We start from the raw sequence: 56581 nt of genomic DNA, 5'->3' as shown, positions 1-56581 counted from the left end.
GCCGCCGGTGTAGAAGCCCTCGCCCGCGCTGCCCGAATACTTGCGTTCCATGGCGGCGTCCAGCATGGCCGCCAGCGTGCGGTCCTGCGGCGCGCGCGCCTTGGACAGGTAGTCGATCGCCCAGCGGCTGAGCGCGTCCGGCTTCGCCACTTTCACGCCGGCCAGCTCTTCCTTGCTCATGCCAGCATAGCGCGCATGCAGCTCGCTCAGTATCTCCAGGTAGGTCACCAGCGTGCGCAGCTTGGCCGTGGAACCCAGGTTGAGCCGGGCGCCGCTGTTGATGTCGAACGGCTGGTCGATATTGTCGGCCTGCACGCGCACCACGCTGGCATTGCCCACGCGTTCGAACAGCGTGAAGCTCGCCATCAGCCTGGACGGATCGTCCTGGTCGCGTAGCAGGTTGTGGCCGTACAGCCCCATGGCGCGCGCGACGTTCTTGTCGCTCATGCGCAACAGCGTATCGGTGACGATGCGCTGGGCCTCGCGGTTGATGGTGCTGTCCGCGGTCAGGTCCAGGCGGTCCATGTCGTAGCGGCTGTTCACGCCGGTCAGCCGTCCGATGTCGGCGCGCACGCGGTTGACTGCCTTGCGCGTGACAAAGGGCTCGCGCTCCGGCCTGGCCGGTGGCGCGGACTTGTCCAGCGGCTGCCGCAGCGCCGCATCGCGCAGTTCTGGTGTGATGACGCCGTTGGCCGCCAGCAGCCGCAGGTAGCTGCCGGTGAGCGCGTCGAGGTTGGTATCGTCGCGCCGCAGGTGATAGGACGGCCGGCGCTGCGAGATGATCAGCGACAGCGCGCGCTTGTACGCCTGCGCCTGGCGGTCGGTCGGCGCGCGCGAATCCATCTGCTTCATCAGGCGGTTGGCTTCGCCGAAGTCCTCGCCGTACCAGACCCACAGCGCATCGCCGATGCCGTTGACTTCACCGAAGCCGACCCGCGCCGACAGCGGCACGGTATTGAGGTAGTCCATCACGATGCGTTCGCGCGCACGCTGCGTGTCGGGGCCGTCCATATAGGCGCGCAGCGACGCGGAGGCCATCTGCCGGAATTTTTCCGGAATGGACTGGGTCCGGCCTTCGGGCGAGTGCCGGTATTTTTCGATCTGCGTGGCGAGCGTACTGCCGCCCGGCGATTCATGCGAATGGTCGGCCAGCCGGATCGCGCGGTCGATCACCGCGCGCGACAGCCGCTTCCAGTCCAGCGCCGGATTCATGCTCGGGTACTCGGGATTGAGCAGGCCCTGGTTCTCGACGTACAGCAGCGAGTTCACCAGCACCGGCGGCACCGCCGAGAAATCGTCGTACTGGCGCTGCGGATAGCGCTCGAACGCCAGCGTCATGCCGTTGCAGTCGCGCAGCACCAGGCCGGCCTGGTTCTTTTCACGGTAAGGGGGAAAGATGCCCTGGTCCATCAGCCGGACCATTTCGGGCGACATGCGCGCCTGTTCGGCGGGCACGTAGCCGCGCGCTTCCAGGCGCTTGGCAAACAGCGGCAGCCGGCCATAGCCCATGCGGTCGTCGTACGGTCCGGAATGCGGGAAGCGGATGCTGTCGCTGGCCCCGGGCTGGACGTCGAAGGTCAGTTCGCTGGCAAAGCGGCCAAGGTAGCGCGCCTGCCATTGCGAATTGCGCACTTCATTCGAAACAAGGCTGAACACGACATACCCGCCCCCACAGAGGGCGACTGCCAAGCCAGCGAAGATCCAGCCACGTCGTGCCACGTTTTGGCCATCCCGTTCTTCTACCGGCACTCTCGGCGCGGTCTTCACGCCGGTCCCGAGTGCAAGGGTTGCGGGCTTCCCCTCGGGGAACCCGCTTTAACTGAATATTAGTAGGAACAGGCGCGCCGCGCTGTAGGAGCAAGACGCTTTGCGCGACTGTTGCCACAGAACATCGCCCCCCCGGGCCGCGCATCGTCCACTTGATCGCCGGTGTCAGGCGGATGGCGCTTCAGCGACGCTTACCGGCCGGCCCGCGAACGGGTAGTTCGGATCGTTGTAGCCATGCGTCGAGGCATGTCCGCGCGGAACGAGACCATCGACCAGGCTCTCTTCTTCCGGCGAAATGGTCACGTTCAGCGCGCCGAAATAATCTTCGAACTGGGCCAGCGTGCGCGGCCCCGCGATCACGGACGAGATAATGGGGTTGGCCAGCACCCACGCCGTGGCGAACTGTCCCGCCGTGAGGCCGCGCGCTTCGGCATGCTCCTTGAGCAGCTGCGCGATCAGCAGCGATTCCTCGCGGAACTCGGTCTCCATCATGCGGCGGTCGGCGCGGCCCGCGCGCGTGCCGGTGGCGGGCGCCTGGCCCGGCAGGTACTTGCCGGTCAGCACGCCGCGCGCGATCGGGCTGTACGGCACCACACCGAGTCCGTAGTGTTCGCACGCCGGCAGGATTTCCACTTCCGGCATGCGGTTGAGCAGGTTGTAGTACGGCTGGCAGGCCACCGGGCGCGGCACGCCGAGCTGGTCGCACAGCCGCGCGATCTCCGCAATGCGCCAGCCGCGGAAGTTCGACACCGCCCAGTAGCGGATCTTGCCCGCACGCACGAGGTCACCCATGGCGCGCACGGCTTCCTCCAGGTTTTCCTCCGCGTAGTCGCGATGCAGGTACAGGATGTCGAGATAGTCAGTGGCCAGGCGGCGCAGGCTCTCCTCGACTTCGCGCAGGATCCACACGCGCGAATAGTGCGAATGGTTGGGACCCGGCTGCATGGGGTTGCCGAGCTTGGAGGCTAGCACCCAGTCGTGCCGGGTGTCTGTCAGCAAGCGTCCTACCATCTGCTCGGATGCGCCCATGCTGTAGACGTCCGCGGTGTCGATGAAATTCACGCCGTGCTCGCGCGCGCTGCCGACGATGCGCGCGGCTTCGGCTTCATCGGTCTGGTCGGCGAACATCATGGTGCCCAGGCACAGTGCGGAGACCTTGAGGTTGCTGGCGCCAAGGCGGCGGTAGGGCATGTCGGGCGTGGCAATGGCAGGCATGAAGAATTCCCAGTGACGTGGATCGGTGTCCGGATTGGTGAGATTCGCGGCAAGGTGCCGGCCTTGCATTTTGCCGCGATTACGTGGATCGCGCAGGCGGGCGATATGAAATGTCCATCGCCTCCGCGCAGCCGATGTTCACCATGAATCGAGCCGGCGATTGGCGCCGAGATAAGTGGTGTGACATGCAGCCCTTACACATTCTTACAGCAGTGATGCGGCAACTTGCATAGCCTTGAAACGCTCCGGGCAGCAACGTCGCGCTGCAACATTCCCGGGGATCAATGGCGTTCGCGCCTCGCTCTTCCTGCTCGCACGATTCACTGCGGTGCTCATTGTGGTGCGCATGCGGTGCGCATGTGGTGCGCATGTGGTGCGCATTGTGGTGATAACGCGGGCAACTCCAGGACCGGCTTGCCCGGTTCGATACGCACTTCGTTCCGTGCCGGTAGCGGCTCCGGAACGCGGTGCATAAAAAATGTGTTGGGGGATGACGACTGCGCTTGCGCGCCAGCCTGCGGGCCCGGCGCGGGAGAGCGCTTGCCCATGCTGCCCGGCGCTCCGCCGGGGCGGCGCAGATCCAGCTTTGTTTGCCAGAGGAAACCATGGACAAGAAGCCCGAGAAGCCCGAGAAGCCGGACCCAAGAAACACCAGGAACCTGTTGCCGACGAAGACGCTGCAGTCGCGCCTGTCGCGCCAGCAGGAAGCCCTGGCGCGGCCGCGAGGCCGCGAGATCGGCCTGCGGCCGCTTTGGCAGATCGCCCCGCGCCTGGCCAGCTACGGCATGGTCGCGTTCATCATCTGGATCATCCTGTCGGTGATGTTTCCACCGGTGTTCAACCGGTCTTCGGAACGCGCCGTCGTCAACAGCCCCGTGAATCTTGTGACCACGCCCGTCGAAGGCGTCATCACGCGCCAGACGGTCGCGGTGGGCGGCACGTTTGCAGCCGGACAGCCGCTGATGACGCTGCAGAACTCCAACCTCGACCGCGCGTTGCTGACGGAGCTGACCGGCAAGCAACTCGACAACCAGACGCGCCTGGAAGCGGCCAGGGCCAAACTCGCTTCGGACCAGGCCCGTCTCGCATCGACGGGCCAGGACATCCAGCGCTACCAGTCGGCGGCGCAGCGCGAACACTCGGCGCGCGTCAAGGGCATCGAAGCGAAGCTGGCCGTCGCGCGCCAGCAGATCGACCAGCAGGAAGACGTGGTCAACCGCAACCAGGCCATGCAATGGGCGGGCGCGGTCAGCGAGGCCTACACCAATGCGTCGCGCAACCAGCTGACCGTGCTGTCGGGCCAGCGTGATGCCATCCAGGCGGAGCTGGAGAGCGCGCGCGGCAGCAGCGAAGCCGCGCGCAGCAAGGTCTACATGAGCAGCGCGGACGGTGCCGTCGGTGCGCTGGTGCAGCGCCAGGATGAACTGCGCGCCAGCATCGCGCAGCTGCAGTCCGAGATCACGCAGCTGCAGGAGTACGGCGCGTCCGTCGACAAGATGGTCAGCACCGAACAGGAACGGCTGGAGCGCGTGTCCAACCTGGAGATCAAGGCCTATGCCGGCGGCGTGGTCGAAGACGTGCTGGCGCCCCCCGGCACGCGTGTCGCCGCAGGCGCCACGCTGATGCGCACGACCACTTGCAGCCAGCCGCGCGTGGTTGCGGTGTTCCCGCGCAGCCTGAGCAAGGACCTGCTGCCGGGCGCCCGCCTCACGGTGAAGGTGGATGGCGTCGCCAGGCCCGTACCGGGCTCGGTGGCCGAAGTCCTGCCGCGCGCCCCCGACGGCGACCAGGCACGCTACTTCGTGCCGTTCCCGCCGATCGAGAAGAACGAGGTCTACCTGATCGCCCGCCTCGACAAGCCGCTGCCGGACCTGCCCGCGACCGGCACGCACCAGACCGACCGCTGCGCACTGGGGCACTGGGCCAAGGTCAGCCTGGACCGCTCCTGGCTGCGCAGCCTGATCTGATCCGATCAACCCAGGGTGGAACGAGCGCCCGCAGGATGGAGATCACCGTGCAGCGTTATCCGATTCCACGCTTGCCTGCCCGCAGTCCGCCGCATCGTGGCCCGCGCCGCGTGCGGCGGCTGGCAGCGGCGCTGGTGGCTTGCTCCGCATTGAGTACGGCCATGGCAGCGCCTCCGAATGCTTCCGATCCGTCATCGCGCGAGCAGCTGCTGCGCGACGGCTGCAAGGCGCTGGGCGCGCGCGTGGCCGCCATACCGGGCAAGGGGCCGGTGATGGTCGGCAGCTATGAACCCGCACCGGGCGGCGAGCCGCTGCCACCGCCGCTGCAGCAATCCGCCTTCGTCTACGACAACGCGCTCGCAGGCGTCGCGCTGATTGCATGCGGCCAGCCTGATGCCGCGCGCCGCATCGCCGACGGCGTGGTGGCGGGCGTCACGCGCGACCGGCATTACCACGACGGCCGCGTGCGCAATGCCTATCGCGCCGGCGCCGTGCCGGATGGGCCCGTGCCGATGCCCGGCTGGTGGGACGCGCCCAGCAAGCGCTGGTTCGAGGATGCCTACCAGGTCGGCACCGCCACCGGCAACGTCGCGTGGGCGGCGCTGCTGCTGCTGGCCACCTACGAATCCACGCATGAGCGCCGCTACCTCGACACCGCGGCGACGCTGATGACCTGGATCGACAAGCAGACCTTCGGCAGCGAAAGCCCGGCCGGCTATATCGGCGGCTTCTTCGGCCACGAGCCGACGCCGCGGCGCCAGGGCTGGAAATCGACCGAACACAATGTCGACGCCTATGCCGCGTTCCGCTGGCTCTCGCTGCGCACCAGCGACCCGCGCTGGGACGCGGCCGCGCAGCGCGCGCGCCGCTTCGTCGATGCCATGTGGCAGCCCGGCGAAGGCCGCTTCGTGATCGGCACGCGCGACGACGGGCGCGCACTCAACAGCGAGCCGTCGGCACTCGATGCCTCGCTGTGGCCGCTGATCGCGGTGCCCGAGTCCGCAGCGTCATGGCGGCGCGCGCTGGACTGGGCCCGCGCGCACCACACGGTGGGCGGCGGCTATGGCTTCAAGGCGCGCCCCGACGGCGTGTGGACCGAGGGCACCGGCCAGGCCGCGCTGGTGCTGCGCGCCAGCGGCCGCGACGACGAGACCCGCCCGCTGTGGCCGCTGCTGCTGGCGCAGCGCGCGGCGTCCGGCATGCTGTTCGCCACGCCGCAATCACGCATCAGCACGGGCCTGTCGATCGGTCCGGATTCGACCACCGAAGACTTCTACTACTTCCACCTGCCACACCTGGGCGCGACGGCCTGGGCCGTGCTGGCGGCCGCGGGCTGGAATCCGTTCCAGCCTGGTGGCGCCTGCCCGGCCTGCAAGACCGACACGGCACAGGCGCAGGCTTCACCCGACGACATCCGCAGGGAGTGACGATGTTCGCCTACTTTCTTGAAAACCGCATGCTGGTGGAGATCAACGCCGGCGCCTTCCTGATCGCGGTGCTGTGCCTGCGCGGCGACCGCCACCGCGCCGCCGACCGGTGGCTGTTCGGCGCGGCGGCGGCGGTCCTGCTGATCGTCTACTACGTCTGGCGCTTCTCGCAGACGCTGCCCGAATGGCGCATGGATTTTCCGAGCTTGTGGGCCTATGTGTTCTTCGGCTTCGAGACCATGACCATCGCCTATACGCTGATCTCCATCGTCACGCTGACCCGCACCTCGGACCACAGCGCCGACGCCGATGCCGGCGAGGCCGCGCTGCGGCGCAACCGGCGCGCGCCCGCGGTGGACATCTTCATCGCCACCTACAACGAAGGCCTGGACGTCCTGGAAAAGACCATCGTCTCGGCGCAGGCGATCGACTACCCGAACTTCCGCGTCTGGGTGCTCGACGATACGCGGCGCGACTGGCTGAAGGACTACTGCGAGCGCGTCGGCGTCAACTACGTGACGCGGCCCGACAACGCCCACGCCAAGGCCGGCAACCTCAACAACGGCCTGCAGCACAGCTCGGCGCAGCCGGACGGTGGCGCGCCGTTCATCATGGTGCTGGACGCGGACTTCGCGCCCAACCGCAATATCCTGCTGCGCACCGTCGGCCTGTTCAGGGACCCGGAGGTCGGCGTCGTGCAGACGCCGCAGTTCTACTACAACGCCGACCCGATCCAGTACAACCTGCGCTCGACCGAATGCTGGGTCGACGAACAGCGCGCCTTCTTCGACATCATGCAGCCGGCCAAGGACGCGTGGGGCACGGCGTTCTGCATCGGCACCTCGTTCGTGGTGCGGCGTGAAGCGCTGGAGGCCATCGGCGGCTTCCCCACTGGCACCGTCACGGAAGACATCCACCTGACGTACCGGCTCATGCCGCACGGCTACGTCACGCGCTGGCTCAACGAGCGGCTGAGCGTGGGCCTGTCCGCCGAGGGCCTGCCCGAATACATCAGCCAGCGCAGCCGCTGGGGCCTGGGCACGATTCAGGTGGCGTTGACCGCCGACGGGCCGCTGCGCGGTCGCGGCTACACCGGCTTGCAGCGCCTGCATTACATCCACGGGCTGCTGCACTGGCTCAGCCGGCCATTCACGCTGATGCTGCTGGCCGGGCCGCTGCTGTACTGGTACCTGAATGTCCCCACGCTCTATGGCGATCCGTTGCAGTTCCTGGCCTACGGCGTGCCGGCCTTGTTGATGTACTGGGCCTACAGCATCTGGGTGACCGGTTCGCGCGCGATGCCGATCTTCACGGAGGTCACGCAGATCGTCGCCGCGGTCGCGGTCACCGCGACGCTGGCCAGTGCGGTGATCAAACCCTTCGGGCGGCCCTTCAAGGTCACCAACAAGGGGCTCGACCGCTCGAAGGTGGTCGTGCACGGCAAGTTCGCCGTGCTGTATGGCGCGCTGTTCGTGCTGGCCGGCATGGGACTGGCACGCGCCGTGGCCGCCGATGCCGACGCGCCGGGCGTGGCGTTCAACATCACGTGGACCATCGTGTCGATGGTGCTCTACCTGGCGTCGTTGCTGGTCTGCTTCGAGCTGCCGCGGCCGCGCAAGGAAGAGCGCTTCCCGTACCAGGCGCGTGCCCTGCTTCGGCTGCACGGCACCGATGGCACGGCACGCGAGTTCGTCGGCGTCACGCGGGATCTTTCCTGCAATGGCGCGGCGCTGCTGTGCCCGCACGCGGCCGCCGCGACGGACGGCGCCGAGGGCGCCTTCTGGCTGGCGCCATTGGGCTGGGTGCCCTGCCGCGTCGCCCGCACGCGCAAGGGGCTGATCGGCATAGCGCTGCGGCCCGACCTAGCCGCGCGGCACCGGCTGATCCGCCTGCTGTTCAGCGAGCCCGCCCACAACATCGCCTACCAGGGCAGCCCGCGCGTCGCCATCGCGCAGCTGCTGCGCCGCGCCTTTGCCGGTTGACCACGGAATGAACTCTATGAAATCACGACAGATGCGGACTTTCTTTCCCTTGCGGCGCATTGCGGCGGCCGCGGTTACCCTCGCCCTCGCGGCCTGCACGCTGGAGCCCACCTATCAGCGGCCTGACCAGCCGGTGCCCAATGCGTGGCCGACGGGTCCGGCCTACGTCCAGGGCACGAGCGCGCAAGGCGGGCAGGCGGCAGGCAAGACGCTCGCCGAAACGCAGACGCCCGCGGCCAGCCTCGGCTGGGAAGATTTCTTCACCGATCCGCGCCTGCGCCGGCTGATCGAACTGTCGCTGGCGAATAACCGCGACCTGCGCATGGCGACACTGGCCATCGACCAGGCGCGCGCGCAGTACCGCATCCAGCGCGCCGCGCAGTTCCCGTCGATCAACGCCAATGCCAACATGGTCGCCACGCGCGTGCCCGGCGCATTGGTGGGGGGCGGGCAGTCATCGGTGATCCATGCCTACACCGCGGGCGTTGGCTTCAATGCCTTCGAACTCGATGTATTCGGCCGCGTGCGCAGCCTCAAGCACGAGGCGCTGGAGCAGTACCTGGCGGTGCAGGAAGTGCGCCGCAGCGCGCAGATCAGCCTGGTGGCGGAAGTCGCCAGTGCCTACCTGACGCTGCAGGCCGACAAGGAACTGCTGAAGATCTCGCAGGAGACGCTGGACGTGCAGCAGTCCGCCGTGCAGATGGTCGAGCGCAGCAAGCGTGCCGGCGGCATGGCGCAGATCGACATGCACCGCGCGCAGACGCAGCTGGAAACGGCGCGCGTGGGCGTGGAGCAGTACACACGCCAGGTCGCGCAGGACGAGAACGCCCTGGCGGTGCTGGTCGGCACGCAATTGCCGGCAGACCTGCCGCCGCCGCAGCCCTTCGAGAACACCTCGTTCGTCGCCGAGCTGCCGGCCGGCTTGCCGTCGGCGCTGCTGGAGCAAAGGCCCGACATCATGGCTGCCGAGCACCGGCTGAAGGGGGCCAATGCCGATATCGGCGCGGCCCGTGCGGCCTTCTTCCCGAGCATTTCGCTGACAGCGGCGATCGGCGTGGCCAGCACCGCGCTGGCGGGGCTGTTCTCGAGCGGCATGGCATGGGCGTTCGCACCGGCCATCACCATGCCGATCTTCAATGGCGGGGCCAACCAGGCCAGACTCGATGCGTCCAAGGTGCAGAAGGACATCAACGTCGCCGCCTACGAGAAGACGATCCAGCAGGCCTTCCGCGAAGTGGCGGACGGACTGGCCGCGCGCGGGACCTATGATCGCGAAGCCGCCGCGCAGGAAACGCTCGCGCGCGAGATCGGCGAGACGCGGCGCCTGTCGGAAATGCGGTTCCGCAATGGCGTGGATGACTACTTCCCGGTGTTCGACGCGCAGCGCCAGCTTTATTCGGCGCAGCAGTCGCTGGTCACCATCCGGTTAGCGCGGCTGACCAGTCGTGTCGATCTGTACAAGGCGCTTGGCGGCGGGTGGTCGCAGCGTACGGCAACGGCGGAAGCTGCGCCCGCGCAATCAGCAAGGCCGGTGTCCGCGGCCGCCGGCACGGCGGCCAGTGCGGGCACCGCTTCGCGTTAGCCAGCACAGTCAGGCGCGAGACCATGCAAAACGGGCACCGGCGACAATTGCCGGTGCCCGTTTTGCAGACACTCTGTTCGCTATCTCGCGCGATCTCAATAGCGCGGCGCAGTCGACGAGGTGCCGCCTGAGGTGGCGCCACTGGATGTCGCCCCGCCCGATGTGGAACGCGGGGCGGTGCCATAGCCTGAGCGGCCGGTATTGTCCGAGACGGAGCCCGAACCCGTCACCGTGCCCGTACCGGCACCAGAACCTGAAGCCGTGCCGGTTGCGCTGCAGCCCGCGAGCGAGCCAAGGGTGGTCGCCACCATCATGCAGATCAGTATCTTCTTGCTCATGCTTGCCTCCATCTGAGCCGTTGGCGATCGGCACCGCAGGCCAGCGTTCAGCCGGGCCTGCTCTCCAAGCCGGTCCTGCCTGGCATAGGCAACAGCCATACCAACGCGGGAAGGCCGGCCTATGTGCGCTGTCTTGCCTTTTTTTGGTTGAGTTATGCTCGCGCACGAAACGTAATTACTGCGTTCGATGTAGAAAATGCATCATCTGGCGTCACCCCTCGCTGTAAAAGCGTAGAGAGCCGATCTTCCATAACCCGCGAGGCAACCATGAATTCCGCAGACGACGAACGCGCCATCCGTGAACTGGTGCAGAACTGGTTCTCCGCCAGCCAGCGCGGCGATACCGACACGGTGTTGAGCCTGATGACCGACGACGTCGTCTTCATGGTTCCCGGACAGGAACCCTCCGGCAAGGCCGCTTTTGCGCAGGCGGCGGCGGGGATGAAGTCGGTGCAGATGCAGGGCCGCTATGACATCCGGGAAGTGCAGGTGATGGGGGATTGGGCTTACCTGCGGAATTTCATCGAGCTCACGGTGACGCCGCCCGGTGGTCAGGCCGTGCACCGCTCGGGGTATACGCTCACGGTGTTGCGCCGGGAGGCCGATGGCAAATGGCGGCTTTGTCGGGATGCTAATTTGCTTGGGGGGTGAGATTAGGTGGGGCGCTGCTCATTGCTCTCGGCATGCGCCGCTGTTTCGCAGGCGTAGCCTGCGAGTCACTTTTTGTCCGAGCGACAAAAAGTAACCAAAAAACGCGTTTGCTTGTCCTAACGGACGAATATTGATCGTAGTGTGCTGCGAGTGTTGTACGGGTATTCGCTTCAGAGCGTGCCCGGCTGCCTGCCGCGTGGTGCGCGTCCGCCTGCAGGCTCTCCAGCAATGATTGAACCAGCCCCGAACCTGTCCGTGGCCCGACACTGCCAGCGTTATCGCATCATCGCCTTCGGCTGCTGCGCGGCTCACTAGTGGGCATGCGGGGCTTGCACTAACGGCGCTGGCCCGGTGTACGTGCAACCCCCACAACAAACTCCCCATCCAGCCCTTCCGCCGCATTGCGGACTCGCACCAGCGGCGGCGCGCTGCCCGCAATCGGATCCTGCGCGTTCACCCGCGTCGGCGCCCCGCGGGCGCGGTATGCCGGATGGCTGCCCAGCACTTCGCGATTGAGCGCATCACTGAAGTAAAGCTGGCTGGTCAGCACTTCGGCATTTCCCATCAGCACCTTGAAATGGATGTGCACGGCGCGTGGCCGGTACCAGCCGGGATAGATCGTGACGAAGTTAGCTGCGCCATCCGCGCCGGTCGGTTGCACCCCGCGCAAGAAACGCGTGGCATCGCGCGGTCCCTCTTCTCCGCTGTAACTGCCTTGAGCATCGCAATGCCAGATGCTGACCAGCGCGCCCGGGACCGCGGCACAGCCACGGTCCGCGTCGACAAGTACCAACCGCAGGCGCAGCGCCTGGCCGGGACGGCCATCGCGGATATCACTGCGCACCTGCGCATCGTCGAGATAAAACGGGCCCTCCGTCGCAGCAGGAGTCAGCAGGCACGCAGCCGGCGCGCCCTGCGCAGCACCGGCAGGTGTCACGCTTGCCATGGCAGCCAGGCCCCCAAGCTCGCGAAGGAAATGGCGGCGGGTGGTCATGACGGGACGGTCGGGAGGCGATGTGCTCATGTGAAGCTCCCCTCGGACATGCTCACCCCAGTCTATGCGCCCGAAGATTCAGACTGAAGCCCCTGTAAGGCGCGGATACAGGGTCCTACGCTTCGACGGGGCCTGGCCTTGAGGAGCACAAATCCTGCAGTGCCTGGAATTCGTTGCACCACGTAATTTATGTAGCTACAATAAATAGCATGCACACCCTCTACGATCCTGGCAAGGACGTGGCCAACAAGATCAAGCACGGTGTATCGCTGGCGTTGGCTGTTGCAATCGACTGGGCTGCCGTCTGGTGTGCGCCGGATGACCGCCGGGACTACGGGGAGTTGCGCGAAATCGGGTATGCAGCCATCAATGGCCGTCTGTACTGCGTGGTATTCACACAGCGCGGCAACATAGTCTGGGTAATCAGCCTGCGCAAGGCAAACAACCGTGAGATCGAACGCTATGAACAAGCTACTTCGAAACACCCCTCAGGAAGAGGCAGCGATTGCGCGTGGGATCGCAGCCGACACTGACACCGTCGTCCCCAGCGACGAGCAGTTCGGGCAGATGAAGCCACGGCGCGGCCGCCCCAGGCTGGAGGTGCGCAAGGAACTCGTCAGCGTGCGCTACGACGTGGAGGTGCTGGACGCTTTCCGCGCCATGGGCGACGGATGGCAGACCCGCATGAACGACGCCCTGCGCGACTGGCTGCGCACGCATCAGCCATAACCCGATGGCGGCGATGCGCAGCGGTCAGCGTCAAGGCGCGGAATGACGCCGTTGAAGATCTTCAAATGAAACCAGCTCGCCCGCGATCGCGCTCGCAGCCACGGTAGGCGGACTGGCCAGCCACACCTGCCCCGGGCCCGAGCGGCCCGGGAAATTCCGGTTGATCGAACTGACCGTGACCTGGTCCGCGCTGGTGGACGAGCCGGGGCCGCAATTGGCGCAGGCACCGCACGATGGCTGCAGGATGCGCGCGCCCACCGCATCGAACGCAGCCAGATACCCTTTGCGCTGGCAATAGTCCCTGACGTCGGTCGTGCCGAACTGCAGGTACAGCGTCACGTGTCCGGGAATCTTCAGGCCACGCCCGGCCGCCCACGCAAAGACGGCGTGATACTGGTCGAAGTCCTCGCGCTTGCCCGCGGTGCATGAGCCGCCGTACGCGATATCGACACGCACCCGACGATCGAGATCCGCGAGCGGAAGTCCGTTGCCCGGATCGCCGGGCCGAGCCACCATTGGCGCGAGCGCGCTGCAATCCACCTCCAGCGTCGCGGCATAGACGGCGCCGTCGTCGCTGCGCATCCATGGCTCCAGCACGAAATCGATGCCGCGCCGCTCGCGCAGGAAACGCACGGTCTCCGCATCCGGCGCGACGATTCCTGTAAAGCCGCCCAGTTCTGCGCACATATTGGTAAGCGTGGCGCGCTCGTCCACGCTCATGGCACTGACCACTGGGCCCGTGAACTCGAACACCTTGCCGACGCCCGCTCCTGCCCGGATAGCCGGCAGCGCAAGCAGGTGCAGCACCACGTCCTTCGCCGTGACGCCAGGCGGCAAGGCGCCATGCAATTCGACGCGGATCGATTCGGGCAGCGTCATGCGCACCGCGCCCGTGACGAATGCGTTGGCCATGTCCGTGGTGCCGACCCCGAAGGCCACGCAGCCGAGCGCGCCGCTGTGCGGCGTGTGGGAATCCGTGCCCACGACAACCTGCCCCGGCAGCGCGTACCGCTCCGTCATCATCGCGTGGGAAATCCCCGCCGCGTTGCTGCCGTCATCGCTGCCAAGCTCGTCTTCAGACAGCGTGCGGTGGAACCGCAGCCCATAGTCGCGGACGAAATCCCGCTGCGCATGCCGCATCTGCACCACGTTCTCGACCAGCCCGTTGCGCACATGCGCGGGACTCTCGCCGACGTACGAAGTGTGATCCTCGAACACGACGATATGGTCGGCCTGCTTGAGGGAGACGGGCTTGCCGAAGGTGTCATGCAGCATGTGCGCGCACATGCCGGTGTAGTACTCGTGGATAAAGCGCCAGTGGGCCTGCACGAAGATGCCATCGCCCGGTTCCGGCGAGACTGGCGTCACCGGCGTCGCCAGCAGGTTGCGGTGCACGATCTTCTCGAACAGCGTTTGTGGATGCGCGCTTTCAGCCTGCCCCGCCGGTGCGACGCTGCTCAGGTACTTCTGGCCGAAGCGCAGCAGGCCACCTTGCCGGAGGATCGACGCGGCGAGCGGGTCCCGTCCCGCGACGAGTTCCTCGGCCGTGACAGGCTGTCCCGCTTCGATCCGGTCGATCAGGCTGAAATCCGTCGAGGTGTAGAGCCCGATGTTGTCCGCGTTCTGCCGGTAGATGCGTTCGAAGCTTTTCGCGACAACCAGCCGGATGCCCGCAAGCTTTTCCGCCGCCGGGCTATGTTCGCGCGACGAGCCCTTGCCGTACCGGCTACCCGCGACCGCTACCGAGAATCGCCCGTTGCGCACCGTATCCGGCGCAAACGGCAGGCTGCCACCAGCCTTGTAGCCAGTGTAGGGATAGCGGCCCAGCGCGTCGTCATAGTGCGTCAGGATCGGCACCGGCGTGATCTCGTCGGTTGAGACATCGTCGCGCAGCGGACCGGCGGTCTCGAGCGTCATCGCGTGGCCTTCCAGCTGCTGCGCCATGACGGCCGGCGAATCGGCCAGGTACAGGACGCGGCACGGCGGCTCGATGACGTTCATGGGAGTCTCCTTTGGGCGATGCATGGACTTTAAGCGGCCCCGCGCCGGAATACGAAGCCCTGATGTAGCATGACCGCTATCGTCTGACGAGATATCCGGGTGCCCGCACACCCGCACCCCCGCCCCGCCCACGCCATGCAGCGCATCGACCCCGTCAACATTCAACTCTTCCTGGCTGCCGCGCGCGAAGGCTCGATCAAGCGTGCCGCCGAGACCGAACACATCGCACAGTCCGCGTTGAGCCGCCGTATCGCGGAGCTGGAACGCAGCCTTGGCGTGGTGCTGTTCGTGCGCTCACCCACTGGCGTGGTACTCACCGATGCCGGCTCGCGCGCACTGGAACTGGGGCGCAAGCTGAACGAGGATATCGAGGCCTTTGCGCGCGAGGTCCAGGATCTGGGCGACCGGGTTGCGGGCATCGTGCGGCTCTCGGCCAGTCCGTCCGCCATCGTCGGGTTCCTGCCGGAGCGCCTGCACGCCTTCAAGCAGGCGCATCCGCTGGTGGAGATCGCCCTGTACGAGCGATCGACGGCCGAAAGCCTGCGCGCCTGCATGGACGACCGCGTCGATATCGGCATCGGCGTGGCGGCCAAGGCGCCCGCGGGGCTGGAGTCCTGGAACTTTGCCAGCGATCCGCTCAATGTCGTGGTGCCCGCGCAGCACCCGCTGGCCAGGCGGCGGCACCTGCGCTACGCGGAGGTGCTGGACCATCCCCTGGTTGTCGTGCAGCAGGGCGGCGCGCTGGACCAGGAACTGCGCGAGCAGGCCGCAAACCTGCGCCTGCCGCTGCGGCAAAGCGTGGCGGTATCGAGCTTCGAGGCGGGATGCAGGATGATCGAGGCCGGACTGGGCATCGCGGTCCTGCCCACCAGCGCCAGTGCGGCCTATGCGGGCGCGCGCCGGTTCGCACGCATCCCGCTGAAAGAGCCGTGGAGCGATCGGCGGCTGCTCGTCTATGCGCCGGTCAAGCATCCGCGGCTGCGCGCAATCTCCGCGTTGATCGAGGCGCTGCGGCAATCCGGCGAATCCGGGGAACCCGGAGTTATGCCGGATTGAGATAGCCGATCCAGCGGATTAGCACTCTTTTTGCCGCCATGGGCGGCACTACACTCCGTCCGACACAGGGCCTCGCCGGCATTGGCGATGCCGCACAACAGACGGAGACATGGAATGCCAATCTCATTGCCCCGGCAGGCGCGGCGCGCGCTTGCCGCGCTGACCGCCTTCGCACTGGTCGCTGCCCCCGCCGTTTCCGCGCAGGCCCAGGCCCCTGACGGCAAGCCAGTGCGCCTGATCGTGCCGACCCAGGCGGGTTCCCAGGCCGATGCCGTCGCGCGGGCCATGAGCCAGTCCCTTTCCCGTAACTTCGGGCACTCGGTGGTCGTGGAGAACCTGCCAGGCGCTGGCGGCGTACCCGGCACGCAGCAGATTGTCCGCGCGCCCAGGGATGGCTCGACGCTGGGGCTGATCTCTTCGAACCACGTGATCAATCCGTTCATCTACAAGAGCATGCCGTACGATGCCCTGAAGGACATCACGCCGATTGCGGTGATCGGCACACTGCCGCTGGTGCTGGTCGTCAATCCGTCCGTTCATGCGAATACGACGAAGGAGCTGGTTGCCTTGCTCAAGGCAAAGCCTGGCGAATTCAACTACGGCTCCTCGGGCAACGGCACGGTCCTGCATCTGGCGGGGCAACTGTTCGCGAGCGAAGCCAAGGTCGATATCAGCCACGTGCCATACAAGGGCGCCGGCAATTACACCACCGACCTTGTCGGCGGCCAGGTGCAGATCGGCTTCCTGACCGTGCCGACCGTGCTGCCGCTGATCAAGGCAGGCAAGCTGAAGGCCATAGCCGTGTCGACCAAGCAGCGCGTGCCGGCCTTGCCGGATGTGCCGACGCTGGCCGAATCCGGGGTGCCGCAATACAACTTCGATGCCTGGCTCGCGATCGTCGGGCCGGCCGGCATGTCGCCGCAGAACGTTGCCAGTCTTCAGGCGAAGATCCGGGCAACGCTGCAGGAGCGCAGCATCCAGGAGTTGCTGGCCCAGCAGGGTGTGCTCGTTTCTACGTCCGGCCCCGACACGGCCGTTCCGTTCTTCAAGAGCGAACTCGACAAGCATGCCCGCATCGTCAGGCAGGCGGGCGCCACGCTGAACTGAGCAAACCGTGCGGTGCCACGAAGGGCTGCCGCAAGGCTCTCCGCTGGCAGCGCTGGCCGGCGCCACTTCTATACTGAGCTTACGAGCGTGCGAGACGCCCCGCGTGAGCCGGCATCACCACACGCCCGGCGAGGATGTACGCGTCGATTCACATTTTTCACCGGGATTCCGGCAAGGAGAATGTCATGGACAACCATCAAGGACAACTCGTCTCTACGCTGAACCACCTCATCGAAGTCGGCAAGGACGGCGAACTCAGTTGCATGACCGGTGCCAAGGAAGTGGACAACGCCGAGATGCGCGGCATCCTGGCGGGCACCGCCGAAACCTGCCGCCACTCGGTGAGCGAATTGCAGTCACTGGTCAGTGCCCTGGGCGCCGTGCCGCGCGACCGCGGCACCATGACGGGCACGATGCATCGCGCCTGGATGGGCGTGATGCACATCATCGCCCCGCACAACGATGACGCGGTGCTGCAGTTGTGCGAACGCGAGGAGGAAGCCGCCACGCGCGAGTACCGCTCGGCGCTGATGAAGGACATGCCCGAGGAAATCCGCTCGGTGGTCCTGCGCCAGTACGAGGGCATGCAGAAGCATCACGAACGCATCCACGCCATGCGTGGCATGCAGATTCACTGACGCGCGCAGCTGCTACGCCGCGGCCGCCTCTTCGCGCAGGCGGCGGGCTTCGTCGCGCAGGAACTGCTGGTAGTCGTCCAGGTCGCCGTCGAAGGGCTCGACGCCGCCCTTCGTGACCAGCCAGAACTCGTCGCACACCGCGCGCAGCAGCGCGCGGTCGTGGCTGACCAGCATCACGGTGCCTTCGAATTCGTTGAGCGCCATGCCCAGCGCTTCGCGTGTCGACAGGTCGAGGTGGTTGGTCGGCTCGTCGAGCAGCAGCAGGTTGGGTCGCTGCCACACGATCATGCACAACACCAGCCGCGCCTTCTCGCCGCCGCTCATCGTGCCAACCGCCTGGTGGACCATGTCGCCAGTGAAGTTGAAGGTGCCGAGGAAGGTGCGGAGCGATTGCTCGGTGCCGCTCTGGCCGGGCGCGCGCAAATGTGGCGGCGTGTCCTTGGCCAGGCGGATCATGTGTTCTATCGGCGTGTCGAGCGGGCGCAGCACGTCGAGTTCCTGCTGGGCGAAGTAGCCGATATTCAGGCCCTTGCCTTCGCTGATTTCGCCGGCAATCGGCGCCAGCGCGTGCGCAACCGTCTTCACCAGCGTGGACTTGCCCTGGCCGTTGGCACCCAGGATGCCGATGCGCTGCCCCGCCATCACGGAACGGTTGATGCCCCGCACGATAACCGTCGGTGGCGTGCCCGGCAGTGCGCCGGCCGGCGCCGGGTAGCCGAAAGTCGCGTCCAGCATCGACAACAGCGGGTTCGGGACGTTGAGCGGCTCCTTGAACTCGAAGTTGAACTCGGCGTCGGCAAGCACCGGTGCGATCTTCTCCATCCGTTCGAGCGCCTTGACCCGGCTCTGCGCCTGCTTCGCCTTCGAGGCCTTGGCCTTGAAACGGTCGATGAATTTCTGCAGGTGGGCGATCTTGTCCGCCTGCTTTGCCATCGCGGCCTGCTGCAGGACGAGTTGCTCGGCGCGCATGTCTTCGAACTTGCTGTAGTTGCCGCCATAGCGCACGAGCTTGGCGTTGTCGACGTGCACCGTCACCTGCGTCACCGCGTCGAGGAATTCGCGGTCGTGGCTGATCACGACCATGGTTCCCTGGTAGCGCTTGAGCCACGCCTCCAGCCAGACCAGCGCGTCGAGGTCCAGGTGATTGGTCGGTTCGTCGAGCAGCAGCAGGTCGGACGGGCACATGAGCGCGCGCGCCAGTTGCAGCCGCATGCGCCAGCCGCCGGAGAAGCTGTTGACCGGCTGGTCAAGCTGCGCGGCGCTGAAGCCAAGGCCCAGGATCAGCGCCTGGGCACGTGCCGGGGCATCGTGTGCGCCGGCATCGTGCAGGGCCATGTAGGCGTGTGCCATGCGCATGCCGTCGTCGCTGGCCTCGGCGGCGGCGACTTCGGCCTGTGCGGCCAGCAGCACGGTGTCGCCTTCGACGACGAAGTCGGTCGCGCTCTGTTCGGTCTCCGGCATGTCCTGCGCGACCTGGCCCATCCTCCATGCCGCGGGAATCGAGAACTCGCCGCTGTCTTCGTGCAGCGTGCCGTTGAGCAGGCCGAAGAAAGACGACTTGCCGGCGCCATTGCGGCCGACCAGACCGATCTTTTCACCGGGATTGAAGGTGGCCGACGCGCGGTCGAGTACGACATTGACGCCACGGCGCAGCGTGACATTACGGACGGAAATCATAGGGAGCGGCTTCAGGGAGGATTGGCATGATAGCCGAGCGGGAGTGCGGAGCCGTCTCTTTCTGGCGGAGCGAGCATTGGATCGCCGCTGTTTTCCAGCGTAGCCAGCGGGGAAGAAGCGGAAGCACCGGCATCTGCGCCGTTGATGTCGTCCGCTTACCGACTAGTGAGCCGCGCAGCAGCCGAAGGCGATGATGCGATAGCGCGGGCAGTGTCGGGCCACGGACAGGTTCGGGGCTGGTTCAATCATTGCTGGAGAGCCTGCAGGCGGACGCGCACCACGCGGCAGGCAGCCGGGCACGCTCTGAAGCGAATACCCGTACAACACTCGCAGCACACTACGATCAATATTCGCCCGTTAGGGCAAGTAAACGCGTTTTTTGGTTACTTTTTGTCGCTCGGACAAAAAGTGACTCGCAGGCTACGCCTGCGAAACAGCCGCGCCTGCCAAGCACGACCCCCCGCAAAAAAACCGGCACCCCAAGAGTGCCGGTTTTTTCATGCCGCTGCGCCATCGCGCAGCACCATCACAGCGATCCGATCAGTCCTCAAGCTTCGGCAGCGAAGCACTGACCGACGACGACAGCAGCCCCGTCTTCGCATACGTCTGCAGCTTCTCGCGGGTATCCACGATATCCAGCGTCCGCATGGTCAGCTGGCCGATGCGGTCCAGCGGGGTGAACATCGACTCGCCCTTTTCCATGGTCAGCCGTTCCGGCTTGTAGGTCAGGTTCGGCGAGGTAGTGTTGACGATCGAGTAGTCGTTGCCGCGACGCAGTTCGATGGTGACTTCACCCGTAACGGCGCCCGCCACCCACCGCTGGGCGGTTTCGCGCAGCATGATGGCCTGCGGGTCGAACCAGCGGCCCTGATACAGCAGGCGGCCCAGGCGGCGGCCGTTGTCGCGGTACTGCTCGATGGTGTCTTCGTTGTGGATGCCGGTGATCAGGCGCTCGTAAGCGATGAACAGCAGCGCCAGGCCCGGGGCTTCGTAGATGCCACGGCTCTTGGCTTCGATGATGCGGTTTTCGATCTGGTCGCTCATGCCCAGCCCATGGCGGCCGCCGATGCGGTTGGCTTCCATAAACAGGTCGACGGCATTGGCGAAGGTCTTGCCGTTCAGCGCAACCGGCTGGCCTTCTTCAAAGCGCACCGTGACTTCCTCGCGCTTGACTTCGACGTCATCGCGCCAGAACTGCACGCCCATGATCGGCTGCACGATGCGGATGCCCGAATCCAGGTGCTCGAGGTCCTTGGCCTCATGCGTGGCGCCCAGCATGTTGGAGTCGGTCGAATATGCCTTCTCGGCCGACATCTTGTAGTCGAAGCCGTTCTGCCGCATGAATTCCGACATCTCGGCACGGCCGCCCAGTTCGTCGATGAACTGCTGGTCCAGCCACGGCTTGTAGATCTGCAGGCCCGGGTTGGTCAGCAGGCCGTAGCGGTAGAAGCGCTCGATGTCGTTGCCCTTGAACGTGCTGCCATCGCCCCAGATATTGACGCCATCTTCCTTCATCGCGGCGACCAGCATGGTGCCGGTGACGGCACGGCCGATCGGGGTCGTGTTGAAGTAGGTAATGCCGGCGGTCGAAATGTGGAAGGCGCCGCACTGCAGCGCGGCAATGCCTTCGGCGACCAGCTGGGTGCGGCAGTCGACCAGGCGAGCTTCCTCGGCGCCGTAGGCCTTGGCGCGGCGCGGGATGTCGTCGTAGTCAGGCTCGTCCGGCTGGCCCAGGTTGGCGGTGTAGGCGTAGGGGACGGCGCCCTTCTGGCGCATCCAGAGAAGCGCCGCGCTGGTGTCCAGGCCGCCAGAGAACGCAATGCCGACGCGCTGGCCGGAGGGAATGTGCTGAAGGATGGTAGTCATCGCCAGTAAATCTATGTGAATTTGTCGGCTCTTGGAGCGGCTTTCGGCCGCGGCCGGAACCACGGGGACTGCGGCCGGCCGAGTCGCGTGCCGGGTCAGGTGCCGCTCGCGTCCAAAGGCGAATTGTGACACGGCAGCGGGCTGACGCCAAACCCGGCGTCCGGAAAGGCCATGCCGAAGCGTTCAAAACTGGCGAACGCGCCGTTGAAAACTCTCGACTGGATCGGGCCCGGGACCCCTCCCTATACTGCGCCGCATTGTCTGGCGAATGCGGAGTTGTCATGCTTGAACGCGCCCTTGAAGGCGTCCGGGTCCTGGACCTGTCGCGCATCCTGGCCGGTCCCTGGTGCACCCAGAACCTGGCCGACCTTGGTGCCGAGGTGACCAAGGTCGAACACCCTGAGCGCGGCGACGATACGCGCGGCTGGGGCCCGCCCTACCTGCAGGCGGCCGACGGCAGCGACACGCGGCTGTCCGCGTATTTCATCAGCTGCAACCGCGGCAAGCGCTCGGTGGCGATCGACTACAGCACGCCCGAAGGCGCCGCGCACGTGCGCGAACTGGCGCGCCAGGCCGACGTGCTGGTGGAGAACTACAAGGTCGGCACGTTGCGGCGCTACGGGCTGGACTACGACAGCCTCCGGGCGATCAACCCGCGGCTGGTCTACCTGTCGATCACCGGCTTTGGCCAGGATGGCCCGATGGCCGACAAGCCCGGCTACGACTACGTGTTCCAGGGCATGGGCGGGCTCATGAGCTATACCGGCCAGCCCGACGGCAGCCCGGGCGCCGGCCCGCTGCGCACGGGCGTGGCGGTGGTGGACCTGAGCACCGGCATGTACGCGACCTCCGCCGTGCTGGCGGCGCTGTACCAGCGCCAGGCCACCGGCGCCGGCCAGCACCTGGACATCGCGCTGCTCGACGTGGCGGTGGCGCTCAACGCCAACCAGGGGGCGAACTACCTGGTGTCCGGCCAGAACCCGCAGCGCACGGGCAATGCGCATCCCAATTGCGCGCCGTATGAAGTGTTCCGCTGCGCCGATGGCTACCTGATCCTCGCCATCGGCAACGATGGCCAGTTCGCCCGCTTCTGCACGGTGGCCGGCATGCCGGAGCTGGCACACGATGCGCGCTACACCACCAATTCCGCTCGCATCGAGCATCTGCCGCTACTGCGCGCATTGCTGACGGGAATCTTCCCGACGCGCACGCGCACCGCATGGACCGAGGCATTCGACGCCGCCGGCGTGCCATGGGGCCCGATCCACACGATGGAAGAGGTGTTCGCGCATCCGCAGGTGCGCCACCGCGGGCTGCAGCAAATGGCCGAGCACCCGGTGATGGGCACCGTGCCGATGGTGCGCAACCCGATGCTGGCCGGCCAGAGCGGACCGCTGCAGCCGCCACCCCTGCTGGGCGAACACACCGCGGCGGCCTGACGCCATCGCCGCAATACAGAACCGATACCCCTGACACGGAGACATCCCATGAAAACCACCCTTACCGCCGTCGCCCTGTTGGCCGGCCTTGGCTTCGCTGGCACCGCGCAGGCCGCCTGGCCGGACCGCCCGATCAAGCTGATCGTGCCCTACGCGGCCGGCGGCACCACCGACATCATCGCGCGCATCGTCGGCACGCGGCTGGGCCCGGTGATCGGCCAGCCCGTGGTCGTGGAAAACCGGCCGGGCGCCGGCGGCGCGGTGGGCAGTGCCTACGCGGCCAAGCAATCGCCCGATGGCTACACGCTGGTGATGGAGGTCGAGAGCTCGCACGCGGTGAACCCCAACGTGTACCTGAAGACCGCCTATGACCCGGTGAAGGACTTCGCGCCGATCAGCAACCTGGCCGACGTGCCCAACGTGCTGGTCGTGAACCCGGCGTTCCCGGCCGCCGACCTGGCGGCTTTCATCAAGCTGCTGAAGGCCAACGCGGGCAAGTATTCGTTCGGCTCGTCCGGCAACGGCGGCCTGAGCCACATGAACGGCGAACTGTTCATGAACGAGACCGGCACGCGCATGCTGCACGTGCCGTACAAGGGCCTGGGCCCGGCGCTCAATGATGCGGTGGCGGGCCAGATCCAGGTTGTGTTCGACAATATCCCGTCCTCGTCCGGACTGATCCAGGGCGGCAAGCTCAAGCCGCTGGCCGTGGCGGCGAAGCATCGGCTGAAGGTGCTGCCGAACGTGCCGACCTATGCCGAAGCAGGCCTGGGCGCCATGAACAACCCGTCGTGGTTTGGCCTCGGCGCGCCCGCGGGCACGCCGGCCCCGATCCTAGACAAGCTCAACGATGCCGTGCGCCAGGTGCTGGCCGAGCCGGAAGTGATCAGCGCCATCGAGAAGCAGGGCGCGATTCCGGCATGGACCTCGCGCAAGGCCTTCGCCGACCTGATCCGCACGCAGAACGCGCACTGGAAGAAGGTGGTCGAGGACATCCACTTCACCAAGCTGCAATAAGGAACGCATCATCATGAGCGAACAAGCATCCCACGCTTCCCCGGCATCTCTTACGCACGCCGGTGTCGAGATCGACGAACGGGGCGTTGCCACGCTGACCATCCGTGAAGCGGGCTCGCTGAATATCCTCGGCACGCCGGTGATCGCGGACCTGACCCGCGCGATCGGCGCGCTGGCCGCCAACGACGCCGTGCGCGTGCTGGTGGTGCGCGGCGCGGGCGAGAAGGGCTTTATCGGCGGCGCCGACATCAAGGAAATGGCGGCGCTGACGCGCGCTAGCGCCGAGGTCTTCATCAGCGGCCTGCGCGGCCTGTGCGACGCGCTGCGGCATTTCCCGGCACCCGTGATCGCGCGCATGCCGGGCTGGTGCCTGGGCGGCGGGCTGGAACTGGCGCTGGCCTGCGATCTGCGCATCGCGGCGGATAACGCCCAACTCGGCATGCCCGAGGTCAAGGTCGGCATTCCGTCGGTGATCCACGCCGCGCTGATGCCGCGGCTGGTCGGCAACGCCCGCGCCAACTGGATGCTGCTGACGGGCGAACTGTGCGGCGCGGAAGAAGCGCTGTCGTGGGGCCTGGTGAATCGCGTGGTGCCGCTGGCCGAACTCGACGCGGAAGTCGAGCGCGTCGCGGCGCTGTTCGCCGGCTTTGGCCCGCAGGTGGTGCGCCAGCAGAAGCGCCTGCTGCGCGAATGGGAGGAAGCACCGCTCGATGTCTCGATCAACAACAGCGTGACGGAGTTCGGCCGCGCGTTCGATACCGGCGAGCCGCAGCATCACATGGCGACGTTCCTCAACCGCAAGCGGTAAGCCGCGCAGCCTTAACGTTACGTTACGGTGCGGTCACCGCGACCGCACCGCCTTCGCGCGTGGCCGCCACGCGCGGATCGTTGAGCAGGAACTGCACGAATGCGGCGGCAAACCCGGGCAGCTTGCCATCGGCGCGCACGATCAGGTTCAGTTCGCGCAGCGCCCACGGCTCGGCCAGCCGCACGCCCACCACGCGCGCGTCGCGCAACGCCGCCGCCGCGACACTGCGCGGCACCAGCGCCACCCCGACACCCGCCTCCGCCAGCGACAGCACCGCGTCGAAACTGTGCGCATGCAGCCGCACGTTCGGGCTCTTGCCCGCGCGCTGCGCCATGTCGCGCAGGAACAGGAAGTTGCTGCTGGTGCGGCTCATGCAGACGAAGTCGAACGCCAGCGACGCGCCGAAGCGCACCTCCGCCTCGCGCGCGAGCGGATGGTCCGCGGCTACGGCCAGGATCAGCTCGTCGACGGCATAGCGGACCGAGCGCACGCCAGTCGTGTCGAAGTCGCCGGCAAGAATGCCGACGTCCGCTTCGTGCGCGGCCACCGCCGTCAGGATGGACTGGCTCGCGCGTTCCTCCAGGTCGATATTCACGTCCGGGTTCGCCGCCAGGAAGCGGCTTACGCTCGGGATGATGAAACCATTGAGCGAACTGCTGTTGGCCAGCAGGCGGATGTGGCCCTTGAGGCCGGCGGAAAATCGCCCGACCTCGCCATGCATGCGCTCCACGCCGAGCAGCAGTTCACGCACGTGCACCAGCAGCGTCTCGCCCGCCGGGGTCAGCTCCATGCCGCGCGCATTGCGCACGAACAACGGCGTCCCCATCGCATGTTCCAGGTTCTTCAGCCGGTAACTCGCGGCCGAGGCCGTGATGTGCGTGGCGGACGCACCGCCGGACAGGCTTTGTGCATCGGCAATCGCCTGAAACAGGCGCAGGTCCGTGAGTTCGTAACGCAATGCAACCCCATTTGTCGGTTGGTGCCCGCCGTGCCAGATTGGAATGCGAGAGCCAGGCGGCGCGGCCATTCTATGCCATGGCACCGACGGCGGCCTGCGGCGCACGGCCCTCGGCAAGGCGACGTGGACGTCGTCCACTTTCTTTGCTAAGGTATTGTGGACGGCGTACACAAACGCAATGTCGTCGCTCCCGATCGGGCCGCGGGCCCGGTGCCAGACTGTTCCAGACTGATTTCCAAGGCTGTCCGCCAGGACCGCCACACCAGGAGATGTCCATGCTAGTCCAGCCTTATCTGTTCTTCGAAGGCCGTTGCGAGGAAGCACTGGAGTTCTACAAGAAGACGATCGGCGCCCAGCCCGGCATGCTGATGCGGTTCAAGGACAACCCCGACAAAGACAAGGCCGGCGCCGGCGAAGGCTGCGGCCCCACGGCGGCCATGGATGACAAGGTCATGCACGCCGAGTTCACCATCGGCGACAGCCGCATCATGGTGTCCGACGGCCGCTGCAGCGGGAAGCCGAATTTCGAGGGCGTGGCCCTGTCGATCACCTACGACGATGCATCCGCCCTGGAAAAGGCGTTCAACGGCCTGACCGATGGCGGCCAGGTCATGATGCCGCTTACCCAGACCTTCTTCGCCGAGAAATTCGGCATGGTGACTGACCGCTTCGGCGTGCTGTGGATGCTGATCAAGCCTGCGGCGCATCACTAAGGCGTCAGCCGGCGGATAGATCCGGCACGACCTGGCGCCCGGCCTCGCTTACAATGCGCGGCTCGGCGCCCTTGCCGGAGATGAAGCCGGAAATGAAGCCGGAAATGAAGCCGAAGACGCACGCCCATGGATGACCACCTCATAGAACTGGAAATCAAGCTCGCCTTCCAGGAAGACCTGCTCGAAACGCTGAACCTGACCGTCGCGCGCCAGCAGCAACAGCTGGACCTGCTCCAGGAGCAGTTCCGCGCGCTCTACCAGCAGGTGCACACTGCCGCGTCGACGGCGGCCGAGTCCAACCCGCAGCACGAAATCCCCCCGCACTACTGAAGCCGATGCCGTGACACGGCGGCGGCATTGCCCATGCGCCGGAACGTTGCCGTGCCGATCCGTGTCTGACAGGCACCTGCAGACAACGTTGCGCCAATGCGCGCCCATCGCCACATGCGCCTTCATCGACGCCTTCATCCCCGACATTTGATGCTCGCCGCGGCGACCCTTGCCATGGCCACCGCCGCCCACGCCGGCTACAACATCTGGACCGGCGATTACACCTTCACCAGGCAGGAGTTGCAGCAGGCCGTGGACAAGCGCTTTCCGGCCACGCTGCACTACGCGCAGGTGGTCAGCGTGCAGCTCACCCACCCGCGCCTGGTGCTGGACGACGCCAATAACCGCATCACCACGCAGATGGATGCCCAGCTCACCAATGGGCTGGCCGCGTCGCCGCCGGTCAACGGCACGCTCTCGCTGAACAGCGGCCTGCGCTACGACAGGACCCAGCGCGCCGTGCTGCTGGACAACCCCACGGTGCAGGACGTGCAGGTGCAAGGCATGGCGCTGTACAAAGAGCAGCTCAATGCCATTGGCGCCGTGGTCGCCCAGCAGTTGCTGAAGGATTACCCGATCTACACGTTCAGGCCGGACGAATTGCGCTTCGGCGGCAAGGAAGTCGAACCGGGCGCGATCAAGGTGGAGCCTGACGGCATCCGCGTCGAGGTCAAGGATCGATAGGACCAGCCGGCCAGCAAGTTCAGTGTTCCGGCCTGCGCCGGAACACAAGCGCGAGTCCTGCCAGGATGGCCCCCATCCCGGCGATCGCCATCGGCGCCAGCCGGTTGCCGAGCAGCAAGTAGTCGAACACGGCCGTGCCCGCCGGCACGAGGTAGAACAGGCTCGTCACGTTGACCAGGTTGCCGGCGCGGATCAGCCGGTAGAACAGCAGCGTCGCAGCCACGGAAATCACCAGCGCCAGCCACAGCAGCGGCACGAAGAACGCCGGCGTGACATCGAAGGCAAACGGCTGGAACGTCAGGCATAGCAGGCACGCCAGGGTGCTGACGCCGTACTGCAGCGGCAGGACCTGCGTCGGGGTACTGGCGAGCCGCTTCTGCACGATCGCGCCGACTGTCACACTCATCAGCGAGGCCAGTGCGAACAGCACGCCGGCCGGCGACAGCCGCGCCATCAGCAGGCTGTCCGCCACCACCATCGCCAGGCCCGCCAGCGCAAGGGCCAGTCCGGCCAGGCGCGCCGCGCCAAAGCGCCGTTCGGTCAGCAGCAGCGTGAGCATCGGCTGCGCGCCGAGGATCGTGGCCAGCACGCCCGGCGTCAGGCCGCGCTCCAGCGCCAGGAAATAGCCGATGGAATACCCGGCAATCATCAGCGAGCCCGCTAGCGCGGCCAGGCCACGCTCACCGCGCGGCGGCAGCAACAACGGCCCGCGCGAGAGCGCGATGGCAACCAGCACGGCAAGCGCCAGCGCAAAGCGCAGCGTCAGCAGCGCGAACGGCGTGGCATGGTCAAGCGCCCAGCGGGCAAAGATGGCGCCGCTGCTCCACAGCAGCACGAAAAGGGGCGTGGCGCCCAGCGAGGCCAGCGTGCGCTGGCCGGAAGCGGCACCGGTCTGTGCCGCCAGGTTGTTGTCGATACGCATGGTGTTGCACCTGTCGAATGCATGGCAGGCTCCGGCACGCGCGCGTGTCATCGGCGCAATCGTGCGCCAACAATGCTGATGCCGGAGACGTCAGGAGGTGCTGCGGGAAGAACCCGTCAGCCGAGCAATGCCGGCGGCGGAGGCGCGCCGGCGGTCGCCGGGGGTGGCGATGCGACAGGAGGAGGGGAAGCGACCGAGACCATTGCAGCCAGGCCGCGTGCGCGCGCGCCGGCCGCAAGGGCGGAGAGGGCGTGGCGATGGCGGGCTGCGTTCATGGGACTCGAAGTTTGGAGAACAAGAAACGATGCGACGATGCTAGCGGCCGAAGACGCGTGGGTCAATCACCTGGCGGCAGCGAGCTGCGCCGTCAGTTCCGACAACGCCTGAGCGCACGGCGCTTCGACCTTGAGCGCGAGCATCGGATCGGCACGCGTCACGCCAAGATTGACGACGGCCACGGGCTTGCCCATCTGGGCGGCCCAGACGCAGAAGCGATAGCCCGAGTACACGACCAGCGACGAGCCGACCACAAGCACCGCATCCGACTGCGCCAATGCCGCGCGCGCGTCATCCACGCGATCACGCGGCACGGATTCGCCGAAGAAGACCACATCGGGCTTGAGCAGGCCGTCGCAGCGTTCGCACGACGGCACGCGGAAATGCGCGAACAGCGGCGATTCGAAATGGGCATCGCCATCGGCGGCGGGCTCGGCGATCACATCGCGCATCTCGCCGTTCTGCTCGGCCAGCCAGCGCTGCACGCCAGCGCGGTCATGGCGCGTGCCGCACGACAGGCAGATCGCGCTGCCGATGCTGCCGTGCAGCTCGATCACGTCTTCACTGCCGGCACGCTGGTGCAACCCGTCCACGTTCTGCGTGACCAGCCGCGTCACATGCCCTTGCGCGGCCAGCGCCACCAGCGCGTGATGCCCGGCATTGGGCTGTGCGCCAGCCGCCACGGGCCAGCCGATCATGCTGCGCGCCCAGTAGCGCTGGCGTGCCGCATGCGAGCCCAGGAAGGCTTGCAGCGTGATCGGCTGTGAACGCTGCCACTGGCCGTTCGCGTCGCGGTAGCCGGGGATGCCGGAATCGGTGCTGATGCCGGCGCCCGTCAGCACGAACAGGCGCGGATGCTGCCGCACGAAATCGCCGAGCGCGCTCACGTGGGCGAATCCTCCGCGGCGGCGTGGCGCGCCTCCCACGCCTTCAGCTCGTCGCGATAGCGCTCCAGTTCCTGGTAGTAGTAATCGAAGATGCAGGGGTCGCAGCCGGAGCCACAGCATTCGTTGTCGCCGGGCCGCTCGGGCGGCAGGGGACGGGGGTCGTCTTGATGGGAATGGTCGGACACGGAACAGCTCGAAGTCGCAAAGCCGGCAACGCCGGCGTTGCCGACAGTATATGCCCGGGGCGGAAAGCAAGCCCGCGGTGCCTTGGCCAGCACTGCCGCGCTAATGATTCAGCAACCCGTTCCCCACCGGAATCACCAGCCTGTCGCCACCCAGGCACGCGATATCATCGCCGGCCAGCCAGCGCGACACCACATCCGTCAGCTTGCAGCCGATGCGCGCAAGCTCCGCCGCGTCAGCCACATAGACCGCGTCGATCACGTCCTGGTCGAACTGCAGCGCCGCGCCGTGACGCGGACGACCACCGGAGTCTGGCGGCTCCGCCTGCCAGACCACCTGCACCTGGCTGCCGCTGCCACGGCTGTATTGCGCCGACATCGGAAACAGGCGACAAGTATGCTCACGCGCCCAATCGACCAGTGCAGTCATGGCGGATCCCTCCATCGGGCGCCGGCATGCCGGCGGGCCGCTCAGCGGCTCAACACATGGTAGAGCCAGTCGTGCGCTCGCTTGGGAATCCCGAGGCCCCGGGCGTCCAGTGGCTGCCCGCGCACCCGCAAATCGCCCTCGTGAAGGGCATCCACCGCAGCCTGGGCATCCGGATAGCGTCCGACGACGCCATTGCCCAACATCAGCATCCAGTCTTTTTCCCGAGGAATCAGGGTCAGTTGCCCCGCGGCGGTCTGGCAAAAAAAATAACCGTGCATGCGGTCCCCAGAGCCTTGCCTGTTCTTTCGATAGTAGCCGTTCCGCTCGCCCGGCGCCCGGCATGTTGTGGTGCAGTGCGGCGATCTGAACGCTTCCGCGGGCCATGATGAATTGTTTCGATGGCGGGCTCAGTGCCGCCGGCTTTGCGCCAAGATACCTTCAAGCATCGCCGGCCCGTCAGCGTCACCCTTCCCTGGCCGGGCGACCCGAGCCATAACTCCCGGCGCCTGCGGACCTGTCCCATGAACGTTGCGACGCGATCCCTGTTGGCTGCGCTGCCCGCTGCCGCACTGCTGCTGGGGCTGGGGCTGGGCAATGCCTGCGCGGCCGAGGCCGCGGGCGAGCCAACGCCGGCGCCGGGCCCCGCGCCCGCCGTCACGCCGCCGTCTCCGCCACAGGTGCCGGCCCCAGGCCTGGGCCGCCCGCGCATCTGCCTGGTGCTGTCGGGGGGCGGTGCGCGCGGCGCGGCGCATATCGGCGTGCTCAAGGTCCTGGAAGCGATGCGCGTGCCGGTCGATTGCATCGCCGGCACCAGCATGGGCTCGCTGGTCGGCGGCGCCTATGCCAGCGGCATGTCGCCGGCCGACATGGAAAAGCTCGTGGGCGGCCTGACGACCGCGAAGATCTTCAAGGAACGCCCGCCGCGCCAGGACCTGACGGTGCGCCGCAAGCTCGACGACTACACCAACCTGTTCACGCCCGAGATCGGCCTCAAGGACGGGAAGATCCAACTGCCCAAGGGGGCGGTCTCCGGCGTGCAGCTGGAAACGGTGCTGCGCCAGTTGGCCCAGGTGCCGGGCTACCGCGACTTCGACAAGTTGCCGATCCCCTACCGGGCCGTGGCCACCGACCTGGTCGCGGGAACGCCGGTCGTGTTCAGCAACGGCGAACTCGCGCAGGTGATGCGTGCCAGCATGTCCGTGCCGGGCGCGGTCGCGCCGGCCGAGTACGAGGGGCGCCTGCTGGTCGACGGCGGACTGACGGACAACCTGCCGGTGGACGTGGCGCGGAAGATGGGCGCCGACATCGTGATCGCCGTGAACCTGGGCACGCCGCTGATGCGGCGCGACGAGCTGAACTCGATCCTCGGCGTGACGGGGCAGATGCTCAACATCCTGACCGAGCAGAATGTGCGCAGTTCGCTGGCCTTGCTCAAGCCGATCGATGTGCTGATCCTGCCGGAGCTGGGCGATTTCTCGGCCAGCGATTTCGACCACCTGACCGACACCATCCCCATCGGCGAAGCCGCCGCGCGCAAGGTGGCGGACCGCCTCGCGCCGCTGGCGTTGCCGCCAGAGCAGCACGCGGCACTGCGCACGCGCCAGCAGAACCTGGCGCCACCTGACTTGCGGCCCGTCGATGAAATCCGCTTTGCGCCGATGGAACGGGTCAATCCCGCCTTTGCCGCGGCGGCGATGGAAACCAAGCCGGGGCAGCCGATCGACCAGGCGCAGCTCGACCTCGACATGCGGCGCCTGTTCGGGACCGGCGACTTTGAACATGTGAACTATGGCTTCCTGGAAGAGCCTGGCCGGCACATCATGACTGTCGATGCGGTCGAGAAGTCCTACGGACCGAACTACCTGCGCTTCGGCCTTGGCCTGAATACGGACTTCCGCGGCGATGCATACTTCAACCTCGTCGCCAGCCACCGGCGCACGTGGATCAACTCGCTGGGCGCCGAATGGCGCAATGACGTGCAGGTCGGACAGACTTCCGCGCTGCACAGCGAGTTCTACCAGCCGCTGAACATCCGGCAGTACTTCTTCGTGGCGCCGCGCATCGATATCGAACGCAGGCCCGTCAACATCTTCCAGGGCACCACGCGGATCGCGCAATATGATGTGCGAAGCTATACCGCGTCGCTGGACTTCGGCAGCCAGTTCACCAAATACGGCGAAGCGCGCATCGGCGTGCAGGCCGGTGCGGCCGATGCCTCGCTCAGCACCGGCCCGGCTCAATTGGCACCGGGGCCCGGCCATATCCGGATCGGGGCCATTACCGGCCGCGTCTTCCTGGATCAGCTCGACAGCACGTCGTTCCCGCGCAGCGGTTACGCGGGGTGGCTCAAGGTCTTCGCTTCCCAGCCCGGGCTGGGCGCCGACCAGACCTATGTCAAGGGCACTATCGACGGTATCTATGCGATTTCGTTTGGCAACAACACCTTTAACCTGGGCTTCCGGGCTGGCAGCAAGATCGGCAGCAACCCGCTGCCGCGCTATGACTTGTTCCAGTGGGGCGGCTTCCTGCAGCAATCGGGCTACAGCACGGGGCAGCTGCTTGGCGAGAACCTGCAGTTCGCGCGCATCGTCTACTACAACAAGCTGGTCAGGCAAACCCTGCTGGAAGGCGTGTATGCCGGCATGTCGCTGGAAGCGGGGCACGTGGGCGGTCCGCTGGTGCCCGGGAGCCCAACGGGCATCCTGAAGTCAGGATCGATCTTCCTTGCACTGGACAGCCCGATCGGGCCGCTTTACCTGGCATACGGGCGGGCGACGGCAGGGGTCTACAGCTTCTATCTGTTCCTTGGCAGACCTTATTGAGTTGCTTTTTGATTGTTGCCCAAGGAGACCCCTCGAAAGTTGTATGTAATGTCTTAATACATGGCCTATAATGTTTTTGTCGTTGAGACCCCCATCTTGACTGACAACCCCCTTCCCCATCGCCGCCGCAAAGCGGCGATTTTTTTCTGGTCTTTGGGGGGGCGTTGTGGGTTGGGAGGCGGGGGCGTGGGGTTGTGACTCGGTCTTCGCTCTTGACATGCGCCGCTGTTTCGCAGGCGTAGCCTGCGAGTCACTTTTTGTCCGAGCGACAAAAAGTAACCAAAAAACGCGTCGCTTGCCCTAACGGGCGAATATTGATCGTAGTGTGCTGCGGGTGTTGTACGGGTATTCGCTTCAGAGCGTGCCCGGCTGCCTGCCGCGTGGTGCGCGTCCGCCTGCAGGCTCTCCAACAATGATTGAACCAGCCCTGAACCTGTCCGTGGCCCGACACTGCCAGCGCTATCGCATCATCGCCTTCGGCTGCTACGCGGCTCACTAGTCGGCAGGCGGGACGACATCAATGGCTCAGATGCTGGTGCTTCCGTTTCTTCTCTTCTCGTCTCTTCCCTGCCCTGCCCTGACCTGACCTCGGTCTTTTACTGAGTGCGCGCAGCGCAGCCGTAGGCGTCCTACCGATGGTAGATCAGCCCACGCGTTGCGCCTGCGCCCACGCCAGATCCGCAACACGCGCGAAGCGCTCGCCCATGGCATGGGCTTCCGCACTGGATGCCGTCCCGCGCGCAGCTCGCCCCTTGATGCCATGCAGGATCGACGCGAAGCGGAACATGTTGAAGGCGATATAGAAGTCGAGATCGGCGATGCCGTCACGTCCCGTGCGACGGCAATAGGCCTCCACGTAGGCCGACTCACCAGGCAAGCCCGCCGCTGCGAGATCACGCCCCGCGATGCCGCCCAGGATATCGGGCGGCATGCGGAACATCATCGCGTGATAAGCGAAATCGGCAAGCGGATCGCCCAGCGTCGACAACTCCCAGTCCAGCACGGCCAGCACGCGCGGCTCGCTAGCATGGAAGATCAGGTTGTCGGCACGGAAATCGCCATGGGTAATGGCAACATCGTCTGTGGCAGGCAGATGCCGAGGCAGCCATTCAACCAACTTATCCATCGCCGGATGCCGGCCAGCAAGTTCGTCGCTCAGGTACTGCGCGGACCAGCGCGCGACCTGTCGGGCCACATAGCCGCCAGCCTTGCCGTAATCGCCGAGTCCAATGGACTGCGGATCGATCGTATGCAGCGTGGCCAGCGTCGCATTCATGGCATCCATGTACGCGGCACGGTCGGCACTTGGCACATCGGCAAAGCCGGCATCCCAGAAAATGCGCCCCTCGACCAGGTCCATCACGAAGAACCAGCTGCCGATCACCGAATCATCGGTACACAGTCCGTGGATGCGCGGCACCGGAAAACCCGCCTGTCCCAGCGCCGCCATCACGCGCGCTTCCCGTTCCACCGCGTGGGCGCCCTTGAGCAGTTCGCCGGGCGGCTTGCGCCGCAGCACATAGCTGTGCCCCGGCGTGCGCAGGCGGTAGGTCGGGTTCGATTGTCCGCCCTTGAACTGGTCGATGGTCAGCGGCCCGGCATAGCCCTCGACGTGCTGCGCCATCCAGCGCTCCAGCGCCGGCTGGTCGAAGCGGTGCTGCTCGCGTACCGGCACCGTGCCGGCGAAATCGTTTGCCTCTGCCATGACTTGCCTCAAAGCGAATTGATGGAATGACCGCCGTCGACGGGCAACACCGTGCCTGTCATGAAGTCGGAGGCATTGGAGGCCAGCAGCAGCAGCGCGCCGTCGAGCTGGCGCGGCTGCCCGAGCCGGCGCTGCGGGATGCGCCGGATCAGCGCCTGTCCGCTTTCGGTCTCGAAGAAACTGCGATTGATCTCGGTCTCGAAATAGCCCGGCGCCAGCGCATTGACACGGATGCCATGGCGCGCCCACTCGAGCGCCAGCGAACGCGTGAGATGAATCAGGCCAGCCTTGGCGGCGGTGTACGCCGGCACCTGCTGCGCCACGCGCAGGCCCAGGATCGATGCGATGTTGATGATGCTGCCGCCCGTCTCGTGATCGCGCATCATGCGCGCGGCGCGCTGGGCGACGCGCCAGGCGCCGTTCAGATTGGTGTCGATCACGCTCTGCCACTGCGCCTCGTCGACCTCCATGGCCGCACCCGTGGTGGCGATGCCGGCGCTGTTGACGACGATCTGCACCGGCCCAAGCTCGCGCCTGGCGCCCTCGAACGCCGCGTCGACCCAGGTGGGGTCCCTGACGTCGAGCGCGACCACGCAGCCCTCGCCGCCCTGCTTGCGCAGTTCGGCCAGCAGCGCCTCGCCTTCGCCCACGCGCCGTCCCGCCAGTGCCACCTTGCAGCCAGCGCGCGACAGGGTCTTCGCGAAATGCAGGCCAAGGCCGCCGAAAGCGCCAGTGACCAACGCCACCTTGCCCTCCAGGTCGGCAAACGGTTCCAGGCCGCGACTATCGTGCTGCTTCATGCCATGTCTCCTGTGTACTGTGATGTCGCTTGCGGCGCGGCTTATGCGGCCTTGACCATGTCCTCGACCACCTTCTTGGCGTCGCCGAACACCATCATGGTCTTGTCCATGTAGAACAGTTCGTTATCCAGGCCGGCATAACCGGCAGCCATCGAACGCTTGTTCACGATGATGGTCTTGGCCTTGTAGGCCTCCAGGATCGGCATGCCCGCAATCGGTGACTTCGGATCGGTCTTGGCCGAGGGATTCACCACGTCGTTGGCCCCCAGCACCAGCACCACGTCGGCCTGGCCGAACTCGCTGTTGATGTCTTCCATCTCGAAGACCTGGTCGTACGGCACCTCGGCCTCGGCCAGCAGCACGTTCATGTGGCCCGGCATGCGGCCCGCCACCGGGTGGATCGCATACTTCACCGTCACGCCCTTCTCGGTCAGCTTCTCGGTCAGTTCCTTGAGCGCGTGCTGCGCGCGCGCCACGGCCAGGCCGTAGCCCGGCACGATGATCACGGTCTCGGCGTTGCCCATCAGGAACGAGGCGTCATCGGCCGAGCCCGACTTCACATTGCGCTGGGCCTGCGCGCCGGCCGCGCTGGCCGCCGTCGCATCGCTGCCGAAGCCGCCCAGGATCACGTTGAAGAACGAACGGTTCATCGCCTTGCACATGATGTACGAGAGGATGGCACCCGATGAACCCACCAGCGAGCCGGCGATGATCAGCATCGGGTTGTTCAGCGAGAAGCCGATCCCGGCGGCCGCCCAGCCCGAGTACGAATTCAGCATCGACACCACCACCGGCATGTCGGCGCCGCCGATCGGGATGATGATCAGCACGCCGAGCACAAAGGCAATGGCGAGCATCACCAGGAACGACATCCACTCCTGCGTCATGAAGAACGCGATGCCGAAGCCGACCATCGCGACGGCCAGGGCCAGGTTCAGCATGTGCTGCCCCGGGAACACCACCGGCGCGCCCTGGAACAGGCGGAACTTGTAACGCCCGGCCAGCTTGCCGAAAGCGATCACCGAACCGGAGAACGTGATGGCGCCGACGAAGCAGCCGATGAATAACTCGATACGGTTGCCCATCGGGATCTCATGCGAGCCCGCCGCTGCGATGCCAAATGCGGCAGGTTCCGCGACGGCTGCCACGGCAATGCACACCGCGGCCATGCCGATCAGCGAGTGCATGGCGGCCACCAGTTCGGGCATCTTGGTCATCTCGACCTTCTTTGCCACATAGGCGCCGATGCCGCCGCCGACAACGAGCCCCGCGAGAATCAGCGCCAGTCCGGAACCTGCGCCCGTGCCACCGTCGGCAGCAAGAAACTCACTCTTGAGCTTGGCGATCAGCGCCACCGTGGTGAGCGCCGCCACCGCCATGCCGATCATGCCAAAGGCGTTGCCCTTGCGGGCCGAAGCCGGATGCGACAAGCCTTTCAACGCCTGGATGAAGCAGACCGACGCCCCCAGGTAGAACAGCGTCACCATATTCATGGACAGGGCATTCATCGCGGCATCTCCACCAGTTCGCCGCCGCCATGCGGGGCCTTCGCATTGCCTTCGGCCTTCACCTTGGGCGCCTTCTTGCGGAACATCTCCAGCATGCGCTGCGTGACCAGGAAGCCGCCGAACACATTGACGGCGGCCAGTGCCACCGCCAAGGTGCCCATGGTGCGGCCCACGCCGCCTTCAGTCAGGCCGGCCGCCAGCATGGCGCCGACGATGATGATGGCCGAGATGGCGTTGGTTACCGCCATCAGCGGCGTATGCAGCGCGGGCGTTACCGTCCACACCACGTGGTAGCCCACGTAGATCGCCAGCACGAAGATGATCAGGTTGATCACCGTGTGGTTCACCATTTCCATCGAACTCTCCTTAACAGGCCAATGCCTCTTCTTCCCGCCGCGTCATCAGGCAGGCGGCGACGATGTCGTCGTCCGGGTTGAGCGTGAACTGTCCTTCCTTATCGATGACAAGCTTGAGGAAATCCAGCACGTTGCGCGCATAGAGCGCCGAGGCATCTGCCGCGACCATGCTGGCGAGGTTGGTGTGGCCGACGAAGGTCACGCCATGGCGCTCGACCACTTCGTCGGCGACGGTCAGCGGACAGTTGCCGCCTTGCGCGGCGGCCAGGTCGACCACGACCGAGCCGGGCTTCATCTGCTGCACGGTTGTTTCCTGCAGCAGCACGGGTGCCTTGCGGCCCGGGATCAGTGCGGTAGTAATGATGATGTCCGCCTGCTTCGCCCGCTCATGCACCAGTTCAGCCTGACGGCGCATCCAGTCCGACGGCATCGGACGGGCATAGCCCCCCACGCCTTGCGCGATCTCGCGCTCTTCGTCGGTGATAAACGGCACGTCCAGGAACTTGCCGCCGAGCGATTCGATCTGCTCCTTCACGGCCGGACGCACGTCGGACGCCTCGATCACCGCGCCCAGGCGCTTGGCCGTGGCGATGGCCTGCAGGCCAGCCACGCCGGCGCCGAGGATCAGCACGCGCGCCGCCTTGACGGTGCCCGCGGCGGTCATCAGCATCGGCATGAAGCGCTGGTAATGGTGCGCGGCGATCAGCACGGCCTTGTAGCCGGCGATATTGGCCTGCGACGACAGCACGTCCATGCTCTGCGCGCGCGTGGTGCGCGGCGCGGCTTCGAGCGCGAACGCGGTGATGCCGGCGGCGGCCATGCGCGCCTTGTTTTCGGCATCGAACGGATTGAGCATGCCCACCAGCACGGCGCCGGGCTTCATGTGCGCCAGTTCGGTGATCTCGGGTGCGCGCACCTTCAGCACCAGTTGCGCACCGAGCGCCTCGCCAGCGCTGCCGATGCGCGCGCCCGCCGCCTCATAGGCGGCGTCCGGCTGGCTGGCCCGCACCCCGGCGCCCGCCTGCACCACTACCTGATGGCCCTGTGCGACGTATTTCTTGACCGTCTCCGGCGTGGCGGCGACGCGCGCCTCCCCCGCCCGAGTCTCAGTCGGGATTCCTATCTGCATGCTTCACTCCTGTGGTCCGCGCCGTCCTGCGTGGGGCAGTGCGCCGGGCCACGCCACCGGCCAACAGCGGCCGGGGCGGTGCCGGTATGGTGGTGCCGCTTAGCGGGGCACGTCGCCTTCGAGCGTCACGCGGTTGAGCACGCGCTCGGCATTGCCATAGTCATGCACGGCGTAGTGCATGGTGTTGCGGTTGTCCCACATCACCACATCGCCCTCCTGCCACATGTGGCGGTACACGTTGTCCGGCGTGGTGGAGTGCTCGTACAGGAAATCGAGCAGCGGACGGCTTTCCGCCTCGGTCATGCCTTCGATGCACAGCGCGGTATCCGGGTGGCCGACGTACAGCGCCTTGCGGCCCGTTTCCGGATGCGTGCGCACGATCGGATGCACCGCCGTCGGTACCTTGTCCGAGCCGGTCATCTTCGCCAGGCGGCCGCCGCTGAACGTGGCGCGCAGGCCTTCAATCAGGCGCTTCAGCGTCGGCGACAGACGGTCGTACGACAGATACTGGTTGCACCACATGGTGTCGCCGCCCACCGGGATGGTGACCGCCGACAGGATGGAGATCTTCGGCGGCACGGCCGTGTAGATCGAATCGGAATGCCACGCTTCGGTGGAAGCGGTCTCCTTCGGGATCTTGGTGACCTGGCACAGTTCCGGAAACTCCGCCAGGCCCTTCAGCAGCGGGTTGCCCTGCACCGGCGTGCCCCACAGGCGCGCGAACGCCACCTGTGCCGCCGGCTGCAGGAACTGGCCGCGGAACACCAGCATGCCGTGCTCCAGGAAGGCCTGGTGCAAGACCTGGAACGTGGCGTCGTTGATCGGATCGTTCAGGTTCACGCCGGTGATGGCGGCGCCTACGGAGCCGGTCAGCGGCTTGATTTCGATGGTCATCATGTCTCCTCGTTTGTCGATGGCTCAGTCGACCAGCAGCACGATCTTGCCGACGTGCTGGTCCTGTTTCATGTATGCGTGGGCCGCGCCGATGTCGGTCATGGCAAAGGTGCGGTCGATCGGCAGCTTGACGCGGCCGGCGCGCAGGAACGGCAGCATGTCGCGCGCGCAGGCCTGGATGCACTCCAGCCGCTCCTGTTCCGTGCGGGTGCGGAAGGTCACGCCGATCAGCTGCAGGCGCTTGAGCCACAGCAGCGACAGGTCGATCTGCGCCGTGGCCGAACCGAGCCGCGCGATATTCACGAAGCGCCCCTTGACCGCCAGGCTCTTCATGTTGGCCTCGAACACCGGGCCGCCGACCGTGTCGATGATGACGTCGACGCCCTTGTTGCCGGTGGCCGCCATGACGGCTTCGACCTGGTCGTCTTTCGAAGAATCGATGCCGACGTCCACCCCGTACTGGCTGATCTTGTCAAGCTTGGCCGCCGAACGCGACGTGGCGATGACAGGCTTCGCGCCCATCAGCGCGGCGATCTGGATCGCGGCCATCGCGACGCCGCCCGAGGCGCCGTTGATCAGCACCGACTCGCCCGCCTTGAGCTGCCCGTTGACCACCAGCGCGTCGTGCGCGGTGATGAAGACATTGGGGAACGCCGCGGCGTCGATCCACGACATGCCGTCCGGCACCGCAATCAGCGCCATCGGGTCGGCAATCACAAACTCGGCCTGGCAACCCTTGCCGTGCCCCATGACCCGGTCGCCCTTGCGCCAGCCATGCACGCCTTCGCCAACTTCGGCCACCTCGCCCGCGAACTCGACGCCGGTGGTGATGGTGTTGCCGGTACGCAGTTCTTTCGCCTGGTTGATTTCCCCCCGATTCAGGCCCGATGCGCGGACCCTCACCAGCACTTGTCCCGCCGCCACGACGGGTACGGGAATATCCTGCACTTCGACCTTGCCGCCCTCCGGGCCTGGTACTACGCGGACTGCCTTCACTGTTGGCTCCTTGTCTGACTCTGTCGTTGTCTTTGAATCTGTCGGTGGCTCACGGGGCGCCGAGCGCCGACGCCCGGATCAGCGCAAGCAGCGTCAGCGCGCGTTCGGCGGCGGCCTCGCCACCGGCGTGATTGCCCCGTACGAACGGCGCGCGGCTGTCCTCGATCGCTGCCAGCGCTGCAAGCGGTTTTTCCGCGGCCACCGCGAGCCGCCGGAATTCATTCAAGGTCAGCAGGTAGCTGTGGAACACGTCCTGTGTCGACGGCGTCGCGCCACACTTGTGCAGCAGGACATTGAGCCAGTGCGTGCCGGCCAGCATCGCGGCTTCGATGGTCATCTCGTAGTCCGTGGCCTCGCACTTCTGCATCGATGCCTCGATGCGCCGCGCAATCGCCATGTGCGCTTCAATGTCCATGCGCGGCTCCTTCCATGCGGCGGTTCAGTACGCCCAGGCATCGCCGCAGCGCCGCGTCGCAGCTCTGCGCAATCGCCTGCGTCGGCTCCAGGCCTTCACGCAGGCACGGATCGCGGTAGTGCTCGATCCGCTCCATGTCTTCCATCATCGCCGCGATATCGGCGGGCACCGGCGCTTCGACCTTCGGACGGCCGACATGCAGCACATCGCCCAGCGGTCGGAACGCGGCCTTCAGGTTGCCGTCCGGCTGCGGCACCAGATAGACCCCGGGTTGCGTCGCAAACATATCGTCGTCGAGCGTGATGCCGGCCTGGTGCAGTGCCGCGTTGACCGCATGCGTGCCCGCAGTCATGCCTGCCCAGAACCACAGTTCGAAATCCTCGAGCGGATCCAGCCGTTCACGCAGTGCCTGGAGCTTCGCAATTTTCACGAGGTGTGATGCCACCTTCATGCCTGTCCTCTTGTGTTGGGAGCGGGTGCCGCATCCGGGCAGCTCCGTTGTTATGACGATAGACATGCGCATGAACGATGTCAACAACTTCTATATAGGACTTCTACGGAGGAGTAGTGGTTTTCTCGGGGATGGCCTTGTTTCTCCTTGACTAAGACCACGCCGATTCTCTACATTGCATCTCAACACCTATACAGGAGTTAATCAATGCCCCGAGCCATCGTACTGAACCCGGCCGACAACGTGGCCACCTTGCTGGACGCCGGCCATGCCGGTGACGCCTGCGCCCTGGAAGGCGAACGAACCGGGCAGCTGGTCCTGCTGCAGGACGTTCCGTTCGGCCACAAGGTGTGCGTCAGCGAGACCACGGCAGGCCAGGACATCCTGAAGTACGGCCAGATCATCGGCCGCGCCAGCCACGCGATCCGTGCCGGCGAACACATGCACGTTCACAACATCGAGTCGGCGCGTGCGCGCGGCGACCTGCACAAGGGCTAATACAGATGGCAACCACCTTTCTCGGCTACCCGCGCGAAAATGGCGCGGTCGGCGTGCGCAACTGGGTCGCCGTCGTCTCCGTCATGGACAACTGCAACCCGGTGACGCGCACCATTGCGCGCACCGTGGGCGGCTGCATCCCAGTCACCACGCTGTTCGTGCGCGGCCAGTTCGGCGCCGATCTCGATTTCGCCTTCGAATCGCTGGCGGGCCTGGGCCGCAACCCCAACATCGCGTCGGTGCTGCTGGTGGGCCTGGAGCCGTCTTCCACCGAGGAAGTCGCGCGCCGCATCAAGGCCAGCGGCAAGCCTGTGGAACAGGTCCACCTGCAGCCCAACGGCACCGTCGATTGCATTGCCGAAGGCACGCGCAAGGCCACGCGGCTTTCCATTCAGGCCTCGCGCGCGCGCCGCGTGCCGTGCCCGGTTTCGTCGCTGGTGCTCGGCGTGGAATGCGGCGGATCGGATACCACGTCGGGCCTGAGCTGCAACCCGGTGATCGGCCGCATGGCCGATCTCGTGATCGCCGAAGGCGGCACGGTGATCATCTCCGAGACCTCCGAGTTCATCGGTGCCGATCACCTGTTCGCCGACCGGGCCACCGACAGGCGCGTGCGCGAGGCCTTTGTCACCGCCGTGCGCAATATGGAAAACCTGGCGATTTCGCGCGGCGTCGACATGCGCGAGGACCAGCCCTCGCCCGACAACAAGCGCGGCGGCCTGACCACGGTCGAGGAAAAAGCGCTCGGCGCCCTGGCCAAGGCCGGCACCACGCCGCTGGTGGGCGTGCTGCGCTATGGCGAGGCACCGCAGAAGAAGGGCCTGCATTTCATGGACGCCCCGGCCGCGGCAGTGGAAAATCTGACTGCGCTTGCTGCCGGCGGGTGCCAGCTCACCTTCTTCGGCACCGGAGTGGGCAACCCGATCGGCAGCATGGTGGCACCGACCGTCAAGGTGTGCGGCAACGTCAATACGCTGCAGACCATGGCCGACAACATAGATTTCGACGTCAGCGGAATCCTCCAGCACGGAGAAAAAATCTCCGATCTCGGCGATCAGCTCTATGCCTATGCGATGGACGTCGCATCGGGCACGCAGCTGACCAGCGAGGTGCTCGATATCCGGGAGACCGCGATCAGTCGATTCGCACTGAGCCTCTGAGCAACCATGACCAAACTCAACAGCGTCTCCGACGCGATCATCCGCTCCATCGAATCCGGCGACCTGCGCGAGGGCGACCGCCTGCCTTCGGAAGGCGAGCTGGCCGCGATCCATGGCGTGAGCGTCGGCACGATCCAGAAGGCGCTGATCCGTTTGACGCACTCGGGGCTGATCACGCGCGAACAGGGACGCGGCACCTTCGTGTCCGGCACGCGCGTGGCGCCAGCGGATGTTCGCTACCTGCGCTTTCGCGATGAAGAGGGCAACGAGCTGCCGTCCTACGTCCATGCGCGTTCGGTCAAGCGCATCAAGCGCAAGGGCCCGTGGTCGGACTTCCTGGAAGGCGACGGCTATGTGCGCATCGAGCGAGTGATCAATGTCGGCGGCCGCTTCGACCTGTACAGCGAGTTCTGGCTGCGCGAGGAAGACTTCGCGCAACTGGGCGGCCTGGACCGCGAGGCGCTGGAGAAGAACCTGCGCGAACTGATCGGCCAGCGCCTGTCGCTGCCGACGTTGCGCGTGGACCAGTGGATCCGCTTCGGCCCGCCGCCGGCCATCGCCGCGCGCGAGCTGGGACTCGACGCCGAAGCGCCTGCGTTCATCATGGAAATGCGCGGCTACACGCTGCGCGACCAGCCGCTGTATTACCAGTCGGTCTATGCCGCCCCGTTCACCGAGCGGCTGATGATCGTACGGGAGAAATCTTCATGACCACACGCTGGACCGCCCAAAGCCTGGAGCGCTGGACATCTGCCGTATTCGAATCTTGCGGCGTGGCGCCCGAACATGCCGTCGAGGCCGCCAGCGCCCTCGTGCGCAGCGAACTGCGCGGCTACAAGACGCATGGCATGACGCGCGTGCCGTCCTATGTCGATCGTCTGCGCGCCGGTGACTTCAACCCGCGCGCCAACATGTCGCACCGGACGTTCCCCGGCGGCATCGTGCTGGACGCTGATGGCGCCATGGGCCAGGTCGCCGGGCCGCACGCCGTGCAACTGGGCCTTGAAGCGCTGGCATCGAGCGCCAGCGTGCTGGTTGCCGTGCAGTCGTGCGGCCACCTGGGCGCACTGGGCATCCACGCGCTGCTCGCGGCCGAAGCCGGTGCGTTCTGCATCGTCGGCCAGCGCACGCCGCCGGTGCTCGGCATGGAAGGCTTTGCCCGTCCCGCCATCGGCCACAACCCGATCGCCTTCGGCTGCCCCTTGCCGGGCCACGCGCCGATCGTGTTCGACGTGGCCTGCAGCGTCGCCGCGCGCGGCCACATCCTGCTCGCCGCGCGCGAAGGCAAAGCCATTCCGCAAGGCTGGGCGCTCGATGCCGAGGGCGAACCGACCACCGATGCGCAGCGCGCGCTGGCCGGCTCGCTGCTGCCGACCGGCGGCCACAAGGGCATCGGCATCGCCATGATGGTCGAATGCCTGGCCGGCGCGCTGTCGGCTACCGCAGGCTCGCTTGACCCCGCGCGCAACAGCGTCGGCAGTGGCGGCGCGGTCGGACGCCAGGGCGGCTTTGTGTGGCTGGTGCGGCCCGAGGCGTTTTCCGGCCAGGAGCTGTTTGCCGACTACATGGCGCAGTGGACCGGCAACTATCTCGCCGCCGGCGGCCCCGACGCCAGGCTCCCCGGCCAGCGCGGCGACACGCTTGAACGCGAGGGCCGCGAGCGCGGCATTGCCCTGCCCGAAGCCATCGCCCGCGAGCTGGGCGAACTTGGCCGGACCTTAGCCATCCCGTTTCCGGCGTAGCCGGATCTTCGACCGACATCAACGATATCCGGGCTACCGGCAGACGCTGGCCGCCCCTACTCCACCAACACACAGGCTGAATCCGTCCCATGAACGCCCCAATACTCCCCGACGAAGCCCGGAAGGCCATGGAGGCCGTGTCGATCGACGACAAGTACGCGCTCGAATCCGGCCGCGCCTTCATGAGCGGCGTGCAGGCGCTGGTGCGACTGCCGTTGCTGCAGCGCCGGCGCGATGCGCTGGCCGGCCACAACACCGCGGCATTCATTTCCGGCTATCGCGGTTCGCCGCTCGGCACCTATGACCAGGCCATGTGGCAGGCCAAGAAATACTTGGCGGACAACCACGTGGTGTTCAAGCCCGGCGTCAACGAAGAACTCGGCGTGACCGCCGTGTGGGGTTCGCAGCAGCTCGACTTCGACGCGGAAAGCAAGAAGTACGACGGCGTGTTCGGCATCTGGTATGGCAAGGGGCCGGGCGTCGACCGCAGCGGCGATGCCCTCAAGCACGCGAACCTCGCCGGCACCTCGCGCCTGGGCGGCGTGATCGCGCTGGCCGGCGACGACCACGTGTCCAAGAGCAGCACGCTGGCGCACCAGAGCGACCACACGCTGATCGCCTGCGGCCTGCCGGTGTTCTTCCCGTCGAATGTGCAGGACATCCTGGACCTGGGCGTCCATGCGTTCGCTATGAGCCGCTTCAGTGGCCTGTGGGCCGGCATGAAGACGGTGCAGGAGGTGGTGGAATCGGGCGCGTCGGTCATCACCGACTCGGATCGCGCGCGCATCCTCCTGCCGGAAGACTTCGCCATGCCCGAGGGCGGCCTGCATATCCGCTGGCCCGATGATCCTCTGGCCGCCGAAGCGCGCATGATGGAATTCAAGTGGCCGGCGGCGCTCGCCTACGTGCGCGCCAACCGGCTGAACCGCAACGTGGTCGAAGGCCCGCACGACCGCCTGGGCATCATCGCCAGCGGCAAGGCCTATAGCGACACGCGCCAGGCCCTGCTCGACCTCGGGCTCGACGACGCGACCTGCCGCGCGATGGGCGTGCGCGTCCACAAGGTCAGCGTGGTGTGGCCGCTGGAGCCGGACAGCGTGCGCGACTTTGCACGCGGACTGCGCGAAGTGCTGGTGGTGGAGGAAAAGCGCCCGCTGATCGAACAGCAGCTGAAGGACGAGCTTTACCACTATTCCGCCGACGCGCGCCCGGCCGTGTTCGGCAAGTACCACCACACCGACGGCGCCGGTGGCGAATGGAGCCACCGCAAGCCGGCCGAGGACTGGCTGCTGCGCGCCAAGGCCGACCTGTCGCCGGCCCTGGTCGCCAAGGCCATCGCGCAGCGCCTCAAGGCACTTGGCGTGCCCGCCGACGTGGCTGCGCGCATGGATGTGCGCCTGCAGGAAATCGAGGCCAAGGAACGCGCCACCGCGCAGGGCGATTCGCGCGCCGCCGACCGCCTGCCGTGGTTCTGCCCGGGGTGCCCGCACAACACCAGCACCAAGGTTCCGGAAGGCTCGATCGCGACGGCCGGCATCGGCTGCCACGGCATGGTGGTCTGGATGGACCGTTCGACCACGTCGTGGTCGCAGATGGGCGGCGAAGGCGTGCACTGGATGGGCCAGTCGCCGTTCAGCAAGCGCAAGCACATGTTCGCCAACCTGGGCGACGGCACGTACAACCACTCCGGCCTGCTGGCGATACGCCAGTCGATCCACGCCGGCGTGAACCTGACCTACAAGATCCTGTTCAACAGCGCCGTGGCGATGACCGGTGGCCAGCCGGTGGACGGCGGAGAACTCGATGTCCCCGCGATGTCGCGCGAGCTGCACGCCGAAGGCGTCCGCCAGATCGTGGTGGTCACGGACGAGCCGGAAAAGTACAAGGGTGTCGCCAACCTGGCGGCAGGCGTGACGGTGCGCCATCGCGATGAACTCGACGCCGTGCAGCGCGAACTGCGCGAAGTGAGCGGCGTGACCGCCATCATCTACGACCAGACCTGTGCCACCAAGAAGCGCCGCGAACGCAAGCGCGGCACCATGCCGGATCCCGCCAAGCGCGTCGTCATCAACGAGCTGGTGTGCGAAGGTTGCGGCGACTGCTCCGTGGAAAGCAACTGCCTGGCCGTGCAGCCGGTGGAAACCGAGTTCGGCCGCAAGCGCAAGATCAACCAGGACACCTGCAACAAGGACTTCTCCTGCACCAAGGGCTTCTGCCCGAGCTTCGTGACCGTCGAAGGCGGCCAGCTGAAGAAGCCGTCGACAGGCAGCAAGAAGCAGCCGGTCCCGACCGACATCCCGATGCCCGTGCTGCCCGATGCCGCCACGCCGCAGCGCATCGTCGTGGCCGGCATCGGCGGTACCGGCATCGTGACGATCGGCGGCGTGCTGGGCATGGCCGCGCACCTGGAAGGCAAGGGCGTGATCACGCAGGACGCCACCGGCATGGCGCAGATGGGTGGCTCGACCTGGAGCCATATCCAGATCGCCGCGAGTCCCGATGCGCTGCACGCCAGCCGCGTCGACATGGCGATGGCCGACCTGGTGATCGCCTGCGACACGGTGGTGGCCGCCAGCAAGGCCTCGCTTGCCGCGATGTCGCCGCAGCGGACCTATGTGGTGCTCAACAGCCATGTCACGCCGACCGCCGCGTTCGTGCGCAATCCGGACTGGGACCCCCAGACCGCGGAAGCCGTTGGCCGCATTGCGCAGGCCGCCGGCAGCGACAACCTCGGCAGCTTCGATGCCGAGCAGGTCGCCAAGCAGGTCATGGGGCAGTCGATCTACGCCAACCTGATGATGCTGGGCTACGCGTGGCAGAAGGGCCGCGTGCCGCTGTCGCACGATGCACTCATGCGTGCCATCGAACTCAACGGCGTGCAGGTCGACAGCAACAAGGCCGCATTCGAATGGGGCCGGATGTGCGCGCATGACATGTCGCGCGTGCCGCTGAAGGCTGCCAACGCGCAGGTGATCCAGTTCGTGCGCAAGCCGTCGCTGGACGATTTGCTCGGCAGGCACGTCGAGTTCCTCACCGCCTACCAGAACCGCGCGTACGCCGCGCACTACGAGTCCCTGGTCGACCGCGTCAGGAAGGCCGAGACCGTCACGGGCGGCACCCGCCTAACCGAAGCCGTGGCGCGTTCGCTGTTCAAGCTGATGGCCTACAAGGACGAGTACGAAGTGGCGCGCCTGCACACCGACGCCGCGTTCCGCAAGCAGATCGAGTCGATGTTCGAAGGCGACTTCCGCCTGGTGCATCACCTGGCGCCGCCGCTGTTCGCGAAGAAGAACCAGGACGGCGAGCCGCTCAAGGCTGCCTATGGTCCCTGGGTGCGCAAGGCGTTCGCGTTGCTGGCCCGCTTCAAGGGCCTGCGCGGCACCGCGCTCGACCCGTTCGGCTACACCGCCGAGCGCCGTGAAGAGCGCGCGCTGATCGCGCAGTACCGCGACTGCATCGCGGCGCTGCTGCCGAAGCTCTCCGCGCAGAACCTCGAGCTGGCGCTGGAGATCGCGCGCTTGCCGATGGACATCCGTGGCTATGGACACGTCAAGGCACGCAACCTCGCCGCCGTAGGCGCCCGCTGGGAACGGCTGAAGGCGCAGTGGGACGGCAGCGGCGTGCGCAACGAAGAAATCAAGCCGACTGTGGCGGCCTGAACCAGACTGGTGTAGCGAGGCCTCGCGCTGCAAGGACGGCGTGGGGACCATCCAACGATAACGAGGAGACAAGCCATGAAATCCGTACTGCACCGTGCCCTTGGCGCCATTGCGCTTGCCGCCTGTGCCGCCAGCGCCCTGGCCCAGGGCGGCTACCCGAACCGCCCGGTCAAGATCATCGTGCCCTGGCCGGCAGGCGGCGGCGTCGATACCGTCACCCGCACCGTGGCCGAGAAGCTGAGCGCCAGCCTGGGCCAGCAGTTCGTGGTCGACAACCGTCCCGGCGCAACCGGCAATATCGGCGCCGGTGCCGCAGCCAAGGCCGCGCCCGACGGCTACACGCTGCTGGTCGCCAGCGCGCCGATGGCCATCAACGCGAGCCTGCAGAAGAACCTGCCGTTCGACCTGGGCAAGGACTTCGCGCCGCTCGGGCTGATGGCGAGTTCGCCTTACATGCTCGTGGTCAATCCGTCCGTCGCGGGCTCGGTCAAGGATCTCGTCGCCCGCGCGAAGGCGGAGCCGGGCAAGCTCAGCTACGCATCGGTCGGCCCGGGCACGCAGCAGAACGTGGTCAGCGAACTCTTCAAGGACATGGCGCGCGTCGATATCGTCCATGCGCCGTACAAGGGCGGCCCGCAGGCGCTCACCGACATGGTGGGCGGCCATATCCACATGATGTTCCACGGCGTGCCGGCGGTGATGCCGTTCGTAAAGGGCGGACAGCTCAAGGGCATCGCGGTGGCCAGCAAGCAGCGCCTGCCGCTGTTCCCCGAGATCCCGACCATGGCCGAGGCCGGTTACCCCGGCATCGAGGCGAGCGAATGGTACGGGCTGGTCGCCCCGGCCGGCACGCCGAAGGACATCGTGGCCCTGCTCGGCAAGGAGATCGAGAAGGCGCTGAACGCGCCCGGCGTGCGCCAGCAACTGGCGAGCAAGGGGTATGAGCCGGCTGCCCCCGGTTCGCCGGACCAGTTCGGGACCTTCATTGCCGCCGAGCAGAAGAAATGGGCGCTCGCCATCAAGCAGACGGGATTCCGGCTGGAGTGACGCAGCGGCGGGACACCGGCGATTCGCAGAACTATGCAGATTCAGACAACGCGGCACCCGGACATGACGCACTGGGTTGCCGCGGCAGGAGATTAGCAATGCCCCTCGATCCCACCACCATGGCCGCACCGTTGCATCCGCCGGTATCCGGCCAGGACGCGGACCAGAAGAAACCCATGTCGAAGGCGTCGGCCATTACGGCCATCACCATCGGCGGGGCGCTGGAGCTGTATGACTCCGGCGTCTACAACTTCTTCGCCATGCTGATCATTCCGCTCTACTTTCCCGTGGGCAATCCGTTTGGCCAGCTGCTGCTGTCCTTCGGCACGTTCGGCGCGGGCTACCTGATGCGCCCACTCGGCGGCCTGGTGATCGGCGCCTATGCCGACCGCCGCGGCCGCAAGCCGGCGGTGCTGCTGTCGATGTGGCTGATGGCGTTCAGCGCGCTGATCCTGGTGGTGACGCCGCCCTACGCCCAGCTCGGCATTCTGGCTCCGGTCCTGATGATCGTGGCGCGGCTGGTGCAGGGCTTCGCCATCGGCGGCGAAATGGGCTCGGCCACCGCCATGCTGATGGAGTATGCGGACGAGCGTTCGCGCGGCTTCTATACCAGCTGGCAGACCGCCAGCCAGGGTATTGCCGCCGTCTTTGCCGCGCTGGTGGCACTGGTGCTCAGCCATTCGCTGAGCCCGGCGGCGCTGGAGCACTGGGGCTGGCGCGTGGCCTTCCTGATCGGCATCCTGGTGATCCCGGTCGGCCAGGTCATTCGCCGCCGGCTGGAAGAAACGCTGGAGCCGCCGGCGCGCAAGAAAGCGGCTGCCGGCGGCTGGCAACTGATACGCCAGCACTGGCGCGAACTGGTGGCCAGCGTGCTGCTGATGACCGGGCTGGCCGCTGCGGTGCACCTGATCGCCTATTACTTGCCGAACTACGCCGCGTTCCAGCTCAACATCCCGCATGGCGACGCAGTGTGGGCCGGCTTTGTCGCGGCGGGCATGATGGTGATCTTCGGCCCGATCGCCGGCTGGATGAGCGACCGCTACGGGCGCCGCACCATCGTCTGGTGGTCACGCCTGGCGCTGCTGGTGATGGCGTACCCCGCCTTCGTCGTGATCAATGCCTACCCGTCCCTGACCTGCCTGCTGGTGGTGGTCGGCTGCCTGGCGATCCCGATGGCGATGACCTCGCCCGCCACGCTGGTGCTGGTCAGCGAAGTGCTGCCGCAGCGCCTGCGCGCCACCGGCATGGCGGTGACGTACTACGTGGCCATCGCGGTGTTCGGCGGCTTCGCACAGTTGTTTTCAACCGTATTGATCCATATGACCGGGAGCCCTAATGCGCCGGCGTTCTACCTGATCGGGTGTGGCCTGATCTCATTGCTCGGTTTGGCGATGGTGCCCGAGACGCTGGGGAGGAAGCTTTCCTGATAGGGATGGTGTGGCTGGGCGTTTGGGAGTGGCTCCTGCTAACCGCTCCGTCGGTCGGACGCCTACGGCTGCGCTGCGCGCACTCAGTGAAAACCAAGGGAAGGGAGGGCTAGAGAAGGAACGGAAGCACCAGCATCTGTGCCGTTGATGTCCTCTCGCCTGCCGACTACTGAGCCGCGCAGCAGCCGAAGGCGATGATGCGATATCGCGGGTAGTGTCGGGCCACGGACAGTTTCGGGGCTGGTTCAATCATTGCCCGAGAGCCTGCATACGGTTGCGCTCCACGCGGCAGGCAGCCGGGCAGTCTATGAAGTTCATACCCGTACGAAATCCCTCGCACGCTACGATCAATATTCGTCCGCTAGGACAAGCAAACGCGTTTTTTGGTTACTTTTTGTCGCTCGGACAAAAAGTGACTCGCCGGCTACGCCGGCGAAACAGCAGCGCTTGCCAAGAGCGACAAGCCAATCCCGCATTCGGGCGACGAACCCAATTTCTCGCCATACCGAGATCACAAGGCGTAATATTCCTGAGCCGCATCTGCCCCGCTGTGATTGCCGCTGCTCCGCGACTTCATACCAGCGACGATCGCAGTCAATCCGACTACCTTCTTCGAAGGACATTTATGAAAACCCTGTTCCTGCAGGCACCTTCATATGACGGCTTCGATGGGGGAGCGGGCTCGCGATTCCAGACCAAGCGCGAGATCCGGTCTTTCTGGTATCCGACGTGGCTCGCCCAGCCCGCCGCGCTGGTCCCGGACAGTCGCCTGGTGGATGCGCCCGCGGACGGCCTGTCGCTGGAAGCGACCCTGGACCTTGCCGAGCCGTATGAGCTGGTCATCATCCATACCAGTTCTCCATCGTTCCCGAGCGACATCGAGTTCGCGGAACACCTCAAGCGGCGCAAGCCCAATATCCTGATCGGCATGGTCGGCGCCAAAGTGGCCGTGGATCCCCACGGCTCACTGACCGCAAGCGACGCACTCGACTTCGTATGCCGCGAAGAATTCGACTTCACCTGTCGGGATATTGCGCTAGGCCTGCCGTTCGAATCAATCCTCGGGCTCAGCTATCGCCTGCCCGATGGCGCCATCATGCACAACGAGGCGCGGCCGATTCTTGAGGACATGGACCAACTGCCGTTTGTTGCACCGGTCTACAAGCGAAACCTGACGACCAGGAATTACTTCAGCGGCTACCTCAAGCATCCTTATGTCTCGCTCTACACGGGGCGCGGCTGCAAATCGCGGTGCACGTTTTGCCTGTGGCCGCACACAGTCGGGGGACATCGTTATCGGACCCGTTCGGTCGACAACGTTCTCGAAGAAGTGAAGTGGATCCGGGACAACATGCCTGAGGTCAAGGAGATCATGTTCGACGACGACACCTTTACCGACCTCAGGCCAAGAGCAGAGGAGATCGCCCGTGGCCTGGGCAAGCTGGGGGTGACGTGGTCGTGCAATGCCAAGGCCAATGTGCCTTACTCCACGCTCAAGGTGATGAAGGAGAACGGGTTGCGGCTGCTGCTGGTGGGCTACGAATCCGGCGACGACCAGATCCTAGTCAACGTCAAAAAAGGCTTGCGTACCGATATGGCGCGCCGCTTCAGCGACGACTGCCGCAAGCTCGGCATCAAGATCCACGGCACGTTCATTCTCGGGCTCCCGGGCGAGACACACGAGACCATCAAGAAGACGATCGAATACGCGAAGGAGATCAATCCTCACACCATCCAGGTGTCACTCGCGGCGCCCTATCCGGGTACGGTCCTTCACAAGCAGGCGGTCGAGAACGGATGGCTCAACGACAGCAAGGTCATCACCCTGCTTAACGACGCCGGCACCCAGGCTTCGACCATCGGCTACCCGCACCTGTCGCGTGAAGAGATCTATCTTGGCGTCGAGGAATTCTATAAGCGCTTCTATTTCCGGCCATCGAAGATCTGGGAAATCGTGCGCGAGATGCTGATGAGCTGGGACATGATGAAGCGGCGCTTGCAGGAAGGCGTGGAGTTCTTCAGGTTTCTCAGGGCGCGCAAGGCATAACGCGCAAGGGCTACCTGGCCACGGCCTATGCGAAGACGCCGGCCTGATGCCCGAATCGCTGGCGACCTTCTATGCCAACAGCCTGGCGCAGGGCCTGCGGCACAAGTTCTGATCGGCGGGGCGGGCACACCGGCGACTGCTCGGGTCGCCGGTAGAATCGCTGCTTTGATGGCCGGGCAGCGCGCCCGGCACGCGCCGGAACCGTACGTGCCCTTTATCCTGCTCGGCCTTGCCCTCATCGGTGCCCTGATCTACGGGTACGTTCGTCTCTACCATGCCGTCGCCGCCGCGTTCGGCACCCTAGTGGGCGCTGGCGCCGTTGCGCTCGCCATGGCCCTGCTGGCGGCATTAGTCGCCGACGGCGTGCGGCGCTGGCGCGCCGTTCATGGCGTGCGCATCCAGGGCGAGCGCATCCTGTCGCTCGACGGCACGTGGGGCAGCCTGCGCGTCGATGCGGAACGCAAGCTGGGCACGGTGACGCTCGGCGACGCGCAATCGCGCTTCATCTTCGCCGACATCGCCGGCGCGGAACCGGTATCCGACGCAGGTGGCTGGGCGCTGGCCCTGCGGCTCCAGCACAATGCCCGGCCGCTCTGGCACATTCCCATGCCCACGCGCACGCATGCGCGGCGCTGGGCGAAGATCTTCGCGCTGGCCGCGCTGCAGAAACTCTGAGACAGGAGGCGTGCGATCGTGGCGGCCAGCGTTCCGTCACGTTCAGGTGCCGGCGGACGCCAGGGTAAACAGGGTATAAACCATGGCAATCACCAGCATGGCACCTGCGAAGCCCAGATAGTATTTGGCACCGTGGTGCGGCTGATGAGGGACTAGAGGCTTCATTGGCTTCCCCTTGAAAAAGTTGCCCACGACTGCAGCATATCCCTCGGGTCCGCAAACAACCAAGCCACCGTGTGGCCGCTGCCACGTCGGCAGTCTGATCCGGTCTACGCAGCTTCGGCTACCGCCACGCCGGCTCGCTCCGCTGCTCGAAATGCTCGTACGCGGCAACCAGGCCGTTCAGCACTTCCGCTGACGTTTCGAACAAGGCCTGGGCTTTTGGATCTGTGACCTTTCCGACATCCGAACGCATATGCTGCAGCGCCGCTTCCAACATTGACTTGATCTTGAGCGCGTGATGTCGCGGGTCGGTGTCCGGGTACTGTTTCTGGTCCGCCATCTCAATTCTCCTGAAGTGCCAATCGGTATGAGGAACGACCATGATTTCGTTCTATACCAAGCCACCGGTCATCGATGTAGGGCGGTCACTGACAACCGCGGCACTGCGCACCGTTGAACGGGGATGGCGAACCACTCGAATGTGACCGTACGGCGACCGCGTCGAATTACGGAGAAACTGCGACCCGCCAACGTTGCGAAGCCAGGAACATGACCAGGCCGAACAGCTGCAACCCCGCCATGCAGATCGCAATCTTGACCGGGGAGTCCAGTAGCGGGACCAGCAGCGCCGACAAGAGCAGATTGCCGAACTGCTGGGTCGTGACATAACCGCTGGACGCCAGCCCGCGCCGCATGGGAAAGCAATCGAGCGCCAGAAGTTGCAGACTGGGTTGCGTGACGGTCATCCCGGCCGCAAAGACCGGCAGTGCAACCAGTGCCCAGGGCATGGCGGGGGCGTGCAAGGCGCATACGGCGATGTTGAAGGCTCCGGCCAGCAGCATGATGGCATGCCCGATCCACACGCTTTGCTCCGGACGGACCCGGCCGGCGATGCGATGCGATGCCAGTGCCCCGAAGAGAATGCCTGCCACGATCGGGATGAATACCCAGCCGAAGGATTGCGCGCCCAGTCCGAGATACTGCGTCACAAAGCGCGGAGCGGTAAAGACGTAGACGTAGATGGCAACATTGACGCCGGCATTGGCGAGCGCCAGGGCGATGAAGCGGCCATGTGCCAGCATGTTCCCATAGGCGCGAGCGAGCGACATGGGATCGAGCGGATGCCGGCGCGCGCGCGGCAAGGTCTCCGGGACCCATAGCCAGCAGGCGGCAAGCAGCGATGCGGACACGAGCGCCAGGAAAACGAAGATGCTGCGCCAACCGATCCACAGCAATAGCCAGCCGCCGCAGACCGGTGCAAGGGCCGGCCCGAGTGCGAAGATCATGGCGACGAGTGCCATGACCTTCTGCGCCTTGATGCCGTGGAAAACATCCCTGACCATCGCGCGGCCCACGATCACGCCAATGCCGGCGCTGCCGCCTTGCAAGGCCCGCCCGACGTGAAGCCCCCAGATGCCGGTGGCACCCGCGCAGACCAGGGATCCCAGCGTGAACAGCGCGCAGCCGAGCAGGATCATCCGCCGCCGGCCGAGGGCGTCGGAGATGGCGCCGTGCCAAGGCATCATCAGCACGAACGGCAGCAGATAGGCGGTCAGTGACTGCTGCACCTGCTCACCGGTGACGTGCATGTCATCGGCAATGACCGGGAAGGCAGGCAAATAGCTCGCAATGGCGAATTGCCCGAGCATCGACAATCCGGCAACGACGGCAGCCATGGCAGCAACACCCGGCATGGGTTCTGTGTGCGCCGTTTCGCCTGATGCCGGCATGGACGGGGTATTCATCGGGATGTCATGAGGTTGCCCTTGGCATCCGACGTCGTGGACATTTCTGTCGTAGTCCGGTGATGAACGAGTCGTTGAGTTCCATCGGTCTCCGTGCCAGCTGGCGAAAGCTCTGCCTCGATCGTAAGGGCATCGGAGACTGCGAAGATCACAAAAGGCGCCATTGACTTAGCAATTCGCGCCACAAGCAAGTAATCAGTCCCCGACGGCCCCCAGCGGCGGTACCGTGTCATCGGCATCCGGCAGTCCCAGCGAGAATTTCACCGGAAACCGCAGCGCGATCGCGTCCTCTTGCGGCAAGTGGCGAATCAGTCCGCGTGCCTGGATGTGTGGATCGTCGAACAATGCCCGCGCCTCCAGCGACGGCGAGAACGGTACATCCAGGGTCGCGAACACCTGCGCCCATGCTGCCAGCGTGCGCGTGCGGAACATGTCCTGGAGCAGGCGATGCACCTCGCGCTTGTGCTGCTGGCGGCCGGCACGCACTGCAAAGCGCGCATCGCGCAGTGCCGGGAATTCCGCGCCCATGGCTTCGCACAGGTTCGTCCAGAACTTGTTTTCCAGGATGCCAAGCGCGAGGTGGCGACTGTCGCGCGTCTCGAACAGGTCATTGTCCGGCATCACCATCGGCGCGTCGGCAGGATGGTCCGCGTAGTCGCGTGCGGCCCATGCCCCTTGCGCGGTCCACGACAGGATTGCGTCGTGGATCGACACGTCGAGATGCTGCCCATGGCCGCTGGCGCGCGCACTCATGATGGCCACGGCCAGCGACAGCGCGGCGTAGCCCGAGGCGGCATAGTCGGAGATCCGCGCGCGTGGCCGCGACACCTTGTCATGCACCTGTACCGGCACCGACCAGTAGCCCGCCAGCGCCAGGTAGTTCAGGTCATGACCGGCATGGTCCGCGTAAGGTCCTTCCTGGCCAAAGCCGGAGATCGAGCACAGCACGATAGCGGGATTCACCTCGGCCAGCGCCGCGTAGTCCAGCCCGAGCCGACGCATCACGCCCGGGCGGAAGCCCTCGACTACCGCATCGGCCTCGCGCGCCAGCGCCAGGAAAGCCTCGCGGCCTTCGGCAGTCTTCAAATCGAGCGCCACTGAACGCTTGCCGCGATTGAACTGCGCAAACACCGCCTTGCCGAGCTGCCGCGAGGTATCGCCCGTGCCTGGCTGCTCTACCTTGATCACGTCGGCACCGAGCTGCATCAGCAGGCTGGTCGCGTGCGGGCCGGGCAATAGCTGGCTGACATCGAGGATCTTCACGTCCTTGAGGCAGGACCACTCTGGTTTCATCGCAGCTCTCCCGGATTCAGCTGGCATCGCCATTCATGCCGATGGAGCGCATCAGCGCCGCGTAGCGCGCCGTGTCGGCGGCGACCATGGCCTGGAACTGCGCCGGCGAGGCGCTGCGGCGCACTTCGCCGGCGTTGGCTTTTACCTGCGCTTCCAGGCGCTTTCCGGACTGCAGTTCGGTCACGGCGTTGAACAGGCGTTGCGTCAGCTCCGCGGGGAAATGCGCTGGCGCGAACAAGCCACTCCAGTTGTCGATGGCAAACCCTGGCGGCAGCACCTCGGCCAGCGTCGGCACGTGGGGAAAGAACGGCGAGCGCGAGGACGAAGACACCGCCAGCGCACGCACCTGCCCGTTGCGCAGGTACTGCGTGGCAGTGGCCAGCACCGGCATGCCGAACTGGGTCTGG

General features: G+C 66.0%; 53 protein-coding genes (2 of these 53 cut by a window edge). 26 read left to right on the top strand and 27 right to left on the bottom strand.

Annotated elements, in window-relative coordinates; all coding sequences use genetic code 11:
- Together ACIGJB_RS29470 and ACIGJB_RS29465 are read right to left on the bottom strand one after the other, a co-directional pair.
- Positions 1-1719 carry the 5' portion of a transglycosylase domain-containing protein gene (locus tag ACIGJB_RS29470; protein WP_483733455.1) on the bottom strand. Its footprint begins 1437 nt before the window's first position, so 1719 of the gene's 3156 nt are visible here — the first part of the coding sequence; the start codon lies at positions 1717-1719; the stop codon falls past the left edge of the window.
- A gap of 213 nt (positions 1720-1932) precedes the next feature.
- Positions 1933-2982, bottom strand: a complete 1050-nt coding sequence (locus tag ACIGJB_RS29465; RefSeq protein ID WP_483733454.1) for an aldo/keto reductase — start codon at positions 2980-2982, stop codon at positions 1933-1935.
- A gap of 605 nt (positions 2983-3587) precedes the next feature.
- Between ACIGJB_RS29465 and ACIGJB_RS29460 the strand changes: the two genes are divergently transcribed.
- The 4 genes from ACIGJB_RS29460 (at position 3588) to ACIGJB_RS29445 (ending at position 9940) form a co-directional block, all read left to right on the top strand.
- Positions 3588-4949, top strand: coding sequence for an HlyD family secretion protein (locus ACIGJB_RS29460; RefSeq protein WP_483733453.1), 1362 nt, complete (start codon positions 3588-3590; stop codon positions 4947-4949).
- Positions 4950-5110: 161 nt separating this feature from the next.
- The gene (locus tag ACIGJB_RS29455) at positions 5111-6376 is read left to right on the top strand and encodes a hypothetical protein (protein ID WP_483734700.1); all 1266 of its coding nucleotides are present in this window, start codon (positions 5111-5113) and stop codon (positions 6374-6376) included.
- A 2-nt stretch (positions 6377-6378) separates the two neighbouring features.
- On the top strand, positions 6379-8358 hold the full coding sequence (locus ACIGJB_RS29450; RefSeq protein WP_483733452.1) for a glycosyltransferase: 1980 nt from the start codon (positions 6379-6381) through the stop codon (positions 8356-8358).
- Positions 8359-8365: 7 nt separating this feature from the next.
- The gene (locus ACIGJB_RS29445; RefSeq protein WP_483733451.1) at positions 8366-9940 is read left to right on the top strand and encodes an efflux transporter outer membrane subunit; all 1575 of its coding nucleotides are present in this window, start codon (positions 8366-8368) and stop codon (positions 9938-9940) included.
- Positions 9941-10035: 95 nt separating this feature from the next.
- On the opposite strand, the gene ACIGJB_RS29440 is transcribed toward ACIGJB_RS29445, so the two are convergent.
- Positions 10036-10278 carry a hypothetical protein gene (locus ACIGJB_RS29440; RefSeq protein WP_483733450.1) on the bottom strand — a complete coding sequence of 81 codons (243 nt, stop codon included), beginning with the start codon at positions 10276-10278 and terminating at the stop codon, positions 10036-10038.
- Between the two features lie 267 nt (positions 10279-10545).
- On the opposite strand from ACIGJB_RS29440, the gene ACIGJB_RS29435 reads away from it, so the two are divergent.
- On the top strand, positions 10546-10929 hold the full coding sequence (locus tag ACIGJB_RS29435; protein ID WP_483733449.1) for a YybH family protein: 384 nt from the start codon (positions 10546-10548) through the stop codon (positions 10927-10929).
- Positions 10930-11263: 334 nt separating this feature from the next.
- On the opposite strand, the gene ACIGJB_RS29430 is transcribed toward ACIGJB_RS29435, so the two are convergent.
- Complete coding sequence (locus ACIGJB_RS29430; protein ID WP_483733448.1) at positions 11264-11953, bottom strand: intradiol ring-cleavage dioxygenase; 690 nt, start codon at positions 11951-11953, stop codon at positions 11264-11266.
- A gap of 179 nt (positions 11954-12132) precedes the next feature.
- On the opposite strand from ACIGJB_RS29430, the gene ACIGJB_RS29425 reads away from it, so the two are divergent.
- Both ACIGJB_RS29425 and ACIGJB_RS29420 read left to right on the top strand, forming a co-directional pair.
- Positions 12133-12456, top strand: a complete 324-nt coding sequence (locus ACIGJB_RS29425; RefSeq protein WP_483733447.1) for a BrnT family toxin — start codon at positions 12133-12135, stop codon at positions 12454-12456.
- Positions 12386-12652, top strand: coding sequence for a BrnA antitoxin family protein (locus ACIGJB_RS29420; RefSeq protein ID WP_483733446.1), 267 nt, complete (start codon positions 12386-12388; stop codon positions 12650-12652). Before ACIGJB_RS29425 ends, ACIGJB_RS29420 begins: the two co-directional genes overlap by 71 nt.
- A gap of 30 nt (positions 12653-12682) precedes the next feature.
- On the opposite strand, the gene ACIGJB_RS29415 is transcribed toward ACIGJB_RS29420, so the two are convergent.
- On the bottom strand, positions 12683-14653 hold the full coding sequence (locus tag ACIGJB_RS29415) for an aconitase family protein (RefSeq protein ID WP_483733445.1): 1971 nt from the start codon (positions 14651-14653) through the stop codon (positions 12683-12685).
- A gap of 135 nt (positions 14654-14788) precedes the next feature.
- On the opposite strand from ACIGJB_RS29415, the gene ACIGJB_RS29410 reads away from it, so the two are divergent.
- The 3 genes from ACIGJB_RS29410 (at position 14789) to ACIGJB_RS29400 (ending at position 17454) form a co-directional block, all read left to right on the top strand.
- Positions 14789-15709 (top strand): LysR family transcriptional regulator, encoded by a 921-nt coding sequence (locus ACIGJB_RS29410; RefSeq protein ID WP_483734699.1) that lies wholly within the window; start codon positions 14789-14791, stop codon positions 15707-15709.
- 114 nt (positions 15710-15823) lie between these two features.
- Positions 15824-16816, top strand: coding sequence for a tripartite tricarboxylate transporter substrate binding protein (locus tag ACIGJB_RS29405; RefSeq protein WP_483733444.1), 993 nt, complete (start codon positions 15824-15826; stop codon positions 16814-16816).
- A 185-nt stretch (positions 16817-17001) separates the two neighbouring features.
- A complete protein-coding gene (locus tag ACIGJB_RS29400; RefSeq protein WP_483733443.1) occupies positions 17002-17454 on the top strand; it encodes a PA2169 family four-helix-bundle protein in 453 nt (150 codons plus the stop codon).
- Positions 17455-17466: 12 nt separating this feature from the next.
- On the opposite strand, the gene ACIGJB_RS29395 is transcribed toward ACIGJB_RS29400, so the two are convergent.
- Both ACIGJB_RS29395 and argG read right to left on the bottom strand, forming a co-directional pair.
- Positions 17467-19131, bottom strand: coding sequence for an ABC-F family ATP-binding cassette domain-containing protein (locus ACIGJB_RS29395; RefSeq protein ID WP_483733442.1), 1665 nt, complete (start codon positions 19129-19131; stop codon positions 17467-17469).
- A 540-nt stretch (positions 19132-19671) separates the two neighbouring features.
- The gene (argG, locus tag ACIGJB_RS29390) at positions 19672-20997 is read right to left on the bottom strand and encodes an argininosuccinate synthase (protein WP_483712934.1); all 1326 of its coding nucleotides are present in this window, start codon (positions 20995-20997) and stop codon (positions 19672-19674) included.
- A 281-nt stretch (positions 20998-21278) separates the two neighbouring features.
- Between argG and ACIGJB_RS29385 the strand changes: the two genes are divergently transcribed.
- The 3 genes from ACIGJB_RS29385 to ACIGJB_RS29375 are packed head-to-tail and all read left to right on the top strand — an operon-like array spanning position 21279 to position 24261.
- Positions 21279-22436, top strand: a complete 1158-nt coding sequence (locus tag ACIGJB_RS29385; RefSeq protein ID WP_483733441.1) for a CaiB/BaiF CoA transferase family protein — start codon at positions 21279-21281, stop codon at positions 22434-22436.
- A gap of 48 nt (positions 22437-22484) precedes the next feature.
- Entirely contained in the window at positions 22485-23453 is a 969-nt protein-coding gene (locus ACIGJB_RS29380) for a Bug family tripartite tricarboxylate transporter substrate binding protein (protein ID WP_483733440.1), read from the top strand.
- A 13-nt stretch (positions 23454-23466) separates the two neighbouring features.
- Positions 23467-24261, top strand: coding sequence for an enoyl-CoA hydratase (locus tag ACIGJB_RS29375; RefSeq protein WP_483733439.1), 795 nt, complete (start codon positions 23467-23469; stop codon positions 24259-24261).
- Positions 24262-24283: 22 nt separating this feature from the next.
- On the opposite strand, the gene ACIGJB_RS29370 is transcribed toward ACIGJB_RS29375, so the two are convergent.
- Positions 24284-25219, bottom strand: a complete 936-nt coding sequence (locus tag ACIGJB_RS29370; RefSeq protein WP_483733438.1) for a LysR family transcriptional regulator — start codon at positions 25217-25219, stop codon at positions 24284-24286.
- A 275-nt stretch (positions 25220-25494) separates the two neighbouring features.
- Here ACIGJB_RS29370 and ACIGJB_RS29365 point away from each other — a divergent pair, with 275 nt between their 5' ends.
- The 3 genes from ACIGJB_RS29365 to ACIGJB_RS29355 all read left to right on the top strand — a co-directional run bounded on the left by ACIGJB_RS29365 (position 25495) and on the right by ACIGJB_RS29355 (position 26946).
- Positions 25495-25932: a VOC family protein gene (locus ACIGJB_RS29365; RefSeq protein WP_483733437.1), complete on the top strand. Its 438-nt coding sequence runs from the start codon at positions 25495-25497 to the stop codon at positions 25930-25932.
- A gap of 126 nt (positions 25933-26058) precedes the next feature.
- The gene (locus ACIGJB_RS29360) at positions 26059-26262 is read left to right on the top strand and encodes a SlyX family protein (protein ID WP_483733436.1); all 204 of its coding nucleotides are present in this window, start codon (positions 26059-26061) and stop codon (positions 26260-26262) included.
- Positions 26263-26358: 96 nt separating this feature from the next.
- Positions 26359-26946 (top strand): DUF1439 domain-containing protein, encoded by a 588-nt coding sequence (locus ACIGJB_RS29355; RefSeq protein WP_483733435.1) that lies wholly within the window; start codon positions 26359-26361, stop codon positions 26944-26946.
- Positions 26947-26965: 19 nt separating this feature from the next.
- Here the strand turns inward: ACIGJB_RS29355 and ACIGJB_RS29350 are convergent, their stop codons facing one another.
- The 5 genes from ACIGJB_RS29350 to ACIGJB_RS29330 form a co-directional block, all read right to left on the bottom strand.
- Positions 26966-27868 carry a DMT family transporter gene (locus ACIGJB_RS29350; RefSeq protein ID WP_483733434.1) on the bottom strand — a complete coding sequence of 301 codons (903 nt, stop codon included), beginning with the start codon at positions 27866-27868 and terminating at the stop codon, positions 26966-26968.
- Positions 27869-28209: 341 nt separating this feature from the next.
- Entirely contained in the window at positions 28210-29031 is an 822-nt protein-coding gene (locus ACIGJB_RS29345; RefSeq protein WP_483733433.1) for an NAD-dependent protein deacetylase, read from the bottom strand.
- On the bottom strand, positions 29028-29216 hold the full coding sequence (locus ACIGJB_RS29340; RefSeq protein WP_483733432.1) for an oxidoreductase-like domain-containing protein: 189 nt from the start codon (positions 29214-29216) through the stop codon (positions 29028-29030). Before ACIGJB_RS29340 ends, ACIGJB_RS29345 begins: the two co-directional genes overlap by 4 nt.
- Positions 29217-29316: 100 nt before the next feature.
- Positions 29317-29643 carry a hypothetical protein gene (locus tag ACIGJB_RS29335; protein WP_483733431.1) on the bottom strand — a complete coding sequence of 109 codons (327 nt, stop codon included), beginning with the start codon at positions 29641-29643 and terminating at the stop codon, positions 29317-29319.
- Positions 29644-29684: 41 nt separating this feature from the next.
- Positions 29685-29921, bottom strand: coding sequence for a hypothetical protein (locus ACIGJB_RS29330; RefSeq protein WP_483733430.1), 237 nt, complete (start codon positions 29919-29921; stop codon positions 29685-29687).
- Positions 29922-30164: 243 nt separating this feature from the next.
- Here ACIGJB_RS29330 and ACIGJB_RS29325 point away from each other — a divergent pair, with 243 nt between their 5' ends.
- Positions 30165-32465, top strand: coding sequence for a patatin-like phospholipase family protein (locus tag ACIGJB_RS29325; RefSeq protein WP_483733429.1), 2301 nt, complete (start codon positions 30165-30167; stop codon positions 32463-32465).
- Between the two features lie 643 nt (positions 32466-33108).
- Here the strand turns inward: ACIGJB_RS29325 and ACIGJB_RS29320 are convergent.
- The 9 genes from ACIGJB_RS29320 to ACIGJB_RS29280 form a co-directional block, all read right to left on the bottom strand.
- Positions 33109-34170, bottom strand: a complete 1062-nt coding sequence (locus ACIGJB_RS29320; RefSeq protein WP_483733428.1) for a phosphotransferase — start codon at positions 34168-34170, stop codon at positions 33109-33111.
- An 8-nt stretch (positions 34171-34178) separates the two neighbouring features.
- Complete coding sequence (locus ACIGJB_RS29315; protein ID WP_483733427.1) at positions 34179-34970, bottom strand: SDR family NAD(P)-dependent oxidoreductase; 792 nt, start codon at positions 34968-34970, stop codon at positions 34179-34181.
- Between the two features lie 41 nt (positions 34971-35011).
- Positions 35012-36478 carry an NAD(P)(+) transhydrogenase (Re/Si-specific) subunit beta gene (locus tag ACIGJB_RS29310; protein WP_483733426.1) on the bottom strand — a complete coding sequence of 489 codons (1467 nt, stop codon included), beginning with the start codon at positions 36476-36478 and terminating at the stop codon, positions 35012-35014.
- Positions 36475-36834 carry an NAD(P) transhydrogenase subunit alpha part 2 gene (locus ACIGJB_RS29305; protein ID WP_483733425.1) on the bottom strand — a complete coding sequence of 120 codons (360 nt, stop codon included), beginning with the start codon at positions 36832-36834 and terminating at the stop codon, positions 36475-36477. The genes ACIGJB_RS29310 and ACIGJB_RS29305 overlap by 4 nt, the downstream gene beginning before the upstream one ends.
- Before the next feature lie 10 nt (positions 36835-36844).
- Positions 36845-37963 (bottom strand): Re/Si-specific NAD(P)(+) transhydrogenase subunit alpha, encoded by a 1119-nt coding sequence (locus ACIGJB_RS29300; protein WP_483733424.1) that lies wholly within the window; start codon positions 37961-37963, stop codon positions 36845-36847.
- 99 nt (positions 37964-38062) lie between these two features.
- The gene (locus tag ACIGJB_RS29295) at positions 38063-38857 is read right to left on the bottom strand and encodes a TauD/TfdA dioxygenase family protein (RefSeq protein WP_483734698.1); all 795 of its coding nucleotides are present in this window, start codon (positions 38855-38857) and stop codon (positions 38063-38065) included.
- A 24-nt stretch (positions 38858-38881) separates the two neighbouring features.
- The gene (locus tag ACIGJB_RS29290; protein ID WP_483733423.1) at positions 38882-39853 is read right to left on the bottom strand and encodes a zinc-binding dehydrogenase; all 972 of its coding nucleotides are present in this window, start codon (positions 39851-39853) and stop codon (positions 38882-38884) included.
- A gap of 49 nt (positions 39854-39902) precedes the next feature.
- Complete coding sequence (locus tag ACIGJB_RS29285; protein WP_483733422.1) at positions 39903-40268, bottom strand: hypothetical protein; 366 nt, start codon at positions 40266-40268, stop codon at positions 39903-39905.
- Positions 40258-40719: a hypothetical protein gene (locus tag ACIGJB_RS29280; RefSeq protein WP_483733421.1), complete on the bottom strand. Its 462-nt coding sequence runs from the start codon at positions 40717-40719 to the stop codon at positions 40258-40260. The genes ACIGJB_RS29285 and ACIGJB_RS29280 overlap by 11 nt, the downstream gene beginning before the upstream one ends.
- Positions 40720-40926: 207 nt before the next feature.
- Here ACIGJB_RS29280 and ACIGJB_RS29275 point away from each other — a divergent pair, with 207 nt between their 5' ends.
- The 9 genes from ACIGJB_RS29275 to ACIGJB_RS29235 all read left to right on the top strand — a co-directional run bounded on the left by ACIGJB_RS29275 (position 40927) and on the right by ACIGJB_RS29235 (position 52974).
- On the top strand, positions 40927-41217 hold the full coding sequence (locus ACIGJB_RS29275; protein ID WP_483733420.1) for a UxaA family hydrolase: 291 nt from the start codon (positions 40927-40929) through the stop codon (positions 41215-41217).
- Between the two features lie 5 nt (positions 41218-41222).
- On the top strand, positions 41223-42377 hold the full coding sequence (locus tag ACIGJB_RS29270) for a UxaA family hydrolase (protein ID WP_483733419.1): 1155 nt from the start codon (positions 41223-41225) through the stop codon (positions 42375-42377).
- Between the two features lie 6 nt (positions 42378-42383).
- A complete protein-coding gene (locus ACIGJB_RS29265; protein WP_483733418.1) occupies positions 42384-43088 on the top strand; it encodes a GntR family transcriptional regulator in 705 nt (234 codons plus the stop codon).
- A complete protein-coding gene (locus ACIGJB_RS29260; protein WP_483733417.1) occupies positions 43085-44119 on the top strand; it encodes an Ldh family oxidoreductase in 1035 nt (344 codons plus the stop codon). Before ACIGJB_RS29265 ends, ACIGJB_RS29260 begins: the two co-directional genes overlap by 4 nt.
- Before the next feature lie 89 nt (positions 44120-44208).
- Positions 44209-47778: an indolepyruvate ferredoxin oxidoreductase family protein gene (locus ACIGJB_RS29255; protein WP_483733416.1), complete on the top strand. Its 3570-nt coding sequence runs from the start codon at positions 44209-44211 to the stop codon at positions 47776-47778.
- 75 nt (positions 47779-47853) lie between these two features.
- Positions 47854-48825: a tripartite tricarboxylate transporter substrate binding protein gene (locus tag ACIGJB_RS29250; protein WP_483733415.1), complete on the top strand. Its 972-nt coding sequence runs from the start codon at positions 47854-47856 to the stop codon at positions 48823-48825.
- 98 nt (positions 48826-48923) lie between these two features.
- On the top strand, positions 48924-50252 hold the full coding sequence (locus tag ACIGJB_RS29245) for an MFS transporter (RefSeq protein WP_483733414.1): 1329 nt from the start codon (positions 48924-48926) through the stop codon (positions 50250-50252).
- A gap of 625 nt (positions 50253-50877) precedes the next feature.
- A complete protein-coding gene (gene hpnJ, locus ACIGJB_RS29240; protein ID WP_483733413.1) occupies positions 50878-52299 on the top strand; it encodes a hopanoid biosynthesis associated radical SAM protein HpnJ in 1422 nt (473 codons plus the stop codon).
- 207 nt (positions 52300-52506) lie between these two features.
- Positions 52507-52974, top strand: a complete 468-nt coding sequence (locus tag ACIGJB_RS29235; protein ID WP_483733412.1) for a hypothetical protein — start codon at positions 52507-52509, stop codon at positions 52972-52974.
- Positions 52975-53016: 42 nt separating this feature from the next.
- Here the strand turns inward: ACIGJB_RS29235 and ACIGJB_RS29230 are convergent, their stop codons facing one another.
- The 5 genes from ACIGJB_RS29230 to ACIGJB_RS29210 form a co-directional block, all read right to left on the bottom strand.
- Positions 53017-53139 (bottom strand): hypothetical protein, encoded by a 123-nt coding sequence (locus tag ACIGJB_RS29230; RefSeq protein WP_483733411.1) that lies wholly within the window; start codon positions 53137-53139, stop codon positions 53017-53019.
- Positions 53140-53257: 118 nt separating this feature from the next.
- Positions 53258-53476 (bottom strand): hypothetical protein, encoded by a 219-nt coding sequence (locus ACIGJB_RS29225; RefSeq protein WP_483712867.1) that lies wholly within the window; start codon positions 53474-53476, stop codon positions 53258-53260.
- A gap of 166 nt (positions 53477-53642) precedes the next feature.
- The gene (locus ACIGJB_RS29220; protein ID WP_483733410.1) at positions 53643-54812 is read right to left on the bottom strand and encodes a multidrug effflux MFS transporter; all 1170 of its coding nucleotides are present in this window, start codon (positions 54810-54812) and stop codon (positions 53643-53645) included.
- Positions 54813-55076: 264 nt separating this feature from the next.
- A complete protein-coding gene (locus ACIGJB_RS29215; protein ID WP_483733409.1) occupies positions 55077-56174 on the bottom strand; it encodes a CaiB/BaiF CoA transferase family protein in 1098 nt (365 codons plus the stop codon).
- A 16-nt stretch (positions 56175-56190) separates the two neighbouring features.
- Positions 56191-56581, bottom strand: the final stretch of a protein-coding gene (locus ACIGJB_RS29210; protein ID WP_483733408.1) for a tripartite tricarboxylate transporter substrate-binding protein. It continues 614 nt past the right edge of the window; the window shows 391 of its 1005 coding nt (coding positions 615-1005); the start codon falls outside the window, past its right edge; the stop codon is at positions 56191-56193.

The sequence above is a fragment of the Cupriavidus sp. C2SS-8b genome, assembly GCF_057073745.1.
This window is presented reverse-complemented; position numbering and strand designations above follow the sequence as displayed.

Coding starts and splice junctions, on each gene's coding strand:
- ACIGJB_RS29465 (WP_483733454.1), bottom strand. CDS start 2,982: ATGCCTGCCATTGCCACGCCCGACATGCCCTACCGCCGCCTTGGCGCC.
- ACIGJB_RS29460 (WP_483733453.1), top strand. CDS start 3,588: ATGGACAAGAAGCCCGAGAAGCCCGAGAAGCCGGACCCAAGAAACACC.
- ACIGJB_RS29455 (WP_483734700.1), top strand. CDS start 5,111: ATGGCAGCGCCTCCGAATGCTTCCGATCCGTCATCGCGCGAGCAGCTG.
- ACIGJB_RS29450 (WP_483733452.1), top strand. CDS start 6,379: ATGTTCGCCTACTTTCTTGAAAACCGCATGCTGGTGGAGATCAACGCC.
- ACIGJB_RS29445 (WP_483733451.1), top strand. CDS start 8,366: ATGAACTCTATGAAATCACGACAGATGCGGACTTTCTTTCCCTTGCGG.
- ACIGJB_RS29440 (WP_483733450.1), bottom strand. CDS start 10,278: ATGAGCAAGAAGATACTGATCTGCATGATGGTGGCGACCACCCTTGGC.
- ACIGJB_RS29435 (WP_483733449.1), top strand. CDS start 10,546: ATGAATTCCGCAGACGACGAACGCGCCATCCGTGAACTGGTGCAGAAC.
- ACIGJB_RS29430 (WP_483733448.1), bottom strand. CDS start 11,953: ATGAGCACATCGCCTCCCGACCGTCCCGTCATGACCACCCGCCGCCAT.
- ACIGJB_RS29425 (WP_483733447.1), top strand. CDS start 12,133: ATGCACACCCTCTACGATCCTGGCAAGGACGTGGCCAACAAGATCAAG.
- ACIGJB_RS29420 (WP_483733446.1), top strand. CDS start 12,386: ATGAACAAGCTACTTCGAAACACCCCTCAGGAAGAGGCAGCGATTGCG.
- ACIGJB_RS29415 (WP_483733445.1), bottom strand. CDS start 14,653: ATGAACGTCATCGAGCCGCCGTGCCGCGTCCTGTACCTGGCCGATTCG.
- ACIGJB_RS29410 (WP_483734699.1), top strand. CDS start 14,789: ATGCAGCGCATCGACCCCGTCAACATTCAACTCTTCCTGGCTGCCGCG.
- ACIGJB_RS29405 (WP_483733444.1), top strand. CDS start 15,824: ATGCCAATCTCATTGCCCCGGCAGGCGCGGCGCGCGCTTGCCGCGCTG.
- ACIGJB_RS29400 (WP_483733443.1), top strand. CDS start 17,002: ATGGACAACCATCAAGGACAACTCGTCTCTACGCTGAACCACCTCATC.
- ACIGJB_RS29395 (WP_483733442.1), bottom strand. CDS start 19,131: ATGATTTCCGTCCGTAATGTCACGCTGCGCCGTGGCGTCAATGTCGTA.
- argG (WP_483712934.1), bottom strand. CDS start 20,997: ATGACTACCATCCTTCAGCACATTCCCTCCGGCCAGCGCGTCGGCATT.
- ACIGJB_RS29385 (WP_483733441.1), top strand. CDS start 21,279: ATGCTTGAACGCGCCCTTGAAGGCGTCCGGGTCCTGGACCTGTCGCGC.
- ACIGJB_RS29380 (WP_483733440.1), top strand. CDS start 22,485: ATGAAAACCACCCTTACCGCCGTCGCCCTGTTGGCCGGCCTTGGCTTC.
- ACIGJB_RS29375 (WP_483733439.1), top strand. CDS start 23,467: ATGAGCGAACAAGCATCCCACGCTTCCCCGGCATCTCTTACGCACGCC.
- ACIGJB_RS29365 (WP_483733437.1), top strand. CDS start 25,495: ATGCTAGTCCAGCCTTATCTGTTCTTCGAAGGCCGTTGCGAGGAAGCA.
- ACIGJB_RS29360 (WP_483733436.1), top strand. CDS start 26,059: ATGGATGACCACCTCATAGAACTGGAAATCAAGCTCGCCTTCCAGGAA.
- ACIGJB_RS29355 (WP_483733435.1), top strand. CDS start 26,359: ATGCGCGCCCATCGCCACATGCGCCTTCATCGACGCCTTCATCCCCGA.
- ACIGJB_RS29350 (WP_483733434.1), bottom strand. CDS start 27,868: ATGCGTATCGACAACAACCTGGCGGCACAGACCGGTGCCGCTTCCGGC.
- ACIGJB_RS29335 (WP_483733431.1), bottom strand. CDS start 29,643: ATGACTGCACTGGTCGATTGGGCGCGTGAGCATACTTGTCGCCTGTTT.
- ACIGJB_RS29330 (WP_483733430.1), bottom strand. CDS start 29,921: ATGCACGGTTATTTTTTTTGCCAGACCGCCGCGGGGCAACTGACCCTG.
- ACIGJB_RS29325 (WP_483733429.1), top strand. CDS start 30,165: ATGAACGTTGCGACGCGATCCCTGTTGGCTGCGCTGCCCGCTGCCGCA.
- ACIGJB_RS29320 (WP_483733428.1), bottom strand. CDS start 34,170: ATGGCAGAGGCAAACGATTTCGCCGGCACGGTGCCGGTACGCGAGCAG.
- ACIGJB_RS29315 (WP_483733427.1), bottom strand. CDS start 34,970: ATGAAGCAGCACGATAGTCGCGGCCTGGAACCGTTTGCCGACCTGGAG.
- ACIGJB_RS29310 (WP_483733426.1), bottom strand. CDS start 36,478: ATGAATGCCCTGTCCATGAATATGGTGACGCTGTTCTACCTGGGGGCG.
- ACIGJB_RS29305 (WP_483733425.1), bottom strand. CDS start 36,834: ATGGAAATGGTGAACCACACGGTGATCAACCTGATCATCTTCGTGCTG.
- ACIGJB_RS29300 (WP_483733424.1), bottom strand. CDS start 37,963: ATGCAGATAGGAATCCCGACTGAGACTCGGGCGGGGGAGGCGCGCGTC.
- ACIGJB_RS29295 (WP_483734698.1), bottom strand. CDS start 38,857: ATGACCATCGAAATCAAGCCGCTGACCGGCTCCGTAGGCGCCGCCATC.
- ACIGJB_RS29285 (WP_483733422.1), bottom strand. CDS start 40,268: ATGGACATTGAAGCGCACATGGCGATTGCGCGGCGCATCGAGGCATCG.
- ACIGJB_RS29280 (WP_483733421.1), bottom strand. CDS start 40,719: ATGAAGGTGGCATCACACCTCGTGAAAATTGCGAAGCTCCAGGCACTG.
- ACIGJB_RS29275 (WP_483733420.1), top strand. CDS start 40,927: ATGCCCCGAGCCATCGTACTGAACCCGGCCGACAACGTGGCCACCTTG.
- ACIGJB_RS29270 (WP_483733419.1), top strand. CDS start 41,223: ATGGCAACCACCTTTCTCGGCTACCCGCGCGAAAATGGCGCGGTCGGC.
- ACIGJB_RS29265 (WP_483733418.1), top strand. CDS start 42,384: ATGACCAAACTCAACAGCGTCTCCGACGCGATCATCCGCTCCATCGAA.
- ACIGJB_RS29260 (WP_483733417.1), top strand. CDS start 43,085: ATGACCACACGCTGGACCGCCCAAAGCCTGGAGCGCTGGACATCTGCC.
- ACIGJB_RS29255 (WP_483733416.1), top strand. CDS start 44,209: ATGAACGCCCCAATACTCCCCGACGAAGCCCGGAAGGCCATGGAGGCC.
- ACIGJB_RS29250 (WP_483733415.1), top strand. CDS start 47,854: ATGAAATCCGTACTGCACCGTGCCCTTGGCGCCATTGCGCTTGCCGCC.
- ACIGJB_RS29245 (WP_483733414.1), top strand. CDS start 48,924: ATGCCCCTCGATCCCACCACCATGGCCGCACCGTTGCATCCGCCGGTA.
- hpnJ (WP_483733413.1), top strand. CDS start 50,878: ATGAAAACCCTGTTCCTGCAGGCACCTTCATATGACGGCTTCGATGGG.
- ACIGJB_RS29230 (WP_483733411.1), bottom strand. CDS start 53,139: ATGAAGCCTCTAGTCCCTCATCAGCCGCACCACGGTGCCAAATACTAT.
- ACIGJB_RS29225 (WP_483712867.1), bottom strand. CDS start 53,476: ATGGCGGACCAGAAACAGTACCCGGACACCGACCCGCGACATCACGCG.
- ACIGJB_RS29220 (WP_483733410.1), bottom strand. CDS start 54,812: ATGGCTGCCGTCGTTGCCGGATTGTCGATGCTCGGGCAATTCGCCATT.
- ACIGJB_RS29215 (WP_483733409.1), bottom strand. CDS start 56,174: ATGAAACCAGAGTGGTCCTGCCTCAAGGACGTGAAGATCCTCGATGTC.